Below are 56284 nucleotides of genomic sequence, written 5' to 3'. Positions count from 1 at the left end.
CAGGCCGACGCGATCCTCGTCGTGGCGCGCCTCGAGGGCTCGGACTCGGGCCGACTCGAGCCGGCGCTGTTCATGGTGCCCACCGACGCGCCCGGCCTCGAGCGAACCCACATCCCCACCGAGGTCCGCACGCCCGAGAGGCAGTTCCAGCTGTACTTCGACGACGTCCGCGTACCCGCCGAGGCGCTCATCGGCGACGGCGACACCGCCCTGCTCATGCTGTTCGCGGGCCTCAACCCCGAGCGCATCATGGCCTCCGGCATGGCGTGCGGCACCGCTCGCTTCGCCCTGGACCGGGCCACGAAGTACGCCAACGAGCGCGCGGTGTGGAAGACCCCCATCGGCGCGCACCAGGGCGTCGCCCACCCGCTCGCGCAGTGCAAGATCGAGCTCGAACTCGCGCGGCTGATGATGCGCAAGGCAGCCGCCCTGGTCGACGCCGGCCGCGACGACCTCGCCGGAGAGGCCGCGAACATGGCCAAGTACGCCTCCGGCGAGGTCTCGGCCCGCTCGGTCGACCAGGCCATCCAGACCCTCGGCGGCAACGGACTGTCGGTCGAGTACGGCCTGGCGGGGATGCTCGCCGCGTCCCGGCTGCCCCGGATCGCGCCCGTCAGCCGGGAGATGATCCTCAACTACGTCGCCCAGCACTCGCTCGGGCTGCCGAAGAGCTACTGAGGGCGGCGCGTGATGACTGATATCAGCAGCCCCGCGGGCAGCGACACTGCGGCGCTCGTCCGGTACGAGGTGCGCGGCGGCGCCGCGCGCATCGACCTGGACTCGCCGCACAACCGCAACGCCATCTCCGGCGCACTCGTCGACCAACTCCTCGCCGCGCTCGAGCGGGCCGCGGCCGACACCACCGCCCGCGTGGTGGTGCTCGGACACACCGGCGGCACCTTCTGCGCCGGCGCCGACCTGTCGGAGGCCTCGGCCGACCGGGAGGACCCCACTGCCGCCGCAGCGGCCCGGACACGGGTGTTCCTCGACCTGCTCACGGCGATCATCTCCCACCCCAAGCCGGTTATCGGGGCCGTCGACGGGCACGTGCGCGCAGGCGGCATGGGACTGATCGCGGCGTGCGACCTCGTCGTGGCCGGGCCGTCGTCCACCTTCGCACTCACCGAGGTGAGGCTCGGGCTGGCGATCGCGATGATCTCCGTGCCCCTCGCCGCGCGCGTCCGCTCGCGTGACCTCACGAGGGCGGTCCTCACGGGGGAGAAGTTCGACCCCGCGCACGCCCGTGAGATCGGGCTCGTCACCGAGGCCGTGGACGACGTCGACTCCGCTGTCGACGAGCTGGTGGCCTCCTTCCGGCCCTGCTCACCGCAGGGGCTCGCAGAGAACAAGGCCCTGCTCGCGACCCCGCTCCTGGCGGAACTCGACGCCCGGGGCGAGGAGCTCGCCGGGATCACGGCACGGCTGTTCGGCACCCCCGAGGTGACCGAGGGGATGACCGCGTTCCTGGAGAAGAGGAAGCCCTCCTGGGCGACCGCCATAGAGTAACGTAGATCACACTGGTCAGTTGACCAGTGCCGCTCCGTCAGCCGGGGATCCCCGGACATTCTCATCGCGAGGAGAACACATGCGCACCAAGGCCGCCATCATCCGCGAGCCCAACCAGGAGAACGGGTGGGAGGTCGTCGAGGTCGACCTGACGGATCCCCGGGTGGGCGAGGTCCAGGTCAAGCTCGCCGCCTCCGGCCTCTGCCACTCGGACGAGCACCTGCTCACCGGCGACCTGCAGTTCGAGACCTACCCCATCATCGGCGGCCACGAGGGCGCCGGCGTGGTGACCAAGGTCGGCGAGGGAGTGATCGGCCTCGAGGAGGGGGACCACGTCGTCCTGGCGTTCATCCCCGCCTGCGGGACCTGCCCGCCGTGCGCCGAGGGCCTGCAGAACCTGTGCGACAACGGCGCCGGGCTGCTCAGTGGCCGCGCCATCAGTGACGACACCTACCGTGTCCACACCACCGACGGCGAACCCGTCGCCTCCATGTGCGTCCTCGGCACGTTCTCCCCGTACGTGACCGTCCACCAGTCCTCGGTGGTCAAGATCGAGAAGGACATCCCGCTGGACAAGGCTGCGCTGCTCGGCTGCGGAGTGGCCACGGGATGGGGCTCGGCCACGGAGATCGGCGGGGCGTCCGAAGGTGACGTGGTCGTCGTCGTCGGGATCGGCGGTATCGGCATCAACTCGGTCCAGGGCGCGGCGGCGGCCGGCGCCCGGATCGTCGTCGCGGTGGACCCCGTCGAGTTCAAGCGCGAGAAGGCGCTGGAGTTCGGTGCCACGCACACATGCGCTTCAATGGACGAGGCGATGGCCCTCGTCGGGGAACTCAGCTGGGGACGCATGGCCGACCTCGTGGTCCTGACGATGGGCGTCGTCGAGGGCAAGGACCTGCTGCCCGGCCTCCTGCTCACCGGCAAGGGGCGCCGCTGCGTCGTGGTGGGACTCGGTGACATGAACGCCGTGGACGCCCAGATCTCCATCCTCGACCTGGCCATGCAGCAGAAGACCCTCCAGGGCGCCATCTTCGGCGGTACCGGACCGCGCAAGCAGATCCCGCACCTGCTACACCAGTACCGCGCCGGCAACCTCAAGCTCGACGAACTGGTCACCAAGACCTACCGACTCGAGGACATCAACCAGGGCTACCAGGACATGCGCGACGGCAAGAATCTGCGCGGTGTGATCATCTACGACGAGCAGGACTGGTGAGAAGGAGGACCCATGACGGCACCTGAGCAACGCGCCCCCAAACAGGACCGGAGCCGCGTCACGCGGGAACGGTTGCTCGGTGCTTCCATCGATCTCCTCGCCTCACAGGGCTGGGCGGCGACCACCGTGGGAGCGGTGGCCGCCGCCGCCGGCGTCTCACGGGGCGCCGCGCAACACCACTTCCCGACCCGGGAGGACCTCATCACCGCCGCGCTCACCCACATGATCGAGCAACGGATCCAGAGCGTCCGCGTGGTCGGACTGGACGTGCCGGAGGAGGGCCCGGACCGCACGGTCGCGGTCGTCCGACACATCGTCGAGCACTACACCTCCGATCTGTTCAAGGCCGCCCTCCAGGTCTGGACGGCGGCCGCGAGTGACCCCGCGCTCGCCGCCCGCGTGCTGCCGCTGGAGACCGCGATGTCCCGCGAGGTCCTCACGATCGCCGCAGAGGCGCTCGAGCGGGACCCCGCCGACGCCCGGGTCCGACGGGCCATCCAGACCACCCTCGACCTCGCGCGCGGGCTCGGTCTCGCGGACGTCCTCTCCGACGACGCGGAGCGCCGGGACAAGATCATCCGCTTCTGGGCGCAGTCGATGGACGAGGTGCTCATCGGGACCGGAAAACCCCACGAGGGAGCGGTCGGCGGCACTCCGCTTTGACCGGGCCTCGTCGAGCCGGTTAGGCTTGACCATCGTGCTCGCAGTATGCGAGCTGGAGGATCGAACCCTGTAGGCCAGCGAGAGCGGCTGACGAGGTCGCCCGTGCGCGGCAACAGGTGATGCGAGAGTCCAGTTTCGAGCAATGTCCAAGTGACTGATGGCCTTCCACGCGGAGGTCCCCAGCTAGAGAAAGTCGGTTCATGCCAACCATCAACCAGCTGGTCCGCAAGGGCCGCCAGGACAAGAAGTCGGCGACGTCGACGGCTGCCCTCAAGGGCTCGCCGCAGCGTCGCGGCGTGTGCACCCGCGTGTACACCACCACCCCCAAGAAGCCGAACTCGGCGCTTCGTAAGGTCGCCCGTGTGCGTCTGACCTCGGGTGTCGAGGTCTCGGCCTACATCCCCGGTGAGGGCCACAACCTCCAGGAGCACTCGATGGTCCTCGTCCGCGGCGGTCGTGTGAAGGACCTCCCGGGTGTCCGCTACAAGATCATCCGTGGCTCGCTCGACACGCAGGGCGTGAAGGACCGCAAGCAGGCCCGCTCCCGCTACGGCGCCAAGAAGGAGAAGTAATGCCTCGTAAGGGTCCCGCCCCGAAGCGTCAGCTGATCAGCGATCCGGTCTACGGTTCGCCGCTGGTCACGCAGCTCGTCAACAAGATCCTCCTGGACGGCAAGAAGACGACCGCCGAGCGCATCGTCTACTCGGCCCTGGAGATCTGCCGTGAGAAGACCGGTACCGACCCGGTCATCACCCTCAAGAAGGCCCTGGACAACGTCCGCCCGGCCCTCGAGGTCCGCTCCCGCCGTGTCGGTGGCGCAACGTACCAGGTGCCGGTCGAGGTCCGTCCCGGCCGCTCCACCACACTGGCCATGCGCTGGCTGGTGACGTTCTCCCGTCAGCGTCGCGAGAACACCATGATCGAGCGTCTCGCCAACGAGATCCTCGACGCCTCCAACGGTCTCGGTGCCGCGGTCAAGCGCCGCGAGGACACCCACAAAATGGCCGAGGCGAACCGCGCCTTCGCGCACTACCGCTGGTGATCTCGCGGGTCCTGGGCGGGGAGCGGAGCAGATTCACCCCCCGTCCAGGGTCCCGCCGCCGCCCTAGAGGTGGCATTATTGACCAAGCCCCGTCTCGCCTCGAGCAGAGCGCGTAGCCGGCACCCACTTAACACGGTTCGTAACGGTCCATCCCGACCGCACGGGCCACCGACGACTCACACGATCGGGGAGATTCCGTGGCACAGGACGTGCTGACCGACCTGAACAAGGTCCGCAACATCGGCATCATGGCGCACATCGACGCCGGTAAGACCACCACGACCGAGCGCATCCTGTTCTACACGGGTGTCAACCGCAAGGCCGGCGAGACGCACGACGGTGCGTCCACCACCGACTGGATGGAGCAGGAGAAGGAGCGCGGCATCACGATCACCTCCGCCGCGGTCACCTGCTTCTGGGAGGGCAACCAGATCAACATCATCGACACCCCGGGCCACGTCGACTTCACGGTCGAGGTCGAGCGCTCGCTGCGCGTGCTCGATGGCGCCGTCGCGGTCTTCGACGGCAAGGAGGGCGTGGAGCCCCAGTCCGAGCAGGTCTGGCGCCAGGCCGAGAAGTACGACGTCCCCCGCATCTGCTTCGTCAACAAGATGGACAAGCTGGGCGCGGACTTCTACTACACCGTGTCGACGATCGTCGACCGTCTGGGTGCGAAGCCGTTGGTCCTCCAGCTCCCGATCGGCGCCGAGGACACCTTCGACGGCATCGTCGACCTGGTCGAGATGAAGGCCCACTTCTGGCGCGGCAAGACCGAGATCGGCACCGCGGCCTCCATCGAGGAGATCCCGGCCGACCTGCAGGAGAAGGCCGAGGAGTACCGCGAGAAGCTCCTCGAGGCCGTCGCCGAGTCCGACGAAGAGCTCATGGAGAAGTACTTCGGTGGTGAGGAGCTCACCATCGAGGAGATCAAGGCCGCGATCCGTAAGATGACGGTCAACTCCGAGATCTACCCCGTGCTCTGTGGCACCGCGTACAAGAACAAGGGCATCCAGCCCATGCTGAACGCGGTCATCGACTACCTCCCGACCCCGCTGGACATCGGCGAGGTGCACGGCCACAAGGTCGGCGACGAGGAGACCGAGATCCTGCGCAAGCCGGCCAAGGACGAGCCGTTCTCGGCGCTGGCGTTCAAGATCGCCGTCCACCCGTTCTTCGGCAAGCTCACCTTCGTCCGCGTGTACTCGGGTCGCGTCGAGCCGGGCACCCAGGTCGCCAACTCGACCAAGGGCAAGAAGGAGCGCGTCGGCAAGCTCTTCCAGATGCACGCCAACAAGGAGAACCCGGTCGACGAGGCCGTGGCGGGCAACATTTACGCCTTCATCGGCCTCAAGGACACCACCACCGGTGACACCCTGTGTGACCTGAACGACCAGGTCGTCCTCGAGTCGATGACGTTCCCGGACCCGGTCATCGACGTTTCCATCGAGCCCAAGACCAAGGCCGACCAGGAGAAGCTGGGCACCGCGATCCAGAAGCTCGCCGAAGAGGACCCGACCTTCACCGTCCGTCTGGACGACGAGACCGGGCAGACCGTCATCGGTGGCATGGGCGAGCTCCATCTCGACGTGCTCGTCGACCGCATGAAGCGCGAGTTCAAGGTCGAGGCCAACGTCGGCAAGCCGCAGGTCGCGTACCGCGAGACCATCAAGGGCTCGGTCGACAAGTACGACTACACCCACAAGAAGCAGACCGGTGGTTCCGGTCAGTTCGCCAAGGTGCAGATCCGCCTCGAGCCGCTCGACGACGCGTCGATCGAAGAGGGCGAGACCTACATGTTCTCCGACGAGGTCACCGGTGGCCGCGTGCCCAAGGAGTACATCCCGTCTGTGGACGCGGGCATCCAGGACGCCATGCAGTACGGCATCCTCGCCGGCTACCCGATGGTGAACGTCAAGGCCACCCTGGTCGACGGTGCGTACCACGAGGTCGACTCGTCCGAAATGGCGTTCAAGGTCGCGGGCTCGATGGCCTTCAAGGAGGCCTCGCGCAAGTGCCAGCCCGTCATCCTCGAGCCGCTGATGTCCGTCGAGGTCACCACGCCCGAGGACTACATGGGCGACGTGATCGGCGACCTCAACTCCCGGCGTGGCCAGGTCAGCGCGATGGAGGAGCGCTCCGGCGCCCGCGTCGTGAAGGCCCACGTCCCGCTGTCCGAGATGTTCGGCTACGTCGGCGACCTCCGGTCGAAGACGCAGGGCCGGGCGAACTACTCGATGGTCTTCTCCCACTACGCCGAGGTCCCGGCGAGTGTGTCGAAGGAGATCATCGCCAAGGCGACCGGCGAGTAACCGGTATGGTCCCGTTCCACCCCGGGTGGAACGGGTCCGATGCCGGCGGCGCACGGTCGAACCTCCGGGTGGCCGCCGGTTCGTGCCTCACGGCACGATGAGTAAGATCAGATCCCACACAAATAGTGCCCACGACAGACGTGGGGACAGACCAGTCCAGGAGGACATCAAGTGGCGAAGGCGAAGTTCGAGCGGACGAAGCCGCACGTAAACATCGGCACCATCGGTCACGTCGACCATGGCAAGACCACCACGACCGCGGCCATCACCAAGGTTCTGGCGGACGCCTACCCCGATATCAACGCTTCGTTCGCGTTCGACGAGATCGACAAGGCGCCCGAGGAGAAGGCTCGTGGTATCACGATCAACATCTCCCACGTCGAGTACCAGACCGAGAAGCGTCACTACGCGCACGTCGACGCCCCCGGTCACGCCGACTACATCAAGAACATGATCACCGGTGCCGCCCAGATGGACGGCGCGATCCTGGTCGTGGCGGCCACCGACGGCCCGATGCCGCAGACCCGTGAGCACGTTCTGCTCGCGCGTCAGGTCGGCGTCCCCTACATCCTCGTCGCCCTGAACAAGTGCGACATGGTCGACGACGAGGAGATCCTCGAGCTCGTCGAGATGGAGGTCCGCGAGCTGCTGGCCTCGCAGGAGTTCGACGAGGACGCCCCCGTCGTCCACATCTCCGCTCTGAAGGCCCTCGAGGGCGATCAGAAGTGGGTCGACGCCGTCCTGGAGCTCATGCAGGCCTGTGACGACTCCATCCCGGACCCGCAGCGTGAGACGGACAAGCCGTTCCTCATGCCGGTCGAGGACGTCTTCACGATCACCGGTCGTGGCACCGTCGTCACCGGTCGTATCGAGCGTGGCCAGATCAACGTCAACGAGGATGTCGAGCTCATCGGCATCAAGGACAAGGCCACCAAGACCACCGTCACGGGCATCGAGATGTTCCGTAAGCTCCTCGACTACGGCGAGGCCGGCGACAACGTCGGTCTGCTGGTCCGTGGCCTCAAGCGTGAGGACGTCGAGCGCGGCCAGGTCGTCATCAAGCCGGGCGCCTACACCCCGCACACCTCGTTCGAGGGCCAGGCCTACATCCTGTCCAAGGACGAGGGCGGCCGTCACACGCCGTTCTTCAACAACTACCGTCCGCAGTTCTACTTCCGTACCACGGACGTGACCGGCGTCGTGACCCTCCCCGAGGGCACCGAGATGGTCATGCCGGGCGACAACACCGAGATGAGCGTCGAGCTCATCCAGCCGGTCGCCATGGACGAGGGCCTCCGCTTCGCGATCCGCGAGGGTGGCCGCACCGTCGGCGCCGGACAGGTCACCAAGATCATCAAGTGATCGCGATCTGACCTCACCGGTCCGGCACACTGTGCCAGGCCAGGAGAGAAGGGGGTCCCACCGCGAGGTGGGACGCCCCTTCTCGTGTTTCCGTGTGAAAGCTGGAAGCGGCCATGGCGTCGCTGAGGACTGAGGTGGCGGCTCCGGGAACGACTGCTTAAGGCACCGTGAGAGCCAGTGCCAGTGCCAGTGCCAGTGTCTGTGTCAACGCCGGCGCCAGCGTCAACGCCGGCGCCAGCGTCAACGCCGGCGTCCGAAGAGGCTCATGGCAACAGACAGTCCGATGGCCGCTGCGCCGGCGAGTGCCGTCACGGCGACGGCGGCGACCTGCTCTGCCGAGACCGGATTGTCATCGCGATCGGGCCCGAGCACGCCGTGGCGGCGGTCGACCTCCTCGAGGGCTTTCAACAACTCGTCCGGATCCCCGCCCGCGTCCGGGTGATGGCGGAGCACAGCTTGGCGGCGTTCCTTCTTGTAGGCGACGGGGTCACGCGGTTCGCGCCGGTTGTTCATCAGTGAAGCCCTCCGTTTTCTCGTCCGTGGCGGGGGCGTGGGCCTGCCACTTGCCGGTCCGGCCGGACTCCGGTCGACCCGGAAGCCACGACCGCACCTTCTATCTGAGTCGCCGCTACCCAAGCGGAGCTCATGCCACTGTGACGGCGCGAGCGATGTGATCCAGTCGATTTTGCTTCCTCGGGTCTCGTCCGGCATACTGGTCGAGTTGCCCGGACAAGGCGGCGCTTGAACACGTGTACATCGTACGTGTGCAAAGAGTCGGGTTGGTCGGGCGAGCACGATCGAAGCGGGTGAGAAATCATCCGCTGGAAAAGTGGGAGGGCGACACGCCCGACCGCGTGGACGCATCGTGACACATCAACAGCGGCAGCGGATCGGTCCGCCGTCACCATCGCCCCGGGCGAGGTGAGGCACTCCGTCCTCTGGGGTCTTCGTACTGTGTTACGTCTGCGGACGCGCGAGCGGGGTCCTCCACGACGGGCACCGATGCACGAGACCGGGTAGTTGACGGTCGGACGGTGTCACGAATGACAAGCGAACACAGCAGTGTCCCCGCCAGGCGAGGGCGCTCACGACAGCCGCCTTCACGGGCGGGAGGAGAAGAGGACGAAGTGGCGGGACAAAAGATCCGCATCCGGCTCAAGGCCTACGACCACGAGGCCATCGACGCCTCGGCCCGCAAGATCGTCGAGACGGTTACCCGTACCGGCGCGCGCGTCGTCGGCCCGGTGCCGTTGCCCACCGAGAAGAACGTCTACTGCGTCATCCGCTCGCCGCACAAGTACAAGGATTCGCGCGAGCACTTCGAGATGCGTACCCACAAGCGGCTGATCGACATCCTCGACCCCACGCCCAAGACCGTGGACGCGCTCATGCGCATCGACCTGCCTGCCAGCGTCGACGTCAACATCCAGTGACCTCCGACCGCGTAGCGGTCAGCAAGCAACGTGCAGCGGAGACAGTAAACAGATGAGTAACACCGAGATCAAGGGAATCCTGGGCGCCAAGCTCGGCATGACCCAGGTCTTCGACGAGAACAACCGGGTGGTCCCGGTGACCGTCGTCAAGGCCGGGCCGTGCGTTGTCACCGGGATCCGTACCGAAGAGACCGACGGCTACAACGCCGTCCAGATCGCGTTCGGCGCGATCGACCCCCGCAAGGTGACCAAGCCGGTCACGGGTCAGTTCGAGAAGGCCGGGGTCACGCCCCGCCGTCACGTCGCCGAGATCCGACTCGACAACGCCGAGCAGGCTGCCGGCTTCGAGATCGGCCAGGAGATCGGCGCGGACGTGTTCTCCGACGGCGCTTTCGTCGACGTCACGGGCACCTCCAAGGGCAAGGGCTTCGCGGGAACCATGAAGCGCCACGGCTTCGCCGGTCAGGGCGCCTCGCACGGTACCCAGGCCGTGCACCGTCGTCCCGGCTCGATCGGTGGCGCGTCCACCCCGGGTCGCGTCTTCCGTGGGAAGAAGATGGCCGGACGTATGGGTAACGAGCGCGTCACGACCATGAATCTCAAGGTCCACAAGGTCGACGCCGAGGCCGGCGTCCTCCTCATCAAGGGAGCCATCCCCGGTCGCAACGGCGGCCTCGTGATGGTCCGTTCCGCAGTGAAGGGCGGTGCGCGCGCATGACCACCACGGAGAACACCGTGAACCTCAAGCTCGACGTCCGTACGCCGGCCGGCAAGACCGACGGCGCTGTCGAGCTCCCCGCCGAGATCTTCGGCGTCGAGCCCAATCTGTCGCTGATGCACCAGGTCGTCGTGGCCCAGCTGGCCGCCGCGCGCCAGGGCACCCACTCGACCAAGACCCGTGGCGAGGTGAGCGGCGGTGGCCGTAAGCCGTTCCGCCAGAAGGGCACCGGTCGTGCACGTCAGGGCTCGACCCGCGCCCCCGCTTACACCGGTGGTGGCACCGTCCACGGCCCGAAGCCGCGCGACTACTCGCAGCGCACCCCCAAGAAGATGAAGGCCGCCGCGCTGCGGGGAGCCCTCTCCGACCGGGTCGCGAGCGAGCGCTTGCACGTCGTCACCGAGTTCATCGAGGGTCAGACCCCGTCGACCTCCGGTGTGCGTGACTTCCTCGCGTCGCTGTCGGACCGCAAGAAGTTCCTGGTCGTCGTTGGCCGCGAGGACGTCGCCGCGTGGCGTTCGGTTGCCAACCTCGACAACGTCCACCCGATCGCTCCGGATCAGCTGAACACCTACGACGTCCTCAATGCGGACGACGTCGTGTTCACCGTCGAGACCCTGGACGCGTTCGTAGCGCAGGCGGGCCGTTCCCTCGCCGGCAAGGCAGCGAAGGAGGCCGACAAGTGAGCACAGTCGCCGATCCCCGGGACGTGATCATCGCCCCGGTCGTCTCCGAGAAGGCCTACGGCCTGCTCGAGCAGGGCGTGTACACGTTCCTGGTGGCTCCGGATTCCAACAAGACGCAGATCAAGATCGCCATCCAGGAGATCTTCGGCGTCACGGTCGAGTCCGTGAACACCGCTAACCGTAAGGGCAAGCGCAAGCGCACCCGCACCGGGTTCGGACAGCGCAAGAGCACCAAGCGCGCCATCGTGACCCTCGCGGCCGACAGCAAGCCCATCGAGATCCCGGGTCTGACCGCCTGAGGGCGGGAAGAGTTAAGGACGAGAGAACCTCATGGCTATCCGCAAGTACAAGCCCACGACTCCCGGTCGTCGCGGCTCGAGCGTCTCGGACTTCGCCGAGATCACCCGCTCGACGCCCGAGAAGTCGCTGCTCCGCCCGCTGAGCAAGTCGGGCGGCCGTAACGGCCACGGCCGTATCACCACCCGCCACAAGGGCGGTGGACACAAGCGTCAGTACCGTGTCATCGACTTCCGTCGCAATGACAAGGACGGCGTGCTCGCCACCGTCGCTCACATCGAGTACGACCCGAACCGCACCGCCAACATCGCGCTGCTCCACTACGCAGACGGCGAGAAGCGGTACATCTTGGCCCCGCGCAACCTCAAGCAGGGCATGAAGGTCGAGTCGGGCCCGAACTCCGACATCAAGGTTGGCAACAACCTGCCGCTCCGCAACATCCCCGCCGGCACCGTCGTGCACGCGGTGGAGCTGCGGCCCGGTGGCGGCGCCAAAATGGCCCGTGCGGCCGGCGCCGGAATCCAGCTGCTCGGCAAGGAGGGCGCCTACGCCACCCTGCGTATGCCCTCCGGCGAGATCCGTCGCGTCGACGTCCGTTGCCGGGCGACGATCGGCGAGGTCGGCAACGCCGAGCAGATCAACATCAACTGGGGTAAGGCCGGCCGTATGCGGTGGAAGGGTGTTCGCCCGACCGTCCGTGGCGTGGTCATGAACCCGATCGACCACCCGCACGGTGGTGGCGAGGGCAAGACGTCCGGTGGACGTCACCCCGTCAGCCCCTGGGGCCAGCCCGAGGGCCGGACCCGTAAGCCCAAGAAGGCGAGTGACAGCATGATCGTCCGTCGCCGTCGCACCGGTAAGAAGCGCTAAGGAGGGAAACTAGGATGCCTCGTAGTCTCAAGAAGGGTCCGTTCGTCGACGAACACCTCCTCGCGAAGGTGGACGCGCAGAACGACAAGGGCACCCATCAGGTCATCAAGACCTGGTCGCGTCGCTCGACGATCCTGCCCGATTTCATCGGCCACACCTTCGCCGTTCATGACGGCCGGAAGCATGTGCCCGTGTTTGTGTCCGACTCGATGGTGGGTCACAAGCTCGGCGAGTTCGCGCCGACGCGCACGTTCAAGGGGCACATCAAGGACGACCGAAAGAGTAAGCGTCGATGAGCACTGATACTGACAAGAACGCCGCAGGCACGGAGCAGAAGCTCTCCGCGCGTGCCACCGCCAAGTTCGTGCGCGTCACGCCCATGAAGGCGCGTCGCGTGATCGACCTGATCCGCGGCAAGGACGCTGCCGACGCGCTGAACATCCTGCGGTTCGCCCCGCAGGCCGCCAGCGAGCCGGTCGCGAAGGTCCTGGCCTCCGCGATCGCGAACGCCGAGAACAACCTCGACCTCGATCCCCGGACCCTGGTCGTGACCACGGCGTACGCCGATGAGGGCCCGACCCTGAAGCGGTTCCAGCCGCGTGCCCAGGGTCGTGCGTTCCGCATCCGCAAGCGCACGAGCCACATCACCGTCGAGGTGACCAGCGTGCCAGAGAAGGCCGGAGCCGGCCGGGGACGTCGTAACCAGGGAGGTGCCCGCTAAATGGGACAGAAGATTCAGCCGCATGGCTTCCGTCTCGGCATCACCTCGGACTGGACGTCCAAGTGGTATGCCGACAAGCAGTACGCGGACTACGTCGCCGAGGACATCAAGATCCGTCAGCTCCTGTCGAAGGGCATGGAGCGCGCCGGGATCTCCGGTGTGGATATCTCGCGTACCCGTGACCGGGTCCACGTCGACATCCACACCGCCCGTCCGGGCATCGTGATCGGTCGTCGTGGTGCCGAGGCCGACCGTCTTCGTGGCGAGCTGGAGAAGCTCACCGGGAAGCAGGTCCACCTCAACATCCTCGAGATCAAGAACACCGAGGCCGATGCCCAGCTCGTCGCGCAGGGTATCGCCGAGCAGCTCTCGAACCGCGTGGCGTTCCGCCGCGCGATGCGTAAGGGCATTCAGTCGGCGATGCGTCAGCCGCAGGTCAAGGGCATCAAGGTGGTCTGCTCGGGTCGTCTCGGCGGTGCCGAGATGTCGCGTTCCGAGCGCTACCACGAGGGACGCGTCCCGCTCCACACCCTGCGTGCCGAGATCGACTACGGCACCTACGAGGCCAAGACGACCTTCGGTCGCATCGGCGTCAAGGTGTGGATCTACAAGGGTGACGTGGTCGGCGGCCGTCGCGAGTCCGACCAGTACGCCCAGTCCAGCAACCGCGGTGGTGGCGACCGTGGCCCGCGCCGTGAGCGTGGGGCCGGCCGTCCGCGCCGTTCCGGCGCCCAGGGCACCACGGCCACGAGCACGGAGACCGGCCGCGCCGGCTCCACTTCTCAGGCCGAGGCGCCCGCAGATAACAAGGAGGCCTGACCGTGCTGATCCCCAAGCGCGTCAAGCACCGCAAGCAGCACCACCCCGGTCGTAAGGGCGGGGCGAAGGGCGGCACCAAGGTGACGTTTGGTGACTACGGCATCCAGGCTCTCGAGCCGGCCTACGTCACTAACCGTCAGATCGAGTCCGCTCGTATCGCGATCAACCGCCACATCAAGCGTGGTGGCAAGGTCTGGATCAACATCTACCCGGACCGTCCGCTGACGAAGAAGCCCGCCGAGGTCCGAATGGGTTCCGGTAAGGGATCCGTCGAGTGGTGGGTCGCCAACGTCAAGCCGGGACGCATCCTCTTCGAGATGTCGTACCCGAACGAGGAGACCGCTCGCGAGGCCCTGCGTCGCGCGCAGCACAAGCTCCCGTGTAAGACCCGCATCGTCACCCGGGAGGAGCAGTTCTGATGGCAAGTGGAATCACCGCCCCCGAGCTGCGCGAGCTCGACGCCGATGCGCTGACCGCGCGACTTCGCGAGGCCAAGGAAGAGCTGTTCAACCTGCGCTTCCAGATGGCCACCGGTCAGCTGACCAACAACCGTCGCCTGCGGGTCGTTCGTCACGACATCGCGCGCATCTACACCGTCATCCGCGAGCGCGAGCTCGGGCTGTCGGCGGCGCCGGGTGATGCCAAGTGAGTGACAAGGAAACTGCTGTGACTGAGTCAGGCGAGAACACGGAGCGCAACAGCCGTAAGGTGCGCATCGGTTACGTCGTGTCCGACAAGATGGAGAAGACCATCGTCGTCGAACTCGAGGACCGCGTGAAGCACTCCCTCTACGGCAAGATCATGCGCCGCACCGAGCGTGTCAAGGCCCATGACGAGTCGAACGACGCCGGCGTCGGCGACCGCGTGCGGATCATGGAGACCCGCCCGCTGTCGGCCAGCAAGCGTTACCGCCTCGTCGAGGTGCTGGAGCGGGCGAAGTAAGCCCGTCCCATCAGATAACACAGACCGGCCCGGTCCCGATTCACGTCGGGACCGGGCCGGCCTGCGTCTGGTCGGGCGCGTCGCGGGTGCGCAGTAACTGAATTGCCGAATTGGACAGATGTAGAAGTACTCTGGGCTCGTTTGGCTGCGGAAACCACAACAGGAGTGCTAATGAAGTTTTTTAATCCCGCCGGCGTGCGGATCGGCGGCAGGCTGCCGCGTCGGTCCGTCCGGGCGCTTGTGGCGTCGGCGACGGTCATGGCGTTTGCCGTGGCGGTGGCACCCGGCGCTTCGGCACAGGGATCCGCTGGAAGCGCGACGAACGGTTCCACATCGGGGTCGATGAATGGTGGATCGATCGTCCCGTCCACCCCACCCGGGAGCCTCTACGGCATTCCTTCCCTCAGCGTCGCGGCCGCGACCCAGCTGGGCGGTTCAGTGCAGTTGACCTCGGTGCTCAACACGCTCGCGGCGGCCGGCTCGGGAGAGTTCGCGCGTCCCGGTAGTTCGTCAGGCCCGACCTCGCCGATCGCGACCCGTGATCCCGGAATCACGTCGACGTCCGTGGTCTCCGTCGAGCCCCTGCACCCGGGTTCGACGAACCCGGATGATGCGCGCGCAGAGGTGTGGACTGTCACCTCCGAGTCGATGCAGAGAGAAGTGCGCGTCGAGGTGTACCGCGCACCCGTCGGATTCGATGCACCGAACGTCTACTTCCTCGATGGCGTCGGAAGCGAGAGCCCCTCCGGGTGGAGCACTGGCATGGGGTGGGGAGACCCGGCGCTCAGATCGCAGAACGTCAACGTGATCGTCCCGACCGGTGCTCCGGCGTCGATGTGGTCCGACTGGGTCGAGGACGATGATGTCCTCGGGCCGAACAAGTGGGAGACCTTCCTCACCGACGAACTCCCGGGTCTGTTGGACGAGGGACACTCTGAGGTCGGGGCACCGCTGGACCACAACGGCAGCTGGGGGGTCATGGGAGTGTCGATGGGTGCGGCATCGGCGCTGCACCTGACGAATCGCTACCCCGAGATGTTCGATGCCGCGGGCGGCATCAGTGGCGCGTACTCCACGCTCGATGAACTCGGTTACCAGTACGCCCGGTTGACCACGGACGCTCGAGGCGGTGACGTGACGAAGATGTGGGGCCCGCGCGGATCCCAGGAGTGGCGCGAACACGACACGACGGCCGATCCGTCCGGGCTGGCGGGAAAGAGCGTGTATCTGAGCGCGGCGAACGGGCTCGTCGGCTCTACAGAACTGGGGTACTTTGGCAGCGACTCGATGCTCCTCGTCGACGGACACGTGCTCGAGAAGGGCTCCTACGAGAGCACCCGGCGACTCGAGGCCGCTCTCGCGACCGTGCCCGGTGTCGATCTCCGGTTGAACTACGTGTCGCACGGGATCCACAACTGGCCGGTGTTCGTTCCCGAGATGCGTCCTGCGATGGAGCATGTCCTGTCCGGTCTGGCTCCGGCGGTGCCGAACGGGAAGGTGGCCCGGAATCGCCTGGCGGGTGACGGAGCAGTCGCTGATGGATCCCTGGGGTCGGCCGGTTCGTCCGGGTCGTCGGGGAGTGGTCTCTCCGCCGGATCGTCCGGGTCGGCCGGGCTGCCGTCTGCGACAGGCTCGGATTCGTCTGGTAGCTAGCCGGGATTTGGGCTGACGGGGACCAGCACCCTACACTGGACCAGTTGCCTGGTGCGCGCGGACTCCGTCTCGCCCCGGCGGCGTGACCGCGTGTGACGGGTCGGTATCCGGCACACATTGAACAGACCTGGTCAGGAGAACCATGATCCAGCAGGAGTCGCGACTGAAGATCGCCGACAACACGGGTGCCAAGGAGATTCTCTGCATCCGCGTTCTCGGTGGATCGAAGCGTCGCTACGCGGGCGTCGGTGACATCATCGTCGCGACCGTGAAAGATGCCATCCCCGGTGGCAACGTCAAGAAGGGTGAGGTCGTCAAGGCCGTCATCGTGCGCACCAAGAAGGAGCGCCGTCGCCCGGACGGGTCGTACATCAAGTTCGACGAGAACGCCGCCGTCATCATCAAGAACGACAACGATCCGCGTGGCACGCGCATCTTCGGGCCGGTCGGCCGCGAGCTGCGCGACAAGAAGTTCATGCGCATCGTCTCGCTGGCTCCGGAGGTGCTCTGACATGAAGGTTCACAAGGGCGACACGGTCCTCGTCATCTCGGGCAAGGACAAGGGCGCCAAGGGCAAGGTCATCACGGCCTACCCGGCGCAGGGCAAGGTCCTCGTCGAGGGCGTCAACCGCATCAAGAAGCACACCGCCAACTCCGCTGCCGAGCGCGGCGCCTCCTCCGGTGGCATCGTCACCCAGGAGGCTCCGATCGACGTGTCCAACGTGATGGTCGTGGATGCTGACGGCAACCCGACCCGTGTCGGGATCCGCACCGACGAGAACGGCAAGCGCGTCCGTGTCTCGCGCAAGACCGGGAAGGACCTGTGACCATGACTGAGACCACTCTTCCCGCTGGTTACACCCCGCGCCTCAAGGCCAAGTACCGCAACGACATCAAGCCGGCTCTCAACGAGACGTTCGAGTACGAGAACGTCATGCAGATCCCCGGTGTCGTCAAGGTCGTCGTGAACATGGGCGTCGGCGACGCCGCCCGCGATGCCAAGCTGATCAACGGTGCGATCAACGACCTCACCCTGATCACCGGTCAGAAGCCCGAGGTCCGTCGTGCCCGCAAGTCGATCGCGCAGTTCAAGCTTCGTGAGGGCATGCCCATTGGTGCGCGCGTCACCCTCCGTGGCGACCGCATGTGGGAGTTCCTCGACCGCCTGACCACCGTCGCCCTGCCCCGTATCCGCGACTTCCGCGGACTCTCGGGCAAGCAGTTCGACGGTCACGGCAACTACACGTTCGGCCTCAACGAGCAGACCATGTTCTACGAGATCGACGTCGACAAGGTCGACCGCCCGCGGGGTATGGACATCACGGTCGTCACCACGGCGACCAACGACGAAGAGGGCCGCGCTCTGCTGAAGCAGCTCGGCTTCCCCTTCAAGGAGGACTGACACCTCCAGGCCGGACCGGCCGTCCCCGTCATGGCACGTAACGTTCCATGACGGTGGGCAGACGGCCCAGCCGTCTGGTCGCCGCTGATACACCGAGTATCAGTAGCGGCGGGACACCAGGGATCCCAACGGGGGCCCGGGACCCAGACAAACGAACAATCGCACTCTTCGTGATAGGCCCACGATGTCAGCTGCCGGCCCACAGGCCGGTGCGTACGACGTGTTGCATGGGAACCGTTACGAGAAAGGAACATGGTCTATCCATGTCGATGACTGATCCCATCGCGGACATGCTGACGCGTGTGCGTAACGCCAATTCGGCGTTCCACGAGTCAGTGACGATGCCGCATTCCAAGCTCAAGGGCAACATCGCGGCGATCCTCAAGCAGGAGGGTTACATCGCCGACTACGCCGTCGCCGATGCCGAGGTGGGCAAGAAGCTCACCATCGATCTGAAGTACGGCCCGTCACGCCAGCGGAGCATCCAGGGCATCAAGCGCGTCTCCAAGCCGGGTCTGCGCGTGTACGCCAAGTCGACTGAGCTCCCCAAGGTCCTCGGTGGCCTGGGTGTCGCCATCATCTCGACCTCCCAGGGTCTGCTCACGGACCGTCAGGCGAACAACAAGAAGGTGGGCGGGGAAGTCCTCGCCTACGTCTGGTAAGGGGGCGAGAAATGTCACGTATCGGCAAGGCTCCGATCAACGTCCCGTCCGGCGTCGACATCAAGGTCGACGGCCAGAACATCACGGTCAAGGGTCCCAAGGGCGAGCTCTCCCAGGATCTTCCCGGCGACATCTCGGTGACGATCGAGGACGGCGTCCTCACTGTCGTGCGCCCCGATGATCACCGCGACAACCGTGCCCTGCACGGCCTCTCGCGTTCGCTGATCAACAACATGGTCGTCGGCGTCACCGAGGGCTACAAGCAGGACATGGAGATCTTCGGCGTCGGTTACCGCGTCGTGGCCAAGGGCAAGGACCTCGAGTTCGCGCTCGGCTACTCGCACCCGGTGCCGGTCACCGCGCCCGACGGAATCACGTTCGCCGTCGACGGTGCCACCAAGTTCTCGATCTCCGGTATCGACAAGCAGCAGGTGGGCCAGATCGCCGCCAACATCAAGCGTCTCCGGAAGCACGACCCGTACAAGGGTAAGGGCATCCGCTACGCCGGCGAGCAGGTCCGTCGCAAGGTCGGAAAGACGGGTAAGTGATCATGAGCAGCACCAAGAAGCGTTCCCCGCTGGGAACCGATATCTCGACCGCTCGTCGCGAGGGTCGTGCCCGGCGCCATTACCGCCTCCGCAAGAAGGTCTCCGGGACCCCGGAGCGTCCGCGGCTGGTCGTCAACCGGTCCTCGCGCCACATCCACGTCCAGATCATCGACGACCTGAGCGGCCACACGCTGGCCGCCGCCTCGTCGATTGAGGCCGATGTGCGTGCCCTCGAGGGCGACAAGAAGGACCGCAGCGCCAAGGTCGGCCAGCTGGTCGCCGAGCGTGCGAAGGCCGCTGGCATCGACTCCGTCGTGTTCGACCGTGGTGGCAACAAGTACCACGGCCGGATCGCGTCGCTCGCCGACGCCGCCCGCGAGGGTGGGCTGGAGTTCTGATGATCAACACCACTGCACTGACCGCTAATGGAAGGACCGTCTGATGCCGGGACGTCAGCGTCGTGACGGCGGAAGCAACGGGCCCGCCGCAGACAACAAGAACACCAACGACAACGCCCAGGGGCGCGGCAACGACCGCGGCCGTGGACGAGGCCGCGACGACCGTCGGGGCCGCGACGAGGAGAAGTCGCAGTACATCGAGCGCGTCGTCACCATCAACCGCGTCTCCAAGGTCGTGAAGGGTGGTCGTCGCTTCAGCTTCACCGCCCTCGTGATCCTCGGTGACGGCAACGGTCTGGTCGGCGTCGGCTACGGCAAGGCCAAGGAGGTGCCCGCAGCGATCCAGAAGGGCGCCGAGGAGGCCCGTAAGAACTTCTTCCGCGTTCCGCTGATCGGTACCACGATTCCTCACCCGATCCAGGGCGAGGAGGCCGCCGGTGTCGTCATGCTCCGTCCGGCCTCGCCCGGTACCGGTGTGATCGCCGGCGGTGCCGCTCGCGCGGTGCTGGAGTGCGCCGGCGTCAGCGACATCCTCTGCAAGTCGCTGGGCTCGGACAACGCCATCAACGTCGTTCACGCGACCGTGGCCGCGCTCAAGGGTCTGCACCGTCCGGAGGAGGTCGCGGCTCGTCGCGGCCTGCCCATCGAGGACGTCGCTCCCGCGGGCATGCTCCGCGCGCGTGCCGGACAGGGGGCCTGATCATGGCTAACCTCAAGATCACCCAGGTCCGTGGGACCGTCGGGACCAAGAAGAACCAGCGGGACTCCCTGCGCACCCTCGGCCTGAAGGGCATCCGGAAGTCGGTTGTGCGTGAGGACAATGCGCAGACCCGGGGTCTCATCAACGTCGTGAACCACCTCGTCGTGGTCGAAGAGACGGAGTGAGCATGACCATCAAGTTGCACCACCTGCGCCCGGCACCCGGCGCCCACACCGAGAAGACCCGCGTTGGTCGCGGTGAGGCTTCCAAGGGTAAGACCGCCGGTCGCGGTACCAAGGGTACGAAGGCACGAAAGAACGTCCCCGCCGGGTTCGAGGGCGGGCAGATGCCGATCCACATGCGGCTCCCGAAGCTCAAGGGCTTCAAGAACCGCAACAAGGTCGTCTTCCAGGTCGTCAACGTGGCCGATATCGAGCGGCTCTTCCCGAAGGGCGGAGAGGTCGGTGTCGCCGAGCTCGTCGCCGCCGGTGCCGTTCGAAAGAACCAGCCGGTCAAGGTTCTCGGCAACGGAGAGATCTCCGTGGCCGTGACCGTGTCCGTCGACAAGGTGTCCGCGTCGGCCAAGAGCAAGATCGAGGCTGCCGGCGGAAGCGTGTCGGAGGCCGGGGCCTGATTCCCCGACCGGTCCTGTCGAAGGACCACTGACGGGCGCAGGGGTTGGGTTCGAGACTCTCGAATCCGGCCCCTGCGTTTGTCTTGATAGAGTTTTCCCGTTGTGCGTTCTCGTGCCGGCAGACGACTTCTCGCCGGGGGTCCGAGCGCATCAGATCTCGACGACAGGCGGCCACGTGCCGTCATGACCAGGAGGACATGTGCTCTCCGCACTCGCGTCCGCGATCAAGGACAGTGACCTGAGGAAGAAGATCCTCTTCACTCTCGGGATCATCGTCCTGTACCGGATCGGCGCACAGATCCCGTCGCCGGGCGTCGACTACCCCAAGCTGCGTGGTCTGCTCGACTCGGCGATGACAGGCGAGAACGCGCAGTTGTACTCGCTGGTCAACCTCTTCTCGGGCGGCGCACTGCTCCAGCTGTCGGTCTTCGCGATCGGCATCATGCCGTACATCACGGCGAGCATCATCGTGCAGCTGTTGACCGTGGTCATCCCTCACTTCGAGCAGTTGAAGAAGGAGGGACAGTCGGGCCAGGCCAAGATGACGCAGTACACGCGTTATCTCACGATCGCACTGGCTGTTCTGCAGTCCGCGGGCATCGTCGCCCTCGCCGACCGGGGCCAGCTCCTCGGCAACGGCCAGTCGGTCCTCATGGACAACGAGATCCTCACCCTCATCACCATCGTGCTCGTGATGACCGCCGGCGCCGCGCTCGTCATGTGGTTCGGCGAATTGATCACGGACCGGGGCGTCGGTAACGGCATGTCCCTGCTGATCTTCGCCGGTATCTCCGCCCGGATCCCGGCCGAGGGCGTGAACATCTATCAGAACTCGTCGCCGCTGAAGTTCGCCGCCGTCATGTTCGCGGTTGTCCTCATCGTCGTCGCCGTCGTGTTCGTGGAGCAGGGGCAGCGACGGATTCCCGTGCAGTACGCCAAGCGCATGGTCGGTCGTCGCCAGTACGGTGGCACCTCCACCTACCTGCCCCTGAAGGTCAACCAGGCAGGCGTCATCCCGGTCATCTTCGCCTCGTCGTTGATGTATGTCCCGATCCTCATCACCCAGCTGGTCGCCGGGCCCGAGGGGACTGGTGACGGATTCTGGCAGCGCTATGTCATGCAGTACCTGCAGAACCCCTCGAGCTGGGGCTACATCGTTCTGTACTTCGCCCTGATCATCTTCTTCTCCTACTTCTACGTCGCGATCCAGTTCGATCCGATGGAGCAGGCCGAGAACATGAAGAAGTACGGCGGCTTCATCCCCGGTATCCGTCCGGGACGGCCCACCGCCGAGTACCTCGGCTACGTCCTCAACCGCATCCTGCTGTTCGGCTCGCTGTACCTCGGCCTGATCGCGGTGCTCCCGAACATCTTCCTGGACATGGGCAGCGGGGGTGGAGATCTCCAGAACATGCCGTTCGGCGGTACCGCCGTGCTCATCATGGTCTCCGTGGGCCTCGACACCGTGAAGCAGATCGAGGCGCAGCTGATGCAGCGCAACTACGAGGGATTCCTCAAGTAGCCACGCAGCGAACTGTGCAGTACACACCGTAGAAAGGCTGGTCATCATCATGCGTCTCGTCCTCCTCGGCCCTCCCGGCGCGGGCAAGGGAACCCAGGCCGCTCTGCTTTCCGAAAAGCTCGGCGTGCCCCACATCTCCACCGGCGATCTGTTCCGCGCGAACATCTCGCAGGACACCGATCTCGGTAAGGAAGCGAAGTCGTACATCGACGCGGGCAATCTCGTTCCCGCCGACGTGACGAACAGAATGGTCCAGGCCCGCATCGCCGAGCCGGATGCCACCGAGGGGTTCCTCCTCGACGGCTACCCGCGGAGCGTCGAGCAGGCGGACGCTCTGAAGGTCATGCTGTCGGACGCCGGCACCTCCCTGGACGGCGTCCTCGAGTTCCGGGTCGACGAGGACACCGTGGTGGCTCGCATGCTCGCGCGTGGCCGTGCGGACGACACAGAAGAGGTCATCCGTAACCGTATGGCGGTGTACCACTCCGAGACCGCTCCGCTCCTCGAGTACTACGCGGAGCAGGTCACGACGATCGACGCGGTCGGCGAGATCGAGGAGATCAACGCCCGTGCCCTCGCAGCGCTCGGTCGCTGATCTCCACCATGTTCGGTAGATCCCGCAAAGGTGTCGTCGGCGCGCGCACACCCGGTGAGCTCGACGCGATGGAGGCCGCCGGTCGCATCGTCGGCAGGGCGCTGGTGGCCGCACGTGATGCCGCCAAGCCCGGCGTCACCACGGCGGATCTCGACGAGCTCGTCGAGCAGCTGATCCGCGATTCGGGCGCCATTCCGTCCTTCAAGGGATACGAGGGCTTTCCCGGATCGATCTGCTCCTCGGTCAACGAGGTCGTCGTCCACGGGATCCCGGGCTCGACCACGGTCCTCTCGGAGGGCGACCTCGTCTCGGTCGACTGCGGCGCGATCCTCGACGGGTGGCACGGGGATTCCGCGTGGTCGTTCGGTGTCGGCGTTCTCGATCCCGGTGTCGAGGCGCTCAACGCTGCGACGCGGGAGGTTCTCGCCGAGGGCATGCTCGCCATGAGGCCGGGGCACCGGCTCACCGATGTGTCCCATGAGTTGGAACTGGCGACCCGTCGGGCCGAGGCAAAGTACGGCGTGTCTCTCGGCATCGTCGACGGCTTCGGTGGTCACGGGATCGGTCAGGAGATGCACGAGTGGCCGTTCCTCGCCAATGAGGGCAAGCCCGGTCGGGGGCCGAAGCTGCAGGTGGGCTCCGTCCTCGCGATCGAGCCGATGCTCGTCCTCGGCGGGGAGACGGACACCGAGACTCTGGCGGACGACTGGACCGTCGTGACGGTCGACGGCGCTGTCGCGTCGCACTGGGAGCACACCGTCGCGGTGACCGAGGACGGACCGAGGATTCTCACGCCTCGTCCCGAGGGCGCCTAGTCCGCCACGCAGGGGGGACCAGCCGGTCCCGGCATTGAGAGTGAACCCCTCGTCGCCGGAGCCGGCCGTTCTTGTCAGGTGCCCCGCTCGTCGTCGTCCCTTCTCTGGTCCCTTCCTGCTCTCGTCCACGACGGTGGATCGTTCCGGTCGCTCCGATTTCCGGGCCTGCGGGACCGTGCGCGACAGGAGACATGTGCGATCGGGCTCGTGCGCGACAGGGGCGCGACAGGGGAATGTGCGAGAGGTGGCAGAGCCACGATTGGCGCTGAGTGAGTCACTGACGTAGGCTGATACGTCGGTGTGCCCACCAGTGCACCACAATCCGGTAGACGTCACCCGGGGAATCGTGGAGGACCGTAACCAGCATGGCAAAGAAAGACGGAGCCATCGAGGTCGAGGGCCGAGTTGTCGAGCCGTTGCCGAACGCAATGTTCCGCATCGAGCTGGAGAACGGGCATAAGGTCCTCGCCCATATCAGCGGGAAGATGCGGCAGCACTACATCCGCATCCTTCCGGAGGACCGTGTCGTCGTGGAGCTCTCGCCCTACGACCTGACACGCGGCCGGATCGTCTACCGCTACAAGTAAAGACGCTCAACTCCCTGAACCAGCCGCTGGTCCCGTCAGTGGATCAGCGGGTTCACGCCCCCGGTTGCGGAGGCCGGGGCCCCGATCGGATCGCTCATCGTGAGATGACCGTCCGGGACGGGGACGGTCAGGGAGCAGACCTACCGCATGACGAAAGAGAAACGCCACATGGCACGCCTTGCCGGCGTTGATCTCCCACGCGACAAGCGCATGGAGATCGCGCTCACCTACATTTTCGGCATCGGTCGCACCCGTGCGGTCGAGATCCTGGAGCGGACCGGCATCAGCCCGGACCTGCGCACCAAGGACATCACGGACGAGCAGCTCACTGTTCTCCGCGACGACATCGAGGGCAACTACAAGGTGGAGGGTGACCTCCGCCGCGAGATCCAGGGCGACATCCGCCGGAAGATCGAGATCGGTAGCTACCAGGGATTGCGCCACCGTCGTGGCCTGCCCGTCCGTGGTCAGCGCACCAAGACCAACGCCCGTACCCGTAAGGGCCCGAAGAAGACCGTCGCCGGAAAGAAGAAGTAATGCCCCCCAAGTCACGCGCTGCGGGCCCCAAGAAGTCGGGTCGTCGCAGGGAGAAGAAGAACGTCGCCCACGGGCAGGCTCACATCAAGAGCACGTTCAACAACACCATCGTCTCGATCACCGACCCCACCGGTGCCGTCCTCTCCTGGGCGTCCTCGGGTCACGTCGGCTTCAAGGGCTCGCGTAAGTCGACGCCCTTCGCCGCCCAGCTCGCCGCCGAGAACGCGGCCCGCAAGGCGCAGGAGCACGGCATGAAGAAGGTCGACGTGTTCGTCAAGGGACCCGGCTCGGGCCGTGAGACCGCGATCCGCTCGCTCCAGGCCGCCGGCCTCGAGGTGGGCACGATCTCCGATGTCACCCCCCAGCCCCACAACGGCTGCCGTCCGCCCAAGCGGCGTCGAGTCTGAGCCGGAAGGAACGTAGAAAACCATGGCACGTTACACCGGCCCCGTCACCCGCAAGTCCCGCCGTCTCGGCGTGGACCTCGTGGGTGGAGACACCGCATTCGAGCGTCGGCCCTTCCCGCCCGGTCACCACGGCCGTGCGCGGATCAAGGAGTCCGAGTACCGCCTCCAGCTGCAGGAGAAGCAGAAGGCCCGCTTCACCTACGGCGTGATGGAGAAGCAGTTCCGTCGCTACTACGAGGAGGCGAACCGTCGCGCCGGCAAGACCGGTGAGAACCTCCTGCAGATTCTCGAGTCGCGTCTGGACAACGTCGTCTACCGCGCGGGTCTCGCGCAGACGCGTCGTCAGGCTCGTCAGCTCGTGAGCCACGGTCACCTCCTGGTCAACGACCAGAAGGTCACCATCCCGAGCTACCGCGTCTCGCAGTACGACATCATCGACGTCCGTCCCAAGTCCACGAAGATGGACTGGTTCGAGATCGCCCAGGAGACCCTCGGCGAGCGTCCCACCCCGGCGTGGCTGCAGGTCGTTCCGTCGACCCTGCGCGTCCTCGTCCACCAGCTCCCCGAGCGCGCCCAGATCGAGGTGCCGCTCCAGGAGCAGCTGATCGTCGAGCTCTACTCGAAGTGATCTGTCCTCCACCGTCGCCGGGCGGGTTGCGCTGCGCAGCCCGCCCGGCGACGGTGGGTTCCCACGGCGTCAAATAGCGGGCGTCGAGAATCGAAAGAGGTAGTGCATGCTCATCTCCCAGCGGCCCACCCTGACCGAAGAGGTCATCGCCGAGAACCGCTCGCGCTTCGTGCTCGAGCCCCTCGAGCCGGGCTTCGGCTACACCATCGGAAACTCGCTGCGTCGCACGCTGCTGTCGTCCATCCCGGGCGCGGCCGTCACCAGCATCCGTATCGAGGGTGTCCTGCACGAGTTCACCACCGTGCCGGGCGTGAAGGAGGATGTCACCGACATCATCCTGAACCTCAAGGGACTCGTCGTCTCGTCCGAGGAGGACGAGCCGGTCACGATGTACCTGAAGAAGCAGGGCCCGGGCGTCGTCACCGCTGGTGACATCGTTCCGCCCGCCGGTGTCGAGGTCCACAATCCGGACCTCCACATCGCGACCCTCAACGAGAAGGGGCGCCTGGAGATCGAGCTGGTCGTCGAGCGTGGCCGCGGCTACGTTCCCGCCGGCCTCAACAAGGACGCAGGTCACGAGATCGGCCGTATCCCGGTCGACTCGATCTACTCGCCGGTCCTCAAGGTGACCTACAAGGTCGAGGCCACCCGTGTGCACCAGCGCACCGACTTCGACCGTCTGGTCCTGGACGTCGAGACCAAGAACTCGATGACCGCACGTGACGCCCTGGCGTCTGCCGGTAAGACCCTCGTCGAGCTGTTCGGGCTGGCCCGTGAGCTCAACGAGGATGCGGAGGGCATCGAGATCGGGCCCAGCCCGGCCGAGGCCGACCACATCGCCGCCTACGGCATGCCCATAGACGACCTGGACCTGTCGGTCCGGTCCTACAACTGCCTCAAGCGCGAGGGCGTCCACACTGTGGGCGAGCTCGTGGCCCGCAGCGAGTCGGACCTGCTCGACATCCGCAACTTCGGTCAGAAGTCGATCGACGAGGTCAAGGTCAAGCTCGTCGAGCTCGGCCTCTCGCTCAAGGACGCGCCCCCCGGATTCGATCCCGCTTCGGTTGCCGGCTACGACGCCGAGACCGGGACGTGGACCGACGAGGGCGGCGAGGACTACGCCGAGACCGAGCAGCTCTGACGAGCGCTCGGCACATAAATTCCTAGGAGAATCTGATGCCCAAGCCCAAGAAGGGCGCCCGCCTCGGCGGATCCGCCGCCCACCAGCGGCTCATCCTCTCGAACATGGCGACCCAGCTGTTCGAGCACGACGCCATCCGTACCACCGAGACCAAGGCCAAGCTGCTGCGCCCCTACGCGGAGAAGCTGATCACCAAGGCTCGTCGTGGCACCCTGGCCGACCGTCGCGAGGCCGCCAAGGTCATCCGCGACAAGGATGTCCTGCACAAGCTGTTCGCGGAGATCGGCCCGCGTGCCGCCGACCGCAACGGTGGTTACACCCGGATCATCAAGCTCGAGAACCGCAAGGGCGACAATGCGCCCATGGCGATGATCGCGCTCGTGACCGAGGACCTCGTCTCGAACGAGGCGTCGCGCGCCACCCGCGCCGCCGCCTCGAAGAAGGCCGCCGAGGCGAACAGCCCGGTCGCCGACCAGGTCGAGGCCGCTGACGAGGCCGACGTCGAGGCCGCCACCGCCACGGCCGACGCCGTGTCCGAGGACGCGTCCCACGCCGAGGCCCCGGCCGGCTCGCACGCGCCGCTCGAGGACGGGTCGGAGCCCGAGGGCTTCCCCATCAAGGGCAACGCCTCGTCGATGCTGTACCACATGCCCGGCACGTCGCACTACTCGAGCACCGTCGCCGAGATCTGGTTCGACACGGAGGACAGCGCCAAGGCCGCCGGCTACCAGCTGCCCAAGTCGCAGCGCATCGACGCCGACGCCGAGTGAGTTCCGGGACCGGAGTGATCCGGTTCCGCTGAGGTGCTCACCTCGACACAGGAGACCCCCGTTTCGCCACGTGCGGAGCGGGGGTCTCCCGTCGTTTCGGCGGGGTGTGCGCTCGGGGTCACGCCTGGTCCGGTCTCACACGGCCGCCGCAACCGCTTCCGCCATCGCTGCCTGCCCGAGGGCCGTGGGATGCATCGGATGGGAGCCTGTCTCTGATCCGGTGAAGTCCGTGTACCTGTCCGCGGGAGCGGCGCACCCGCTGTGCTGCTCGGCCTGGCCTGGCATCGCAAGATCCGCGCCGGCGCGCGCGGCCGCCTCGGCGACCACCTCGTTGATCTGTCGGGTGACGTCGCGGGTCCAGGTGACGTCCCCCGGATTCATGGAGGCTACGAACGCGCACCCGCCGTCGGCGGGGACGAGCGGCAGATAGCCGGTGGTCACCACGCGGGCGTCCGGTGAGTGCTCTCGGATGCTGGCGTACACAAGGTCGAGCTGCTCGGGGAGGGCGTCCAGAGCGTCGGTGACGGTCTGCGCAAGCCGCTCGCGGCATGGGCCCGGGTCGACGGCGCCAGTGGAGGTGGAACCGTCGACGGCGCCAGTGGAGGCTGAGCCGTCGGCGGTGGCGTCCGCACGGGTGGTCATGACGCACTCGGCGATCGCGCCGAAACCGATGTCGTTGCCTCCGATCGACAGCGTCACCAGATCGGTGTCCGCGGTGAGTGCGTCGAACTGCGGTGGGATGCCGGCGAGTTGCCCGCGGGTCAGGTCGGTCGTCTGAGCCCCGCCGCACGTGGCGTCGACGAACACCATGTCCTCGCCGGAGCGGGAACCGGGATCTCCGCCGCCCGACACCGGGCCGCCGGCCGACTCGGGGCCGCCGGCCGACTCGGGGCCGCCGCCCGCCACCGGGCCGCCGAGTGCCTCGGCGACGAGCGCCGGGTAGTTGGACGTTGACCGCAGGCACGCCGGTGGCCCGGACGTGGGCGCGTCGACGGGGCCGAACGCCGCGAACGAGTCGCCCAACGCGACGTAGCGGTCGACGCTCCGGACCGGTGCGCCTCTGTCGGTGACGCCGTGTTCCGGGTCGGTGCGGCCGTTGTCGTTGTCGTCGTCCACGCCACACCCCCCTGTGACCAGGGCGACGGCCGTGCCCACGGCGAGGAGTGCGGCGTGTCGGGAGCGGCGGTGTGGTCGCGGTGTCATGCGACCATCCTGCCCGTGCCGCGCGGGGCCCGGAGCCGCGATGTGTCGCGATGGTGTGGCGACGGTGGGGCTGGTAGCCCGCCGTGTGGCGGCGCGGTGGCGAGGTGGTCTAGCGTCTGTAGGCCGTGAGTACTCGCCGGATCCGCCTGGACGTCGCCTACGACGGCACCGATTTCTCCGGCTGGGCCCGCCAGCCCGGTCTGCGGACGGTCTGCGGGACGCTCGAGACCGAGCTCGAGAAGGTCCTGCGCCGCCCCGTGACCCTCACCGTCGCCGGTCGCACCGACGCCGGTGTCCACGCGCGTGCCCAGGTCTGCCACGTCGACGTGGACCCGGAGTGGCTGGACCAGCGGTCGATCGAGGGTCGTCCCGAGGCGTTGGTCCGCAGGCTCGCGAGGCTGCTCCCGGGCGACATCGCCGTGATGGACGCCCGCTGGGTGCCGGACGAGTTCGACGCCCGTTTCTCCGCGCTGCGGCGTCACTACGAGTACCGCCTCACCACGGCTCCGTGGGGCGCCGAGCCGACCCGGACGCGCGACACGGCGGAGTGGCAGCGTCAGGCGGATCTGGACCTGGTCCGCCAGGCGTCGGAGCGGCTCCTCGGGCTCCATGATTTCGCGGCGTTCTGTCGGCGGCGGGAGGGCGCCACGACCATCCGTGAGCTGCAGCAGTTCTCGTGGCGGACCGAACCCGATTCGCGCGGGGCCGGGGCACCGGGGGCGACCGAGGTGTGGACGGCGAGCGTGACCGCCGATGCGTTCTGCTGGTCGATGGTGCGCAGTCTGGTCGGTGCGGTGATGGCCGTGGGGGAGGGGCGGCGCAGCCTCGACTGGATCAGCGGGCTGCTCACCGAGACCGAGCGGTCGTCCGCGGTTCCGGTCGCGCCGGCGTGCGGACTGGCCCTGGTGGGGGTGGACTACCCGGCCGACTCCGACCTGGCGGCGCGAAACCTCGTCACCCGCGAGGTGCGGCCGGGGCCGGGCGGGGCGGCGGGCACCGATGACAGAGGCGGGCCGGGCGCGGCGTCCGGGACGGGTTCCGGCGCGGGCTGCTGCGGGGACTAGACCGGCGCCGCGTCGAGAATCGGGCCCAGTGCGAACAGCATCACCATCGACCACGCGACGTGGGTGATCGCCGGGCCCAGCACGCCGCCGGTGACCCGCCGCTGGATCGCGGTGACCAGCCCCAGGATGACGGCGGCGAGCATGAGCAGAGGGATCCCCGCGGTGGCCGTGACCGTCGCGTAGATCGCGGTCGTCGTAAGGATCGGCCGCAGGTTGGCGACGGCCGAGTACACGGCTCCGCGGTGGAAGCACTCCTCGGCGACGCCGTTGACCGCGGTGAGGAATGCCACCAGGGCGAGGTTGCCCACGGTGGCGTGGTCGAGCAGGGCGTCGACGGGGTCGCGCAGCGGCTCGATCCTCGCCACCACGAGCCCGCCGAGGCAGAACACCACGGCGAGCGCGGCCGCGGTGAGCACCGACGACAGGACGGGCCGGCGGGGCCGGTACGGTTCGCAGCCCACCCGGATCGGCCCAGAGGCGAACGCCCCGCCGAGCCACACCGCGGCGAGCAGTGCGGTGGCGGGGTAGAACATGGCGTCGCCGGCGGGTATCCGTAGCGCCCACGCGTTGACCGCCGCGCCGACGACGAGGGTGACGACGACGACGAGGACACGCCTCCGACCCGGCCGCGAGGGCGCGGTGTCCATCTCGCCCGATCGCAGCGCCCGCAGGTACCGGTTGGTGGGCGAGGCGGGCGCCTCTCGCTGGTCGCTCATCGCCCGCCGCGCACACGCCCGATGGTGGGCGGGCGGACCCCGGCCCAGTCGGCGTCGGAAGGCAGCAGGCGCGCGGGATCGTCCAGCGGGTCGGCCCCCTCCCACAGTGATGGTCGGGCCGGGCCGTGGGGGACCCGTAGGGCCTCGCGCAGAGCGTCCCGGTAGCTGGTCCGCCCACCGGGCGGGGGTCCGAGCACCTCGTCCGCGTCGTCCCTGGCGATGACGGCCTCGGAGCGCAGGGACTCCACGAGCGGCTTGGCCAAGCCGGTTTCGAGGGGGGTGACCAGTCCCAGCCAGTGGGAGGACAGCTTGGGGGTGAGCACAGGGACGGGGACCATGATCCGGCGTCGCAGGCCTGCCTCGTCGGCGTAGATCTGCATCATGTCGCCGTAGGTGAGGACGTCCGGTGCGCCCACGTCGATGGCACGACCGTCGGCCAGGTCGCCCTCCAGGGGGACCGTGGCGGCCGCGGAGAGGTAGTGGATGACGTCACGGATCGCGATGGGTTGGATGTGGTTGCTCACCCACTTCGGCGTGACCATGGCGGGCAACCGGGTGGTGAGGTGACGGATCATTTCGAACGAGGCCGAGCCGGAGCCGATGACCACCCCGGCCTGGATCACCAGCGCCGGCACGGCCGACTCCAGCATGATCCGGGCGACCTCGGCGCGGGAGCGCAGGTGGGGGGAGAGGTCTTCCTCGCCCTCCGGGTGGAGGCCGGACAGGTGGACGATGCGCTCGATGCCCGCCTCCTCGGCGGCCCGGACGAACGCCTCGGTGGTCTCGCGCTCCTCCCGTTCGAAGTCATTGGAGTCACCCATCGCGTGCACGAGGTGACAGGCGACGTCCACCTCGCGCAGGGCGGAGCGCAGTGCGTCGGCGTCCCCGAGGCCGCCGGAGTGGATGGTCACGTCGTCGCGCCACGGCACGTCGTCGAGGCGCTTCGGCGTTCGGGCCAGCACGGACACCTCGGCGCCGTCGGCGAGCAGCCGGGGAACGAGACGCGACCCGATGTACCCGGTCGCGCCGATCACGAGCACCCGCGGGCCGCTCCGGCCGTCGTGGCCGGGCCGTTGCGCCGGTTCCGTGTCCTCGGGCGTACCGGAGGAGAGCCGGGCCAGATCATGTGGGGTGGTCATACCCACGACCTTGCCAGCGTGGGCGCCTCGCCGCACCCGCTGGACCGCGCGTCGGGGCGCGGTGCCGGCACCCATCTCAGCACCCGGCGGGTGTGTCGGCGCGGGCACGATCGCCCGGTTATCCGGATACTGGGGTGGAGACACGTTCAGGATGACCGCGGTGACGGGAGGAGAACAGATGGCGATCCGAGCGGCGCGACCCCGGCAACTCTCCCGCTCTCTGGATTTCTCCTCCGTCCGGGTCGAGACCGCGCGCCTGCGGTCGGACCGGGCCGTGTCCGCGTTCTGGCGATGGTGGGCCGACAGCGGGCGGGCGCGTTCGAGTGCCGCACTCGCCTCGGGCGACACGCGCCGGGTGGTACCGGAGATCACCTCGCACGTCGAGGCCATCGATCCGGGACTGGCGTGGGAGTTCACCGCCGGAGAGGACGGTCTGCCGCATCGTCTGACGGTCACCGCGGCCGGCGTGCCCGAACTGCGCGGCGCCGCCAGGCGGTGGTTGGCGCAGGCGCCGCGGGGTGACGCGTCGTGGTCGTTCGCCGACCTCCGGGAACCGGTCCGCGGCTGCGCGATGTACTTCCGGGACCACCGGTTGGCGTTCGACGAGGCCGAGGTCGTGGTGGACCTGGGACTGTCGCGGGCCGATGTGACCGTGCACCACCCGGGTTTCGCGGCCCTGCGTGGTTCCGATGCGAGCATCGCGGCGTACCTGTTGCTCGACGCGGTCTGTGGCGAGGAGCAGGTCGAGACGTGGGTGGGTGTGATCCGCTCCAACGCCACGGCGCCGGGCGACGACGCGGTGCCGTTGGCCGATCTTCCGCGGATCCTCACCGAACTCGAGGCGGACAACCAGGACGAGTTGGGGGAACCCGCGTGGCAGATCCTGCACGCGGACACCGTCGCCGGCCCGCTCATCGCCGTGGTGCGGGTTCCCTTGGTCGCGCTGTCGGCACCCGAGTTCGACCGGCATGTGGCCGTGAACGTCCCCTATACGGAGGTTGAGGCGGGTGGGCTCCCCGGTGTCGGATCGCTGCCGGGCCTCCGCGATCTCGAGGACCACCTGGTGGAACATCTCGAGGGCAACGGCGAGTGCGTGGGCGCCGAGAGCTGCGCCGGCGCGCGGCTCATGCACTTCTACGTGGACTCCACGACCCCGGCCCACGAGCAGCTCCGCGCCGCCACGTGTGGCTGGGACCAGGGCGAGGTGACCCTGGAGGTCACGGATGACCCGGGGTGGCGGAAGGTCCAGCACCTGCGGGTGTGAGCGGGGCGGACCGGACGAACGGCTCCTCGCCGGGGCCGGTGACCACCGTGACGCGGAACGCGTCGCCGGTGCGGGGCTCGACCGAGATCCAGCCGTCGATCCGGCCATCGAGGACGAGGTCCGGGGGCGACACGGCCCGGAGGCCGCGGCCGCCGCGCAGTTCCCAGTCGGCGTCGACGCGGACCACGGTGGGAGGCGTGACATCGGGACCGCCGGGACCGGCGAGGGCATCGATACGGGCCTCGCTCAGCGGACCGTCCACGTCCCAGATCACGGCGTCGACGGGGGCGCCCGCGTCGGAGGACGCTGGGTCCACGATCCGGTAGCGGGACTCGTCGCCGATCCGGAGGACGGGCCGCCAGCGGTCCGGCACGTCGGTCACCACGGCGACGCGGTAACCGGCCGCCACCGCCCGGAACGCCACCTGGCGGCATACGTCCGCCCGCGCCGTGAGCAGCACCGAGCGCAGGTGCGGGCCGGCGAGCTGGATCGCGGCCGCGCCGCCGTCGCGCGTGGCGCCGAGGATCTGCCCGGCGCCGTGGGCGGGCGGCGCCGCACCGTCGAGCAGTGCGACGGGGATCCGGTCCAGGCACCCCGTCACCGTCGTGGGCATCGTCTCGCCCGGCACCGGGAGGACCCCCGGGCCGGGGAGCAGATGGACCGCGGAGGAGAGTTCGGCTAGTGCGTCGTCAGCCCCGATTGTGGCGTTGGGGTCGGCCGGACCGGTTCCCGTCAGCCCGACGGAGGTCACCGCGTCCACCACGTCGGCGCGACCCTCGACCCGCCGCAGGCGTACGACCTCGGTGAGTTCGGCGGCGCGGACGGAGGTGAGGCGGTCGACCACAGCGCGGGGCCGTCCGGCGGGCCGTACGACGAGTCCGATCCCGTCCCCGGCCGGTGTCTCGGCGGAGGCCTCGGCCTCGAGGAAGTAGTCGGCCAGTTCGGCGGCGTCGAGGACCCGGCAGGGCATGCCGTGGTGCACGAGTGCGCGCCTGAGCCGCTCGGTGGCCACGGCGACCACCTCGCTGACCGGGGTGTCCGCGCCGTCGGGCGCGTGGAGTGTGAGTCGGGCCAGGTCGAATCGCAGGAGGAGGTGGACGCGCCGGTGCGAGACGAGGGAGAGCGGCCCCACGAGGCGGGAGTACACCTCGCCGTCGTCGCCCGGTGCCGCGCGCCGGCCCCGCACCACCACGTCGATCCCCTCCAACACGACCCCGCCCTGGTCGAGCTGCCGTGCGATCGCGGCGAGGGGGATCCTCGCGCCCCAGTGGTCACGAACGCCCCCGCGGACACCTCGACGGCTGTAGTGACGATCCGGTCACCCTCGACACACCCCACGGCGGAGCGGTCGGGCGCGATGAGATCCACCACGTCGACGGACGCGCGCCTGGGGGCGGGGTCACGGGACAGCAGGGGACGCCCCCGGCGGCGGGCGGTGACCACCGCGGCGATCACGGCGGCGGCCGCGAGCTGGACCCACGGCTGCCATGGACCGGGGGCCACAGCGGTGAGCAGGACCGTGGCCGCGACGGCGGCGCACAGTCCGACAAGTGAGGGCACGCCACTCATGAGCCAGATCTCCTCGCGCCGGGACGGGACCGGCCGCCGCCCACGGCGGCTCCCGGGTGACCGGCCACCAGGGCCGGGACGTCGCGTACCCTACCTCCGGTGAGCCCTGCAGAGGGGCGTCAACATCGGGGGGAGGAGGGGGCATGCCGCTACGGCCCACGACCAAGGCGCAGGTGGACGGGCACCGCTTCCTCACGCGTCGCGCCCGTCACGCGGTGGTCTCGCGCGACGTGCGAATGCTGCACGACCCGCTCAAGCGGCAGTCCACCGGCCTGACGATCGGCGTGGTGGCCGCCGTGGTGGGCGTCGCCGGCGCGGCCGTGCTGGCGCTGCTCGACCCCGCACCGGACGTCGGCAGCACCCCGATCATGGTCGGGCGCGACTCCGGCGAGATGTATGTGCGCGTCGGCGACCTGGTCCATCCGGTCCGGAACCTGGCCTCGGCGCGGCTCGTCCTGGGCCGGGCCGACGTGCCGGAGGTCGTGCGCGAGGAGGACCTCGCCGGCACGCAGCGCGGCGGCCTGCTCGGCATCCCGGGCGCCCCGTCGGCCCTGCCCGCCCACCGGGACGTCCGGCAGGCGGAGGTCGTCACCTGGACCGTCTGCGACGAGGTGGCCGACGCCGACCGCGGCCACCCGCGTGTGGTGGGCACGGATGTCGTGGCCCGGGAGGGCGACGGGCCGGGGCGGACGACGGGCGCCGACGAGATCGTGCTCGCCGATGCGGACGGCACCGGGTGGCTGCTGCGCGACGGCACCCGCGCCCGGATTGATCTGATGGACACCGACCTCCTGGCGGTTCTCGGACTGGTCGCGGTCACCCCGCGTCCCGTGTCCGCTGCCCTCATCGATCCCCTCCGCGAGGTCGAGCCGGTCGCACGCCCGGAGATCGACCTGCTCGGCGAGCCCGTCGACTACGGGCTCCCGGGCCTGCGCATCGGGCAGGTCTTCACCGTGGACACCGCGAGCGGGACCGGCACCTATGTCGCGTTGGCCGACGGTGTACAGGAGGTGGGTCCGGTACTGGCGGACGTCATCCGCTCCACGTCCACGGTCGGCGAGGTCGCGCGCGTGGAGCCGGACCAGATGGCGGTGCCCCGCTCGGTGGCGCTGGATTCCGAGGCGTTCCCGCTCACCCGTCCGTCGGTGCTGACGATCCTCGATTCACCGGTCCTGTGCGTGCGCGAGGCGCCGACCGGGGACGCGGGCGCGCGGCGGATGGAGATCGTGGCCGGCGCGCCGGCGTCGGGGCCGCAGGACGTGCGACCGGTGGCGGGTGCGGACGCAGGTGGCCCTGCGGTCGACGCGGTCGGCGTGCCCGGGGGCGGGCTGGTGGTCACCGCGACGGGCCGGGGGACCGCCAGCCGGGGCGCGGTGCTGACGATCGTCTCCGACACCGGGGTGCGGTACGAGGTGCCCGACGCCGAGACCGCCGGGATGCTCGGCCTCGGGGGGACCCCGGTGCCGGTGGATAGCGGGATCCTGGACCGCCTACCCGTGGGGCCCCGGTTGGACCGCGCGTCGGCGCTGGTCAGCCGCGACGGTACTGATCTGGAGTCGGTGGACGGGGACCGGACCGAGGGCTGAGGAGGAGGACGACGATGAGCGCCGCCGCGCCCAGGGCCAGCGCGCCCGCCGCCACGATTCCTCCCGAGCCGGTCCCCGGCCGCGTCGATTCCGGACGCGGGGCGGCAAGAGTGGTGGTCGCCGGTGCGGGCGGGTCGGTCCGGCGGACGCCGGTCACCGCGGCCACCGGGTCCACGACACCGTGCCCGATCGCGAAATCGTGGGTGCCGGCCGACGGGATCGCGGTGTCCTGGAGCCGCGCGATCACCTGCCGGGCGGTCAACTCGGGATGGGCCTGGCGGACCAGCGCGGCGGTTCCCGCGGCGAACGGGGCGGCGAAGCTCGTTCCGCTGATGGAGGTCCTCGACCCGTCGCCGGCCACGACGAGGTCGGACACCCCGTCGCCGTCGGCCCCGACCGAACGGAGGTCCACGGCGGGGGCCGCGACGTCGATCCAGGGGCCGCGGAGGGAGAAGTCGGCGGGTCGGCCCTCGGAGTCGACCCCGCCCACGGCCAGGACGAGTTCGTCGTACCAGGCGGGGGAGGCGATCGTCCGGAGGTCGTCCCACCCGTCGTCTCCGGGGACCGCCGGATCGGGTCCGCCCGGGTTCTGGTCACCGCAGGCGTCGCCGACGTTCCCCGCGGCGGCCACCAGCACCACGTCGTGGTCCACTGCGGCGTAGCGGATCGCGCCGCCGAGACTGGCGTCCGCCAGTCGGGTGGAGGCGGGGACGCAGGCCACCTCGGAGATGTTGATCACGGTGGCGCCGGCGTCGACGGCCGCGCGGATCGCCGCGGCGAGGGTGGACAGGGTGCCGACCCCGGACATCGTCTCGGCGCTGGGGTCGGCGCCGGGGTCCGGGTCAACGCCGGAGTCAGCGTCAGAGCCCGAGTCGGCCGGGGCCTGCCCGCGGCGCTCGGCGCGCAGGATGCTGCTGGACTGGCGGATGGAGACCAGCTCGACGCCGGGAGCGATCCCGGAGTGTCCGGTCTCGTCCTCCGTGGCGGCGAGTACGCCGGCCACGAGGGTCCCGTGGGCGTCGCAGTCCTCGGTGCCGTCGCCCCCGGGCGCCACGTCGCCCCCGCCCCGGACACGGGGGAGTCGGGGGCCGGGGTTGACGCCGGTGTCGATCACGGCCACGACCTGGCCCTCGCCCTGACCGTGGACCCACGCCTCGCGGAGTTCCGAGGCGGTCGCCGACGCGGGCGCCGACGAGGGATCGAGGATCGCGGCGGTGGTGCGGCAGGGACCGTCGACGCGCAGGGGACCGGCGTCCAGTCCGTCAGCCGACGGGACCGGCCCGGTGATCGCGGGCCGTTCGACCGCTGCCGCGGTGGGGGCGCCGCCGAGCTGCCCGGCGAGGATCGCCACTGCGGTGCCGGTGGCGGCGACCGTCCGCGAGGCGGGTCGGGGTCCGCGCCTCATCGCTGGCGGACGAGCGAGTAGACGTCCATGGCGCCCACCGCGAGAGGGACGACGAGGCAGATCGCGATCGCGTCGATGATGCCCACCGCCCGCAGCGTGGCGGGAGAGAGCTCGACGTGGCCGAGCACCGTCGACGCCACCACCACGGCGACGGCGACGGCGACCGCGGCCGGGACCACCACCGTCACCGGTGACTCCAGGACCAGGGCCGCTCCGACCAGCACGCCGGTGGTCAGCACGAGTGCGGTGGTCAGCAGCACCGTGGTGTGCAGGCGATCGGCGTAGCCCAGTCCGCGGAGCACCAGGACGACGACCAGTACGAGGGCGAGCGGCGCCGCCCACCGTCCCGACCCGGCGCCGGACAGGGCGGTCAGTGCGCCGACCGTGCACACGGTCCCGGCGGCGATGAGGAGTCCGGTGAGCCAGGACCTGGACGTGAGGAAGCGGTGGCGCAGGACGTCGGGGGTCGGCAGCGGACCGGGGTTGGTCCGACCCGAGGACGACCGGTCCTCGGTGAGCTGGCCCGCGGACGACCGGCCGCGCAGGTCGTGGTCGATCTCCAGGAGGTCGCCGTCCTCGACGTCCTCCCCGGGGGCGGGCACCGGAGGGATGGGGATGCGGGCGGCGGACACGGAGATCCGCGGCGCCGAGGTGAGCAGGAACAACCCGACCAGAACGGCCCCGGCGCCGACCGCGCTCACGGCGATGCCGGAGACCGCGTCGATCAGTGCGCCCACGGCGCCGGTTCCCAGGGCCACCGCCGCGGCCAGGTAACCGGCCGCCATCCCGTACGTCGCGGTGGCGGGCCGGAAGACGGTGCACCGCAGGACCGTGGCGACCACGGCCCCGGCGGTGAACGCGCCGAGCAGCGCGCCGGCGCCGATCGGCGGACTGTCGGTCCCCACCGACGGTGCACTCACGGTCGCCGCGGCGAGCATGGTGAACCCGATCGTGGCGGTCCCGGCGACGATGTGCGCCGGGCCCGGTGCGGCGGTGCCGCGGAAGCCGAGCACCCCGGCCAGCCCGAGCAGCGCCAGCACGAGGGACACCAGCGGCGTGGTCAGCCCGCCCCCGGAGGACCACTGGCTGCCGAGCGCGGCTGCCGCCGCCACGGCGGACACGGCCACGGTCGCGGTGGCGGCGAGGATCGCGTCCCGGCGGCCCCACGCGGGCGAGCGCGAGACGTCCGGGTCGGTGAGTCCCTGCAGCACGTCGTCGAACAGGGGCGCCGGCGTCGGCACCGGTCGGTGGTCGAGGACGAGGAGCTCGCCGTCGTGGACCCGTTGCTGCGCGAGGGTCTCCGACACGGCGAGCGGACCACCGGCGAGCCGGGACAGCTGCCACGAACCGCCGGTGCCACCGCCCATCAGGGAGTTGACGTCGACCTCGGAGCCCGGACCCGCGGCGGCGCGGACGTGATCGCGCACCAGGTCGACGACCTCCGGGATCACCGACACCAGCTCGAGGTGGGCGGGCAGGCTCAGATCCACGCGCGTGGACCGACACACGACGGACACCCGCCGTTGATCCAGGGGCTCCACGCCCGCCGCGCCCCCGTGGGTCTGGTCCTCTCGCGCCACTGTTGTGTCCTCCCGCATCGTGGTCTCCGCCGGCGTCCCGTGGGTGCCGATCGCCGTCCGGCCGCTGTCCGGCCGCTGTCCGGCCGCTGTCCGGCCGCCGTCCGGCCGCCGTCCGGCCGCTGTCCGGCCGGTGCCCGACCGCTGTCCGGCCGGTGCCCCGCCTGTACCCCGTCGGCGCACTGTAGGCACCCCGTCAGGACGTGAACTGTCCTAACATCGCCTACCGATAACGGACATTGTCGGTGTCCGCGGGCGGTCGTGGGGAGGTCATCTCCCCAGGGGGTGCCCCGGCGACGCGGACGCGAGGGCCCCGGTGCGGGTCGCGAGGGGGCCTGGCATGGGTGACGTGGTGTTCTCCCGGCCCGAGAAACTCGACCCGCCCCCGGTGCCGGGCGGAGAGGTCTCCCTCCAGACACCCCCCTCGCTGCCACGTCCGACGCCCCGCCCGATCATCCAGATCATCCTCCCGCTGGTGATGGTCGTGGCCGTGGGCGGGATGGTCCTGGTGATGATGCGCGGCGGGATGATGCGCAATCCGATGTTCATGATGTTCCCGCTGATGATGGCGGTCTCGGCGGTCGGCATGCTCGCCGGCAACCTCGGCGGCGGGGCCAAGACGGCGGAGACCGACGAGCTCCGCAAGGACTACCTGCGGTACCTGGGGCAGACACGGGACGAGGTGCGCGCCACGGCGGAGGCGCAGCGGGCCGCGGCGTTGTGGCGCCACCCGGATCCGGTGGAACTTCCGGCGATGATCGGCACGGCGCGGATGTGGGAGCGCCGGGAGGGCGAGCGGGACGACCTGACCATCCGCGTGGGCCCCGGTCGGCAGACCCTGGCCACGCCGCTGAGCGCGCCGGACACCGGTCCGGTCGACGACCTGGAGCCGGTGTCCGTGGTGAGCATGCGCCGCTTCGTCCGCGTGCACTCCGTGGTCGACGAGCTCCCGGTCGCGCTGGAGTTGCGCGCATTCGCGGCCCTGTCCCTGGACGGCGACGTAGACGTGGTCCGCTCGGCGGTCCGGGCGATGCTCGCCGGGCTGGTCGTGGCGCACGGTCCGGACCGGGTCCGGATCGCCGTGGCCGCGAGTGAGGGCCAGGCCCGGCGCGCGTGGGAGTGGCTCAAGTGGCTGCCGCACCACGAACACCGGGAGTTCACCGACGGCGGGGGTCGGGTGCGCCTGTCCGAGTTCTCCCTGGCCGGCGTGGAGTCGATGCTCGGCGCCGAGATCTCGGACCGGTCCGCCTTCGCCCCGACCGCGCCACTCGTCCCGGGACGGGCGCACCTCGTCGTCGTCGTCGACGGCGTGGGGGTCACCGGCGCCGAGCGGATCCTGGCCGAGAACGGACTGGACGGGGTCACCGTCCTCGAGGTCTCCGGGAGCCGCGCGGGGCAGCTCCGCGACCTCGCCCTGGGGCGAGGCCTGTGTATCCAGGTCGACGACGACGGCATCGCGTCGATCCGGACCGATTCCGGCGACGAGGAGATCGCCCGGGTCGATCACCTGAGTCTTCCCGAGGCGGAACGGGTGGCCATGGCGATGGCCCGCTATCGCCTGGCGGACACGGTGACCCTCGCCGACGGTTCCACCTCGACCCGGCGGGCGCCCGGGCTGCCGGATCTGCTCGGGATCGGCGTGGCCTCCCGCGTCGACCCCGCGGTGGCGTGGCGTCGCCGAGGGGAGCGTGACCGGCTGCGGGTACCGGTCGGGGTCAGTCCGGACGGCGCGCCCGTCGAACTCGACCTCAAGGAGGCCGCGCACGGTGGCATGGGGCCGCACGGGCTGTGCATCGGGGCGACGGGCTCGGGGAAGTCGGAGTTCCTGCGCACCCTTGTCCTGGGACTGGTGGCCACCCACGACCCGGATTCGTTGAACCTGGTCCTGGTGGACTTCAAGGGCGGCGCCACCTTCCTCGGGCTCGAGCCGTTGGCCCACGTCGCGGCGGTGATCACCAACCTGCAGGCCGAGATCACGATGGTCGACCGGATGCGGGACGCGCTCGAGGGGGAGCTCACCCGGCGTCAGGAGATCCTCCGCGCGGCCGGGAACTACGCCAACGTTGGCGAGTACGAGGCGGCCCGCGCCAAGGGCGCACCGCTCGAGCCGCTGCCCGCGCTGGTGATCGTCGTGGACGAGTTCTCGGAGTTGCTCAGCTCGAAGCCGGAGTTCGCCGAGCTGTTCCTGACCATCGGTCGACTGGGCCGGAGCCTGCACATCCACCTCCTGCTCGCGTCGCAGCGGCTCGAGGAGGGAAGGCTGCGCGGGCTCGACAGTCACCTGTCGTACCGGATCGCGCTCAAGACGTTCTCGGCCACCGAATCGCGCACGGTGCTCGGCGTGACCGACGCCTATCACCTCCCGGCGGCGCCGGGCGCGGGGTATCTCAAGGTGGACGCCGGCGACCCCGTGCGGTTCGACGCCGCCTACGTGTCGGGCCCCTACCGGGACGACCGTCGGCTGGACGGTTCCTCGGTGACCACGCCCGCCGCCCGCGCGGCGGTCCGGCCGTTCACCTCCTGGTACATCCCCGTCCCGGCGCCGCAACCCCTGCCGGCGGAGGATCAGGTCCGGGCGCCGGGCGGTGAGGTGCCGGGCGGCGAGGCGTCAGGTAGTGGGGCGTCAGCTCCCGCGGAGGACGAGAGCCTGCTCGGCGTCCTGGTCGGGCGGCTGAGGGGCCACGGTCGCCCCGCGCACGAGGTCTGGCTGCCGCCGCTCGGCGAGGGCGCGCCACTCGACTCCGCCGTGGGCGTCGACCCCACGGGCGCGGGGGAGGAGCTCCCCGCCTCGCTCCGGTTCCCGATCGCCGAGGTCGACCTCCCCTTCGAACAGCGTCGCGACACATGGGTGGTGGACCTGTCCGGAGGCGACGGCAACGTTGCCGTGGTCGGAGGCACCCGCGCCGGCAAGTCCACCACGCTCGGCACCCTCCTGCTCTCGGCTGCGGCCACCACGGCGCCCGACCGGCTCTCGGCCTACGTCGTCGACCTGGGCGGCGGTCTGCTGCACTCCGTCGCCGGGCTCCCTCACGTCGGCGGCGTGGCACGGCGCGGCGAGGACGAGAAGATCCGCCGCACCGTCGCCGAGGTGGAGACCGAACGCCGACGCCGCGAGACCGCGTTCCGCAAGGACGAGATCACCTCCGTCGACCAGGCCCGTCGACGGTCGACGGACAGGGACGGTCGACCAGTGGCGGAGTATCCCGACGTTCTCCTCGTGATCGACGGATGGCAGGCGTTCCGGACCGAGTTCGAGGACCTCGAGCAGCTCGTCCTGGGGTTGGCCGCGGACGGGCTGTCCTACGGAATCCACGTGGTGCTCTCGGCGTCCCGATGGGCTGACCTGCGCCCCGCCCTACGTGACTCCCTCGGCACCCGGATCGAGCTGCGGCTGGGGGACCCGACGGACTCGATGGTCGACCGGCGGACGGCCATGTCCGTGCCCACCGCACCGGGCCGCGGGCTCACCCGCGACCGTCAGCACATGCTCGTGTACCAACCCAGGTTGGACGGCCGGGCCGATGCCGACGGGATCGCGGACGCGACCGCCGCGGCCAGTCGTCACCTGGCCGCGCGCTGGCGTGCCCTGGTCGGCGACGTGGCGGCGGCCCCCGTGCGACTGTTGCCGGAGGTCCTGCCCTACGCGCAGGTGGCGAGCCTGTCCCGTCCGGGACCGGACGGGAGCCGGACCAGGCTCCCGATCGGCGTGGACGAGGCCGACCTCTCGGTTGTCTACGCCGATCTCGAGGCGGACCCGCTCATGCTCGTGTTCGGTGACGCCGAGAGCGGCAAGACGTCCGTTCTCCGGGCGCTCGCGCGCGGCCTCGTCACCGGCAACAGTCCGGAGCACGCCAAACTCATCGTGGTGGACTACCGACGGACGATGCTCGGGGAGATCGAGGGTGATCACCTGGCGGGATACGCGGCCACCGAGACCGCGTTGGTCCCGATGGTCTCCCACCTGGCGGCGATCCTCACCGAGCGCATGCCCGGGCCAGACGTCACACCCGAGGAGTTGCGCGCCCGGTCGTGGTGGAGCGGTCCCCGGATCTACCTCCTCGTCGACGACCTCGACCTGGTCATCTCCAGCACCGGGAACCCGCTGCTGCCGCTGGCGGAGTTCCTTCCGCACGCGCGCGACATCGGACTGTCCGTCGTTCTGGCCCGCCGCAGTGCGGGGGCCTCGCGCGCGCTGTTCGACCAGTTCGTCGGGCGGATCCGGGACCTCGGGGGAGCCGGCCTCGTCCTCTCCGGCAGTCGGGAGGAGGGCGTGTTGCTCGGCGGGGTCCGGCCCGGGCCACTTCCCGCCGGACGGGGCAGGCTCGTCACGCGCGACGCCGGTGTCCGGCTCGTGCAGACCGCGCTGGCCGAGCATTCATGACCGGCGTGAGGACGATCGGCGCCGTCGTGGCGGTGGACCTGTCGTGCTCCGGTCTCGCCGTCTCGACCTCCTCCGCCTCGGCGGTGTTGAGCCCGGTTGTCGCGCCCGCGTCGGTGCTGGCGGGGATGGACGGGTCCTCCCTGCCACCGGGCGGGGACCGTATCGAATGTTCGGCCCGCTCCGACGCGGCGGCCGTGAGATTCCCGGACCGCTGTCTCTCCGATCCCGTCGCGTACGTCCACCGGGACCGCGTGGACGTGGCCGGACTGTCGGTGCCCGTCCCCGAGTTGCTCGCCGCGCCCGTCACCCGTGCACTGCGGTGGATCGGTGATGCCGGGACCCGGTCGGCCGACGAGGTCGTGGTGCTTGCACCCAGTGACTGGGGACTGGTCCGGACCTCACGGTTGTCCGCGGCGGTCCGGGAGCTCGGTGTCGAGGCACGTGTGGTGCGGGCGGCGCTCGCGACTGCGGAGGCGTTGCCGTCGTCGTCCTTTCGCTGGGCGGTGAGCGTCGAGACGTCCCGGACCCGCACGACGGTGAGCCTCGTCGAACGGACCCGGGCGGGCCTCACGTTGGTCGACCGGGCGGTGGTCCATCGCCGCGACCCGCGTCGCGACACGATGGTCGACGACGAGGTGTCGCGGATCCTCGACGCGGTGACAGCCGTCCGGAACAGGCATCGCGAGGCGGGGTCGGGATCGACCGAGGTGCTCGTCCGCGGGCGGCTGGCGGAGCGGGTCGTCGACGCGTGCGACCGGGCCCGGCTGTTGTCGTACGTGGTGCCCGCCGTGGGGCCAGCAGAGGCTGCGACCAGGCTCTACGCCCCGCTCTGAACGTTCTGCGGCCCACGTACGCACGATCGCGGAAAAAACTTCGCCAACCGGGGAACCAGATGGGCTCCCGGGTGCGTCGAACACTGTGACGGACCAAAAAGGGAATCCGCACGACTGGACTGACAAGGGGAGGACGAGATGAACGGTTTCAACACCCAGCTCGAGACCATGGACACCGCGGCCAAGCGGGTCGATGACACGAATGCGGAGATCGCCCGGTTGCTGAGCCGGGTCCAGGGTTCCGTGTCCGGACTGGGCGCCGGGGTCTGGCAGGGATCCGCGCAGACCCGGTTCACCCAGATCATGACCGAGTGGCAGGAGCAGAGCCGCAAACTCAACAACGCCCTGGCCGGCATCTCCGAGACCGTGCGGAGCAACAGTGCGAGCTTCGACGCCGCTGACCAGGACTCCGCGGCGATGATCACCAGCGCGGGCAACTCCGGGCCTCTGAACATGTGATCCACACGGTCACACCGACCCACCGACCCACAGCAACACAGGCACTCGGCCACACGGCCACACAGCCAAGCGGCCACTCGGCCACACGGCCACACTGACCCACGGGGAGAACCGACATGAACGCAGGGCAGATCACCTACAACCACGGCACCATCGACGCGCTCGTCAGCGAGGTGTCCCAGGCCTCCGTCCAGTTGCGCACCGGGCTGGACGACCTCAAGCAGTACCTCCAGCCGCTCGTCGCCGAGTGGCAGGGTAGCGCCGCCGAGGCCTACCAGGTCCACCAGCAGCAGTGGGACCAGGCCGCGGCTGCGCTCCAGGCGATGCTCACCGAGATCTCGAACGCCGCGCTCCGGGGCAACCAGGGCATGGCCGACGCCGATCGCACGGCGGCGAACGGCTGGGGCTGATCCGCGCGGGGCACCGCACACCAGGCAGGCCTCTCACTCCGGCGTCCACCGAGTCGGCGGGAGAGGCCTGAGCTGTGTCCGAGGGGAGCGGCCATGGCCCGGTGCCACACCCGACCGGGGAGGCACGGCCGCGCCCGTATAGACAGATCTGTCTATGGTGGGGGTGTCCCCTCGTGAAAGGAACCCCCATGGCACCGCTCAGCGTGAGTGTTCGGTGGCTCAACGAGCATCTGGCCGACGAGGATCTCGTCGTCGTCGACGCCACCAACCACCTCCCCGTCCCCACTGACGGCCCGTACGTACCCGAGTCAGGCGCCCAGACCTACCGTGCCGAGCACATCCCGGGCGCACTGTTCGCCGATCTGCTCGGAGACTTCGCCGATCCGGCCGCCGCCGAGCCGTGGACGGCGCCCGACCACGAACGGTTCGCCGCGGCAGCCGGCACGCTGGGAATCGGCGACGGCGCGCGGGTGGTGGTGTACGACCAGCACGACGGTTTCTGGGCCACCCGGTTCTGGTGGCACCTGCGCTACGAGGGCTTCGACTCCGTCACCATCCTCGACGGCGGGCTCCCGGCCTGGAAGGCCGCGGGTTTCGAGGTGACCGACGTGGTCCCCGAGCCCACGCCGCGCACCTTCACCGGCACTCGTCGCCCAGAGCTCATCCGGTCGACCGAGGAGATCGCTGCGAATCTCGAGGACGAGGGGACCATTCTGGTCAACGTCCTCGACGAGGCCACCTATCGCGGCGAAGTGGACACCTACGCCCGTCGTGGCCACATCCCGGGCAGTATCAACCTGCCGGTGTTCACTCTGCGTGACCCGGAGACCGGAACTCTCCGCCCGCTCGAGGAACTTCGCGAGGAGTTCGAGAAGGCCGGATTGCTCGATGAGGGCACGCGCGTGGTGACCTACTGCGGTGGCGGGATCGCGGCGACGGGCGTGGCCCATGCGCTGGCGCTGGCTGGACGCGACGACGTGGCGGTCTACGACGGATCCATGACTGCCTGGGCCGGCAACCCGGACCTGCCGCTGGTAATCGGCGACAGCCCCCGCTGACGCCGCGGACCCCGCTACCCTCGACCCCGCTCACACCCTCCCCCTCCCCCCCGAATCCGCTACTCCGCCTCGATATCCGCTACCCCTCTAGCTGTACTGACCGGGGACATTGATCAATCGCGTGAAGGGTGGCTGGTTCGCGCAGGCCGTGTGGGGTCGGTGATGGTTGTAGTGGTGCAGCCATGACTCGAGAGCATCGCGTCGTTCTGCCTCTGAGCGGTAGCAGCGGGCGTAAGCCCACCCGTCGGCCATTGTGCGGTGGAAGCGCTCGACCTTCCCGTTCGTCTGGGGTCGATACGGGCGCGTGTACCCCGGTCGGATCGACAACGCCTCGCAGGTATCACGCCACAGATGCGACCGGTAGGCACCGCCGTTGTCGGACAGTACTCGCTCGATCGTTACCCCACGCTCAGCGAACCAGCCGGCAGCTCGATGCAGGACGCCAACGGCAGTGACAGCAGTCTCGTCGTCGTGGACCTCGGTGTACGCGACGCGGGAGTGGTCGTCGATCACGGTGTGGACGTAGGCGTAGCCCAGCTTGGGTCCGCCGTACCGATTGCGTGGCTTATCCGGTGTGCCGACGCGGTTGCGGTCGCCTTGGCGTCGGCCGACATAGCGCCAGCCACCGCCGTCGGGGATGTTCCCCAGCTTCTTCACGTCCACGTGCACCAGCGACCCGGGGTGTGCGTGCTCGTAACGACGGATCGGTTCGCCGGTCGCCCGGTCGACGTGCGATAGCCGATTCAATCGAGCGGCGGTGAGGATGCGGTGGACTGTGGAGGGCGCGATCCCGAGCCTTGCTGATAGTTGAACTGGACCTTCCCGCAACCTAATCCGCAGGTTGATGCACCGTTTCGTGACGGGCGTGCTTGTCTTGTTCGGCGAACTCTTCGGGCGGGAGGACCGGTCGTGCATGGGCTCGCCGGCGCGGTAGCGGTCGACCCAGCGTTTCACGGTCGGCCACGAGACCTGGAAACGCGCGGCGACCTCACTGATCGGCCAGCCCTCCTCGACGACGAGTTGGGCAACCTTCAGACGGTGACGCGGTGTGAGGGCAGCGTTGGGATGGGACATGTCATCTTTCGGTCCGGGACGGCGCCGCAGCACACGCCGCTGTCAGGCCGGATGCTGCACGTGGATGCGCAATGCGTTCGCGGCGAACTGCGCGGCCTCTGGGCTGCCGAAGGTCTGGTGGAAGTCGGGGTTGGTTTCGTAGAGGTCGGCCATGCCTTGCACCATTGCGGCGGATCGTTCGGCATCGCCGGCGTGGGTGGGTGTTCCGGGGATGTCAGCAAACCAGGCCATGTGGTCGGCAGCGTGGGATTGAGCAACTGGTGAGTCGGGCGTCTGCCCGGTTTCGTAGATTTCTGCCCACCGTGTGAGCAGGGCCTGGGCGCTGGTTTGCCAGTCGCGTTGCTGTCCCAGGGACTTGGCATGCCACCAGCGGTTCGACGCGGCGAAGGCCTCGCGCCCCCACCGTCGTACGACCTCGGCCTCGTAGCGGTCGTTGAAGCCTTCGAGCATCACGTCCATGCGTGGTTCACGGCCCTCTCGGCGCATCTGCAGGGTGTGCTCGACCGCGCTGATGCGCTGGTCTATGGCCTCGCGGTCCTCGGCCAGCTGTGTCAGGTGGGCCTGGAGCGCTTCGACCTCGGCGGTGGGCGTCTCGGGGGCGTCGAGGACTGCGGCGATGTCGGCCAGTGGCATACCCGTGTCACGGAGAAGGAGGATGCGTTGCAGGCGAGCGACCGCGTCGGGACCGTAGTAGCGGTAGCCGTTGGCCCCGACGCGGTCGGGCTCGAGCAGCCCGATGCGGTGATAGTGGCGCAGCGTGCGGCCGCTGATGCCTGCGCGTTCAGCGAGCTCGTGCACCGTCCATTCCATCACCGGGCTCCTGTCGTTCGACCTGCTGCTCAGTGTGCCCCGTCTGTGGTCAGGCCCAGCCGTGGCAGCGCAATGCGCAGGATCTCGGACGCGGGAGTGCTGACGTTTTGGGCGGCCGTGGTGCCCGTGGCGTCGAGGTATGCGCGGACAAGCCGAGCACCGGCTGCATAGCCAGCCCCGGTTGGCAGGCCGACAGGCTCGGCACCGAATAGTTGTGCGCTGGAGTCGCCCAGCACCCAGGCTGCGAAGTCTGCCATTCCGGTGACGCCCAGTCCGCTGGCGACCTTCGCCAGGACCTGGTCGTCGGAGCGGGTTTCGTCGCGCACGAAGTGGGTGTAGCCGGCGTCGCCGTACAGTTCGGACGCGAAAACATCCGCGAGCCCTTCAGACACAACGTGCTCGCCAACCATCACCGTCTGTGGATCCCACACGATCCCGCCGGGTGAATAGCGCACGTTGTGGTGTAGTTCGTGGACCGCGATCGCCTCGAGGCGATCGAGGACGCGCGAGGTTGGCCAGACGGTGATGGCTATGTAGCCACTGATCCCGCCAAATCCGGACATCCCTTGCACCTCGTCGACGAAGTGCTGGCTCGTCGGATCCCCCAGGACGAGCAACACGTTCACGTCGGGGATCGTCACACCCGGATCGGCAGACGCCAACGCTTCCACGCCCTCCTCGAGGGCCTTCTCGATGCGGGTCCACGCATCGGCCGCGACAAGAGACTCCAAACCTTCGCGGACCCGCTCGATCGCGGAGTCTGGACGGAAGCCAAAGTTCTGCTGGTGCACGGTGGCCATGTCCACACCGCCGGGAATGAAGTGGTACATCCCCGACATGGGAGCCCACATGTCACGGATGAGGTCGTCGCGATCCTTCGCATCCGCAGTCAGGACTCGGCGCATGCCCGAGGCACTGTCAATCATTGAAATGGTCATGACAAGCAACCGTAAACATTGCCGTTACGACAAGGTCAACTATTTCCTCGATCAATGTCCCCGGTCAGTACATCTAGCGGTAGCGAATCCGCAGGTGGAGTAGCGGATTCTGGGTGTGGGTCCTAATTGGTGCCGCCGCCCTCGAGGAAGAGCCGTTCGCACTCGGTGGCGGACAGTGACGAGGAGTACTTCTCGATGCGCCCGTCGAAGCCGATGTAGAACACCGCCCGGCCGACCGGGGTGTCGAGGAACGACATGGGGTCGTTCGGGTCCGGGACGAACGGAGCGAACACCGACCAGCCCGCGGAGAACGGGGTGGCCTCGAGCCCGGTGCGCGGGTAGTCGAGAGAGTTCGCGTCGATGTACCCGAGGACAGCCTCGATCGCCCGGTCACCCGAGTCGATGGTCGCTGGTGCCCCGGATCCGGCGGAGGTTGGTCCTGCCAGCTCGGCGAGCAGCTCGGTGTACGTCGTCCCCGTGCGGACGGTCAGGGCGTGCTTGATGACCTCAGTCGGGTCGACGGTGCGGCCGTCGGCGAGGGTCAGGATCGGGTCGAGGATGTCCCCTTCCCCCGCGTAGCGGGCTGTCCACGTTGCGTCGTGCCGGGCGCGGATGAGCTCGCCGAGGTGCCGCTGGTAGCGGTCGAGAAGATCGCGGTGACGATAGTTCGTGGCGTGACCCCAGGAGGGAAAGGTGTCGAGCAGCTGGCGCTCGACGAAGGGAGCCTGCTCAGGAGCGAGGATGTCGCCCGGGGCTCCGGGGACGTCGTAGATGTCAAACTCGAGCTCGAGGATGGACATCGCGCTGAGCCACATGTCGAGGTCATATGCGCCCGCGAAGGAGACGTCGAGCTCCTGCACCTCGACGGGCTCCGGAGTGCTGCGCCGCGGAGTGCGACGCCAGATGGCCCTGGAGGGGAGGACCTCGCCGGGGGTCGGGGGCGCGGGCAGGGTGAGCTCGCCGGGTTCGTCGGCCGGGGACCAGGTGAGGCCGGGGGGAATCTCGGCGGCGGAGAGCCAGCGGGCGAACTCGGCGATCGCGTCCGCGGTGTCCGAGGAGGCGCGGGGGAAGTCTGCGACTCTGCTGATGACCTGGTCGGCCAGATCGCGGCGCCCGCCAGCGGCGAGGAGAAGACACGTGGTGCGCCAGTTCCGCTTGTCGAGTCGGTAGCCGTTCGGACCGGTCAGGGCGTGGGCGGCAAGTTCGGAGGCCGTACTGGGGATGGTGTCCGGATCGAAGGCGGCCTCGAGAGGTTCGATCACATGGACGTCGGCATCGCCCTCGGCGTCTTCGGAATCGGGGATGCCAGCGGTGGTGGGAGCGGTTTCGGTGACATCGTAGGGAGTGGTCTCCAGTAGCTGCGCCCAGCTCCCGGGGACGCCTGCTCCGATGGCGGTCAACCACGGTGAGGCGACATGCTCGGGGATCTGGTCTGCCAGCGAGGTGACGTCTATGACCACGGAGTAGTGACACTGCATCCAGCCGCGATCGCCCAGGTCGGTGAGGTTGACGTCGACGATGCGGCGACCACCCGGAAGCGGGCCGGGGTGCGGTGCGGAATAGCGCAGCGGTGAATGTGCCGTGTAGTCACGATCTTCCACCAACTCCATCTCGAGGAGCCCGGTGACAGAGTCGACCAGCAGCGAAGATTCGAACACGTACCGTGACCTTTCTGGAGGTGTGGCCTGACGACGCCACGGTACCGACTTGCGGGCTGCCACTGGGTGGCGCCGGGCGTCACCCCGTGGAGTGTCGGAAACCTGGGGCGGCACTGCCGTGGTGACGGTTGTGCGGTGGACGCCTGGGCCAGCTTCCGGGTCGGGTTCGGACGTTGGGCCAGGGGCCGAACTGTGATCAACAGTCGCCGCTGGTCCCGGACGCGGCGACGACCGTCACCAGGTCCGCGGGAGGATCCTGCCTGGGCGTCAGGTGTGATTGTGGCGGGTATGTGGTGCGACTGTTCGAAAGGAGGGTGACGACGACGAGCAGAAGCGTGCTCCCCGAACACACGTGAGTAGCTCGCCTCACCGATCAACGAACTGGCGCAGGGTCGATGGTGTGCAGCAGCTTCAATGGGAACCGCGAGTAGCACGGTCCTAGAATTCGTGCAGCCCCATCACAAGCGGAAACGCGACCGTCCGGATCATCAGGATTTCAATTCCGTAAGGAACTGATAATGCCTTACCGGCCCTTCCGGATCCGGAGTGCGTAACTGGGGTTCGCCGGTGATGCGGTGAGGCACAAGATGTAGGGGTCATGGGGCGTGTGAAGATGCAGGTTCTCACGCCACGCATCGAACACCCCAGGACCCGCTTTGAACGCTACCGGCAGCCAGCTTGCCGGCACCATCTGTCGCACCGTTGAGCTCGGGGTGACGATCACCGACGCCGCCGTGGCCGACGAGTTCACGCACCTGTTCTGCGCCCCGGTCATAGTCGACTCGACCTGCGCGGACTGCGGGATGGCTGGCCGTTTGCGGGACCACGTCCAGCGGAAGGTCACGGATCTACCGATCGTCGGTCATCCCACCAGACTGCACGTGCGGGTACCGCGCTTCACCTGCGACAACACCGAGTGCGGCACGAGAATCTTCCAGCAACGCATGCCCGCGTTGGCCGAGCCGCGGGCCAAGACCACTCGACGCTGTAACCGGTGGATCTTGCAGCGCCTGGCGATCGACCGCACCAGCGTCTCCGCGGTCGCCAAGGCGCTCGGGTTGGGCTGGGACTTGGTCAACGACCTAGCACTGTCCGAGACCCACGCGATGGTCTACGAGCAGCCCGGCCACTTCGACGGCGTCCGCGTCCTCGGGGTCGATGAGCACAAGTGGAAGCATGTCCGCGGTGACGGCAGCAGCTCGTTCGTCACTGTCCTGTTGGACCTGACTCCGGTGGTGGACGGCACCGGCCCGTCGCGACTGCTAGACATGGTCCCCGGGCGTTGGGCGAAGGTACTCACCGAGTGGTCGATGCCCGTGAACAGGTGTTTCGAGACCGAGTCAAGGTTGTCACGATGGACGGGTTCGCCGGCTACCACACCGCTCCGGCCAAGGCCGTTCCCGAGGCGCGGACGGTGATGGACCCGTTCCACGTCGTGCACCTGGCCGCGGACAAGCTCACCGTGTGCCGCCAGCGGATCCAGCAGGCCACCACCGGGCACCGGGGCCGCACCGGTGACCCGCTGTACGGCATCCGCCGCACGTTGAACACCCGGGCTGAGCTGCTCACCGACAAGCAGAAAGCCCGCCTGTTCAAAGCGTTCACCGCACACGATGCGCACGTAGCCGTGGAAATCACCTACGGCGTCTACCAGCGCCTCATCGCCGCCTACGAAGCCTCCGGACGACGCGAGGGCAAGATCGCGATGTACAAGCTCCTCAAATCGATCCGGACCGGCGTCCCAAAAGAGCTGCCCGAGCTCGCACAGCTCGGCCGCTCACTGTGGAAACGGCACCGCGAGATCCTCGCCTACTTCGACGTGGGCGCCTCCAACGGGCCCGTCGAAGCCATCAACGGCCGCCTCGAGCAGCTCCGCGGAATCGCACTGGGCTTCCGCAATTTCAAGCACTACATATTGCGGTCACTCATTCACTCCGGCCGGCTTCAAGATCGGATCAATGCACTCTGATTCCGGAAGAGCCACTTTGATCCATGTGCCTTCGAAGTGTGCCACTTCGATTGTCCCATAGTAGCGGAGCAGTCTATCTCGGGATTGGGCGATATCAGGGTTTTCCCAATAGGATTTCCATGTCGGAAACTGGTCGAGTAAATGATCGGTTACTATTGTGAATGCTTCGATGCTGTAAGGGGCGGAGTGGGAGAACTTTTCGGGAACATCGGCCCGGAAGAAGCTGTCAAGTTCGGTGTCCATCTGCCCGAGCTATTCGTGAAACTCGGGCTTGGCCGTAGCCTTCGCGATCTTGCGTATCCACACTTTGCCGCTCATAATTCACTCTCGTATTCGTTCATTGGGAAGCATCAAGTTTGCGGCTATGATATTTGACCTGGAAACACCAGTGGTGCTATTTTCTTTCAGGCCGTCCGTCGGCAACCCACTTTTCGTATTTTCCTAGCTTGTTTTTGTAGATTCGAGCAAAGGAGGAAGGATCTTTTCGATTCAATACGAGTCTAATGTCGTCGTGCGGAAAGGTGAAAAGTGAGAAGAACGGAAAACCTATTGCTGGGCCCATCTCCCATGGGCGAGTGCGTTCTTCGACGGCGGGCACATTTCTCCATGTGCCTTCTAATAGTTGAATCCATGCAGTGCCAAAGTAGCGCAGAAGACGATCTCGATATTGCGCGAGATCGGCGTTATCCCAGTAGGATTCCCAAGTTGGAAACTGGTCAACGAGATGTTCATGCACCAATGTGGCTGCCTGGACACTGTACGGGTCGGAGTGTGGGAACCCGTCAGGAGCGTCTTCCTGGAAGAATGCCTCGAGTTCGGCGTCCATCTGCCCGAGCCATTCTTGAAACTCGGGCTTGGCCGTTGCTTTATCGATCTTTCGCAAGAATGTTTTGCCGCTCATGGCGATATCCTCATCGATTGGTTGTTGTTGCAATGCGTGCTAGTCATTTTACTGAACGATGTTGCTGGCGGCGATTTAGGGTGGTACGCCCCAGCCTGGGTGGCTTAATTTAAAGCTACCGGCCGCGAAGTCGTATGGTTGGCCGTCGGCATTCAGTAGATTAAACAGATTCTCTTCTTTTTCTTGCTTCATGATTTTGTACTGAAAATGTAACTCTTCCATTTTGGTCAAAATGTCATCATGGGGTAGCGATTTCACTACCCATGTAATCTTTCTGTCGTTCGCTAGGAATTCTTCATCTTTGTGTAGCTGTTCCAATATCTTGGGCCCCCTAGGGGGTCCGCCTGATTTCATCTCGTAGCGGTCATGGTTGGGGTCGAGCAAGTCGGCTTCACGTATTCTGCCGTCTTCCAATGGCGTCCGCTTGCGGACCTCCCATTCTTGCCCATTGGCATCGATGTAGGTTTGTTGTGGGTTTTCGGGGTCGGGTATTTGTCCGTCTTTTGTGCGGAGGTCGAGCTTCTTGGCGATTTCGGCTTCGAACTCGAGGCCGGCTTGGCGGAGGCGTTCGAAGAAGTTGCGGGCCTCGACATAGTCGTCGGGGGTGCGGATGGGTTTGCCGGCGGCATCTTTGCGGTCGAGGTAGTCATGGTACTGCTGGGTCAGTTCCGGTTTGTCGGGGAACTGGTGTTGTTTGAGTTCGTCGAAGCGGGCCCGGTAGCCGTCGGGGTCTGAGGCCCGGTCGGGGATGGGCCGTTCACTGTCCGGAACAGCATCGGAGGAATGCTGGGTGTTCGAGTTGTCGAGGTTGTCGGGTCGTCCGGCGACGTTGCCGATGTCGTCCGCCGGGGCGAGTGGATCGTCGGCATCGCCGATGTGGGGGTTGGGTGTGAGGTGGCGGAGGTTGTCGCCCAGCGGCGCTACTGGTCGGCCGTTGGGGTCGAGGTGGGTGGCGACAATCTCGTTGACGTGGGTGCCGTCCGGTGGCCAGCCGTGGGTGCGGCCGGTGGCGGGATCGTGGAGTTCGAGGCGCCCATCGTTGTTGTGGGCGATGAGGGTGTGTCCGCCACGGTTGTCGGTCCAGGAGTGAGTGATGACCGACGACGACCCCGGACCACCCCGGCGCAGCGCGTCGGCGATGTCGTCGAAACTGGCGTAGTCGGGCCGGCCGCCCACGGACTCGAACACGTGCCGCGCAGGGATACCGGTATCCGTCGCCGCGGGTAGCCGCCCGTAGGGCCGGTCGGGGTAGCGGTCCCGCAGCACCTCCACCCCTTGGTGGGCACAGTCACTGCGAACCGTGCTCCCAGGCGCATCGGAGCCCATGCCACCCCGGGGCTGATCGAGTTGGGGTCGGTCATGATCGTCGGGTGTGCGCAGATCGGAATGGGCGTGCAGGGCACGCTCGGTGACCGGCCCCGGGACCGAATCGTGATCAACAGACGCCACAGGACCCGGACGCGACGGCGTACCGACGCTTGGTGTGCCACTTGACTTTGACCCGGGTGTAGCCGACGGCGGCCGGTTGTCAGGGCTTTCGGGGACACGATCGAGTGGGCGCGAACCCGACGGACCAGGCGGCGACCCAGTACTGGACGGCCCGCTTCCATGCGCCACTGGAGGACCCGAAATCGGAGATGCCGGCCCATGAGATCCTGGCGTCCCTGTAGCCGGAGATCCCGGTCCGGGTGAACTCCCACTCGGGGTGACAGCGGACGTGGAGGCAGGAGTGATGACCGGCGACGATTCCGTCAAACCGTCATCGGAATCCTTGGCCGTCGGAGTATCGGAAGACCTATCCGCCTCCGTAATGTCGGGCGACTTATCGGAGATCGGCGCGTCCGGTGAGCGGTCCCCGGCAACATCAGGAGACCTCTCCGTCACCGGCCCTGCGGTGGATTTGTCAGAGATGGGCGCATCCGGCGAACGGTCTACAGGTGTGTCGGGTGACTTGTCGGCGACGGGGGCCTCGGGGGAGCGGTCCGCAGTCGTCTCGGGTGACTTGTCGGCGACGGGGGCATCGGGTGAGCGGCCCGCAGGTGTGTCGGGTGACTTGTCGGCGACGGGGGCCTCGGGGGAGCGGTCCGCAGTCGTCTCGGGTGACTTGTCGGCGACGGGGGCATCGGGTGAGCGGCCCGCAGGTGTGTCGGGTGCCTTGTCGGCAATGGGGGCACCGGGGGATCGGTCGGCAGGAGTCTCAGGCGCCTTGTCGGCGACGGGAGTTTCGGGGGAGCGGTCTGCAGTCGTCTCGGGTGCCTTGTCCGAGACGGGCGCCTCCGGCGAACGGTCGGCAGCGGTCTCGGGTGCCTTGTCCGAGATGGGGGCCTCGGGGGAGCGATCCGCCGGCGCTTCGGGTGAGCGCTCCGCTGAGGTTTCGGGGCTCCGGTCCACGGTGGCGTCGGGGGTCTTGTCCGCTGGGGTAGTGGGGGATTCAGGGGTGTGTGCAGGTGAGTTGTCAGGGAGGTTGAGCTCGGTCGAGGAGTACGGATCGGCAGGTGAGGAGTCCCTCGCCGACTCCGGGGCCTCGGGAGAGCGATCCGTCGGAGCCTCCGGGGCGTCGGGAGAGCGATCCGCCGGAGCCTCGGGAGTCTTGTCGGCGACGGGCGACTCCGGTGCGCGGTCCGCCGGTGCGTCGGGGGCGTGTGCGGGAGTGGAGTTGCTGCCGGCGGGCTCCGGTGTATCCGGTC

Annotated in this window: 59 protein-coding genes and 2 pseudogenes (1 of these 61 cut by a window edge); 48 read left to right on the top strand and 13 right to left on the bottom strand. The window is 68.2% G+C overall.

From position 1 onward, the window contains the following. The 8 genes from OPF83_RS13090 to tuf form a co-directional block, all read left to right on the top strand. Positions 1-678, top strand: partial view of an acyl-CoA dehydrogenase family protein gene (locus OPF83_RS13090; protein ID WP_264887925.1) — the 3' portion only. 504 nt of this gene lie to the left of the window's left edge; only the last 678 of its 1182 coding nucleotides appear in the window; the start codon falls outside the window, past its left edge; the stop codon is at positions 676-678. A 12-nt stretch (positions 679-690) separates the two neighbouring features. Then, positions 691-1506, top strand: coding sequence for an enoyl-CoA hydratase family protein (locus OPF83_RS13085; protein ID WP_264887924.1), 816 nt, complete (start codon positions 691-693; stop codon positions 1504-1506). A 79-nt stretch (positions 1507-1585) separates the two neighbouring features. After that, entirely contained in the window at positions 1586-2722 is a 1137-nt protein-coding gene (locus tag OPF83_RS13080) for an NDMA-dependent alcohol dehydrogenase (RefSeq protein ID WP_264887923.1), read from the top strand. A 12-nt stretch (positions 2723-2734) separates the two neighbouring features. Continuing rightward, on the top strand, positions 2735-3385 hold the full coding sequence (locus tag OPF83_RS13075; protein WP_264887922.1) for a TetR/AcrR family transcriptional regulator: 651 nt from the start codon (positions 2735-2737) through the stop codon (positions 3383-3385). Between the two features lie 200 nt (positions 3386-3585). Then, the gene (rpsL, locus tag OPF83_RS13070; RefSeq protein ID WP_007628148.1) at positions 3586-3957 is read left to right on the top strand and encodes a 30S ribosomal protein S12; all 372 of its coding nucleotides are present in this window, start codon (positions 3586-3588) and stop codon (positions 3955-3957) included. Further along, a complete protein-coding gene (gene rpsG / locus OPF83_RS13065; RefSeq protein WP_182631373.1) occupies positions 3957-4427 on the top strand; it encodes a 30S ribosomal protein S7 in 471 nt (156 codons plus the stop codon). Before rpsL ends, rpsG begins: the two co-directional genes overlap by 1 nt. 197 nt (positions 4428-4624) lie before the next feature. Beyond that, a complete protein-coding gene (gene fusA / locus OPF83_RS13060) occupies positions 4625-6736 on the top strand; it encodes an elongation factor G (protein ID WP_264887921.1) in 2112 nt (703 codons plus the stop codon). 171 nt (positions 6737-6907) lie between these two features. After that, positions 6908-8098, top strand: a complete 1191-nt coding sequence (gene tuf, locus OPF83_RS13055) for an elongation factor Tu (RefSeq protein WP_264887920.1) — start codon at positions 6908-6910, stop codon at positions 8096-8098. 240 nt (positions 8099-8338) lie between these two features. Here tuf and OPF83_RS13050 read toward each other — a convergent pair whose 3' ends face one another. After that, positions 8339-8611, bottom strand: a complete 273-nt coding sequence (locus OPF83_RS13050) for a hypothetical protein (protein ID WP_264887919.1) — start codon at positions 8609-8611, stop codon at positions 8339-8341. A 614-nt stretch (positions 8612-9225) separates the two neighbouring features. Between OPF83_RS13050 and rpsJ the strand changes: the two genes are divergently transcribed. From rpsJ to rplQ, 30 genes are all read left to right on the top strand, one after another. Beyond that, on the top strand, positions 9226-9531 hold the full coding sequence (gene rpsJ, locus OPF83_RS13045) for a 30S ribosomal protein S10 (protein WP_003938093.1): 306 nt from the start codon (positions 9226-9228) through the stop codon (positions 9529-9531). Between the two features lie 52 nt (positions 9532-9583). After that, a complete protein-coding gene (gene rplC / locus OPF83_RS13040) occupies positions 9584-10249 on the top strand; it encodes a 50S ribosomal protein L3 (RefSeq protein ID WP_264887902.1) in 666 nt (221 codons plus the stop codon). Further along, entirely contained in the window at positions 10246-10935 is a 690-nt protein-coding gene (gene rplD / locus OPF83_RS13035; RefSeq protein ID WP_264887900.1) for a 50S ribosomal protein L4, read from the top strand. The genes rplC and rplD overlap by 4 nt, the downstream gene beginning before the upstream one ends. Next, positions 10932-11234 (top strand): 50S ribosomal protein L23, encoded by a 303-nt coding sequence (rplW, locus tag OPF83_RS13030; RefSeq protein WP_264887898.1) that lies wholly within the window; start codon positions 10932-10934, stop codon positions 11232-11234. The genes rplD and rplW overlap by 4 nt, the downstream gene beginning before the upstream one ends. A 31-nt stretch (positions 11235-11265) precedes the next feature. Continuing rightward, the gene (gene rplB / locus OPF83_RS13025) at positions 11266-12102 is read left to right on the top strand and encodes a 50S ribosomal protein L2 (protein ID WP_264887896.1); all 837 of its coding nucleotides are present in this window, start codon (positions 11266-11268) and stop codon (positions 12100-12102) included. Between the two features lie 14 nt (positions 12103-12116). Next, a complete protein-coding gene (gene rpsS / locus OPF83_RS13020) occupies positions 12117-12398 on the top strand; it encodes a 30S ribosomal protein S19 (RefSeq protein ID WP_017838195.1) in 282 nt (93 codons plus the stop codon). Further along, complete coding sequence (gene rplV / locus OPF83_RS13015) at positions 12395-12823, top strand: 50S ribosomal protein L22 (protein ID WP_264887892.1); 429 nt, start codon at positions 12395-12397, stop codon at positions 12821-12823. The genes rpsS and rplV overlap by 4 nt, the downstream gene beginning before the upstream one ends. After that, positions 12824-13642 carry a 30S ribosomal protein S3 gene (gene rpsC / locus OPF83_RS13010; protein ID WP_264887891.1) on the top strand — a complete coding sequence of 273 codons (819 nt, stop codon included), beginning with the start codon at positions 12824-12826 and terminating at the stop codon, positions 13640-13642. Between the two features lie 2 nt (positions 13643-13644). Continuing rightward, the gene (gene rplP, locus OPF83_RS13005) at positions 13645-14061 is read left to right on the top strand and encodes a 50S ribosomal protein L16 (RefSeq protein WP_010541175.1); all 417 of its coding nucleotides are present in this window, start codon (positions 13645-13647) and stop codon (positions 14059-14061) included. Continuing rightward, on the top strand, positions 14061-14291 hold the full coding sequence (gene rpmC, locus OPF83_RS13000; protein ID WP_010541176.1) for a 50S ribosomal protein L29: 231 nt from the start codon (positions 14061-14063) through the stop codon (positions 14289-14291). Before rplP ends, rpmC begins: the two co-directional genes overlap by 1 nt. A 17-nt stretch (positions 14292-14308) precedes the next feature. Then, entirely contained in the window at positions 14309-14584 is a 276-nt protein-coding gene (rpsQ, locus tag OPF83_RS12995) for a 30S ribosomal protein S17 (RefSeq protein ID WP_264887888.1), read from the top strand. A gap of 171 nt (positions 14585-14755) precedes the next feature. Then, the gene (locus OPF83_RS12990; protein WP_264887887.1) at positions 14756-16237 is read left to right on the top strand and encodes an alpha/beta hydrolase family protein; all 1482 of its coding nucleotides are present in this window, start codon (positions 14756-14758) and stop codon (positions 16235-16237) included. Positions 16238-16379: 142 nt separating this feature from the next. Further along, positions 16380-16748, top strand: coding sequence for a 50S ribosomal protein L14 (gene rplN / locus OPF83_RS12985; RefSeq protein ID WP_264887886.1), 369 nt, complete (start codon positions 16380-16382; stop codon positions 16746-16748). A gap of 1 nt (position 16749) precedes the next feature. Beyond that, positions 16750-17064, top strand: a complete 315-nt coding sequence (gene rplX / locus OPF83_RS12980; RefSeq protein ID WP_264887884.1) for a 50S ribosomal protein L24 — start codon at positions 16750-16752, stop codon at positions 17062-17064. A 2-nt stretch (positions 17065-17066) separates the two neighbouring features. Next, positions 17067-17639: a 50S ribosomal protein L5 gene (rplE, locus tag OPF83_RS12975; RefSeq protein ID WP_264887883.1), complete on the top strand. Its 573-nt coding sequence runs from the start codon at positions 17067-17069 to the stop codon at positions 17637-17639. 263 nt (positions 17640-17902) lie between these two features. Then, on the top strand, positions 17903-18301 hold the full coding sequence (gene rpsH, locus OPF83_RS12970; RefSeq protein WP_264887882.1) for a 30S ribosomal protein S8: 399 nt from the start codon (positions 17903-17905) through the stop codon (positions 18299-18301). Positions 18302-18312: 11 nt separating this feature from the next. Next, the gene (rplF, locus tag OPF83_RS12965) at positions 18313-18849 is read left to right on the top strand and encodes a 50S ribosomal protein L6 (RefSeq protein WP_264887881.1); all 537 of its coding nucleotides are present in this window, start codon (positions 18313-18315) and stop codon (positions 18847-18849) included. A 2-nt stretch (positions 18850-18851) separates the two neighbouring features. Further along, on the top strand, positions 18852-19247 hold the full coding sequence (gene rplR, locus OPF83_RS12960; protein ID WP_264887879.1) for a 50S ribosomal protein L18: 396 nt from the start codon (positions 18852-18854) through the stop codon (positions 19245-19247). 43 nt (positions 19248-19290) lie between these two features. Continuing rightward, on the top strand, positions 19291-19947 hold the full coding sequence (rpsE, locus tag OPF83_RS12955) for a 30S ribosomal protein S5 (RefSeq protein ID WP_264887878.1): 657 nt from the start codon (positions 19291-19293) through the stop codon (positions 19945-19947). Between the two features lie 2 nt (positions 19948-19949). Then, entirely contained in the window at positions 19950-20132 is a 183-nt protein-coding gene (gene rpmD / locus OPF83_RS12950; RefSeq protein WP_007628098.1) for a 50S ribosomal protein L30, read from the top strand. Between the two features lie 2 nt (positions 20133-20134). Continuing rightward, entirely contained in the window at positions 20135-20581 is a 447-nt protein-coding gene (rplO, locus tag OPF83_RS12945; RefSeq protein ID WP_264887877.1) for a 50S ribosomal protein L15, read from the top strand. Positions 20582-20780: 199 nt separating this feature from the next. After that, entirely contained in the window at positions 20781-22103 is a 1323-nt protein-coding gene (secY, locus tag OPF83_RS12940; protein WP_264887876.1) for a preprotein translocase subunit SecY, read from the top strand. Between the two features lie 49 nt (positions 22104-22152). Further along, on the top strand, positions 22153-22698 hold the full coding sequence (locus OPF83_RS12935; protein ID WP_264887875.1) for an adenylate kinase: 546 nt from the start codon (positions 22153-22155) through the stop codon (positions 22696-22698). Between the two features lie 8 nt (positions 22699-22706). Next, complete coding sequence (map, locus tag OPF83_RS12930; protein ID WP_264887874.1) at positions 22707-23513, top strand: type I methionyl aminopeptidase; 807 nt, start codon at positions 22707-22709, stop codon at positions 23511-23513. Between the two features lie 365 nt (positions 23514-23878). After that, complete coding sequence (gene infA, locus OPF83_RS12925) at positions 23879-24100, top strand: translation initiation factor IF-1 (RefSeq protein WP_005140011.1); 222 nt, start codon at positions 23879-23881, stop codon at positions 24098-24100. A 168-nt stretch (positions 24101-24268) separates the two neighbouring features. Continuing rightward, on the top strand, positions 24269-24637 hold the full coding sequence (gene rpsM, locus OPF83_RS12920) for a 30S ribosomal protein S13 (protein ID WP_264887872.1): 369 nt from the start codon (positions 24269-24271) through the stop codon (positions 24635-24637). Then, on the top strand, positions 24637-25044 hold the full coding sequence (gene rpsK / locus OPF83_RS12915; protein ID WP_182631347.1) for a 30S ribosomal protein S11: 408 nt from the start codon (positions 24637-24639) through the stop codon (positions 25042-25044). The genes rpsM and rpsK overlap by 1 nt, the downstream gene beginning before the upstream one ends. Positions 25045-25066: 22 nt before the next feature. Next, positions 25067-25672, top strand: coding sequence for a 30S ribosomal protein S4 (gene rpsD / locus OPF83_RS12910; protein WP_264887871.1), 606 nt, complete (start codon positions 25067-25069; stop codon positions 25670-25672). A gap of 106 nt (positions 25673-25778) precedes the next feature. After that, the gene (locus OPF83_RS12905) at positions 25779-26813 is read left to right on the top strand and encodes a DNA-directed RNA polymerase subunit alpha (RefSeq protein ID WP_264887870.1); all 1035 of its coding nucleotides are present in this window, start codon (positions 25779-25781) and stop codon (positions 26811-26813) included. A gap of 35 nt (positions 26814-26848) precedes the next feature. Then, complete coding sequence (gene rplQ / locus OPF83_RS12900; RefSeq protein WP_264887869.1) at positions 26849-27583, top strand: 50S ribosomal protein L17; 735 nt, start codon at positions 26849-26851, stop codon at positions 27581-27583. A gap of 135 nt (positions 27584-27718) precedes the next feature. Here the strand turns inward: rplQ and OPF83_RS12895 are convergent, their stop codons facing one another. Beyond that, on the bottom strand, positions 27719-28786 hold the full coding sequence (locus OPF83_RS12895; RefSeq protein WP_264887868.1) for an SGNH/GDSL hydrolase family protein: 1068 nt from the start codon (positions 28784-28786) through the stop codon (positions 27719-27721). A 140-nt stretch (positions 28787-28926) separates the two neighbouring features. Here OPF83_RS12895 and truA point away from each other — a divergent pair, with 140 nt between their 5' ends. Beyond that, positions 28927-29850, top strand: a complete 924-nt coding sequence (gene truA / locus OPF83_RS12890; protein WP_264887931.1) for a tRNA pseudouridine(38-40) synthase TruA — start codon at positions 28927-28929, stop codon at positions 29848-29850. Here truA and OPF83_RS12885 read toward each other — a convergent pair. Both OPF83_RS12885 and OPF83_RS12880 read right to left on the bottom strand, forming a co-directional pair. Further along, positions 29847-30566, bottom strand: a complete 720-nt coding sequence (locus OPF83_RS12885) for a CPBP family intramembrane glutamic endopeptidase (protein WP_264887867.1) — start codon at positions 30564-30566, stop codon at positions 29847-29849. The genes truA and OPF83_RS12885 overlap by 4 nt on opposite strands. Next, positions 30563-31705 (bottom strand): NAD(P)H-binding protein, encoded by a 1143-nt coding sequence (locus tag OPF83_RS12880; RefSeq protein ID WP_264887866.1) that lies wholly within the window; start codon positions 31703-31705, stop codon positions 30563-30565. Before OPF83_RS12880 ends, OPF83_RS12885 begins: the two co-directional genes overlap by 4 nt. Positions 31706-31883: 178 nt before the next feature. On the opposite strand from OPF83_RS12880, the gene OPF83_RS12875 reads away from it, so the two are divergent. Continuing rightward, positions 31884-32969 carry a DUF695 domain-containing protein gene (locus OPF83_RS12875; RefSeq protein ID WP_264887865.1) on the top strand — a complete coding sequence of 362 codons (1086 nt, stop codon included), beginning with the start codon at positions 31884-31886 and terminating at the stop codon, positions 32967-32969. On the opposite strand, the gene OPF83_RS12870 is transcribed toward OPF83_RS12875, so the two are convergent. Continuing rightward, a complete protein-coding gene (locus OPF83_RS12870) occupies positions 32923-34179 on the bottom strand; it encodes a type VII secretion protein EccE (RefSeq protein ID WP_264887864.1) in 1257 nt (418 codons plus the stop codon). The genes OPF83_RS12875 and OPF83_RS12870 overlap by 47 nt on opposite strands. 502 nt (positions 34180-34681) lie before the next feature. Between OPF83_RS12870 and eccB the strand changes: the two genes are divergently transcribed. Then, positions 34682-36124, top strand: coding sequence for a type VII secretion protein EccB (gene eccB, locus OPF83_RS12865; RefSeq protein WP_264887863.1), 1443 nt, complete (start codon positions 34682-34684; stop codon positions 36122-36124). Here the strand turns inward: eccB and mycP are convergent. Next, a complete protein-coding gene (gene mycP, locus OPF83_RS12860; RefSeq protein WP_264887861.1) occupies positions 36069-37529 on the bottom strand; it encodes a type VII secretion-associated serine protease mycosin in 1461 nt (486 codons plus the stop codon). The genes eccB and mycP overlap by 56 nt on opposite strands. After that, positions 37526-39109, bottom strand: a complete 1584-nt coding sequence (gene eccD / locus OPF83_RS12855; RefSeq protein ID WP_264887860.1) for a type VII secretion integral membrane protein EccD — start codon at positions 39107-39109, stop codon at positions 37526-37528. Before eccD ends, mycP begins: the two co-directional genes overlap by 4 nt. A 337-nt stretch (positions 39110-39446) precedes the next feature. On the opposite strand from eccD, the gene eccCa reads away from it, so the two are divergent. From eccCa to OPF83_RS12830, 5 genes are all read left to right on the top strand, one after another. Then, positions 39447-43487 carry a type VII secretion protein EccCa gene (eccCa, locus tag OPF83_RS12850; RefSeq protein ID WP_264887859.1) on the top strand — a complete coding sequence of 1347 codons (4041 nt, stop codon included), beginning with the start codon at positions 39447-39449 and terminating at the stop codon, positions 43485-43487. Continuing rightward, the gene (locus OPF83_RS12845) at positions 43484-44320 is read left to right on the top strand and encodes a hypothetical protein (RefSeq protein WP_264887858.1); all 837 of its coding nucleotides are present in this window, start codon (positions 43484-43486) and stop codon (positions 44318-44320) included. Before eccCa ends, OPF83_RS12845 begins: the two co-directional genes overlap by 4 nt. A gap of 138 nt (positions 44321-44458) precedes the next feature. Continuing rightward, positions 44459-44779: a WXG100 family type VII secretion target gene (locus OPF83_RS12840; RefSeq protein ID WP_264887857.1), complete on the top strand. Its 321-nt coding sequence runs from the start codon at positions 44459-44461 to the stop codon at positions 44777-44779. Positions 44780-44895: 116 nt separating this feature from the next. Beyond that, positions 44896-45189 carry a WXG100 family type VII secretion target gene (locus OPF83_RS12835; RefSeq protein ID WP_264887856.1) on the top strand — a complete coding sequence of 98 codons (294 nt, stop codon included), beginning with the start codon at positions 44896-44898 and terminating at the stop codon, positions 45187-45189. Between the two features lie 188 nt (positions 45190-45377). Beyond that, the gene (locus OPF83_RS12830; RefSeq protein ID WP_264887855.1) at positions 45378-46247 is read left to right on the top strand and encodes a sulfurtransferase; all 870 of its coding nucleotides are present in this window, start codon (positions 45378-45380) and stop codon (positions 46245-46247) included. 87 nt (positions 46248-46334) lie between these two features. Here the strand turns inward: OPF83_RS12830 and OPF83_RS12825 are convergent, their stop codons facing one another. The 4 genes from OPF83_RS12825 to OPF83_RS12810 form a co-directional block, all read right to left on the bottom strand. Then, positions 46335-47321, bottom strand: a complete 987-nt coding sequence (locus OPF83_RS12825) for an IS481 family transposase (protein ID WP_182658008.1) — start codon at positions 47319-47321, stop codon at positions 46335-46337. A gap of 42 nt (positions 47322-47363) precedes the next feature. Next, a complete protein-coding gene (locus OPF83_RS12820; RefSeq protein WP_264887854.1) occupies positions 47364-48131 on the bottom strand; it encodes a MerR family transcriptional regulator in 768 nt (255 codons plus the stop codon). Positions 48132-48160: 29 nt separating this feature from the next. Further along, on the bottom strand, positions 48161-49069 hold the full coding sequence (locus OPF83_RS12815; RefSeq protein ID WP_182658006.1) for a DUF2268 domain-containing protein: 909 nt from the start codon (positions 49067-49069) through the stop codon (positions 48161-48163). Between the two features lie 122 nt (positions 49070-49191). After that, positions 49192-50727: a hypothetical protein gene (locus OPF83_RS12810; protein ID WP_264887853.1), complete on the bottom strand. Its 1536-nt coding sequence runs from the start codon at positions 50725-50727 to the stop codon at positions 49192-49194. A gap of 656 nt (positions 50728-51383) precedes the next feature. Here OPF83_RS12810 and OPF83_RS12805 point away from each other — a divergent pair. Next, positions 51384-52696, top strand: a pseudogene (locus OPF83_RS12805) (ISL3 family transposase). Positions 52697-53090: 394 nt separating this feature from the next. Here the strand turns inward: OPF83_RS12805 and OPF83_RS12800 are convergent. Both OPF83_RS12800 and OPF83_RS12795 read right to left on the bottom strand, forming a co-directional pair. Further along, entirely contained in the window at positions 53091-53597 is a 507-nt protein-coding gene (locus tag OPF83_RS12800) for a hypothetical protein (RefSeq protein WP_264887852.1), read from the bottom strand. Between the two features lie 75 nt (positions 53598-53672). Beyond that, positions 53673-54863, bottom strand: a complete 1191-nt coding sequence (locus OPF83_RS12795) for a toxin glutamine deamidase domain-containing protein (RefSeq protein ID WP_264887851.1) — start codon at positions 54861-54863, stop codon at positions 53673-53675. 1198 nt (positions 54864-56061) lie between these two features. On the opposite strand from OPF83_RS12795, the pseudogene OPF83_RS12790 reads away from it, so the two are divergent. Next, positions 56062-56284: pseudogene (locus OPF83_RS12790) on the top strand (TetR/AcrR family transcriptional regulator); the annotation flags it as partial.

The sequence above is a fragment of the Dietzia sp. NCCP-2495 genome, assembly GCF_026011735.1.
Classification (GTDB): Bacteria; Actinomycetota; Actinomycetes; order Mycobacteriales; family Mycobacteriaceae; genus Dietzia.
This window is presented reverse-complemented; position numbering and strand designations above follow the sequence as displayed.

Excerpts from the sequence above, each read along its gene's own strand:
- OPF83_RS13085 (WP_264887924.1), top strand. The coding sequence starts at position 691 with ATGACTGATATCAGCAGCCCCGCGGGCAGCGACACTGCGGCGCTCGTC.
- OPF83_RS13080 (WP_264887923.1), top strand. The coding sequence starts at position 1,586 with ATGCGCACCAAGGCCGCCATCATCCGCGAGCCCAACCAGGAGAACGGG.
- OPF83_RS13075 (WP_264887922.1), top strand. The coding sequence starts at position 2,735 with ATGACGGCACCTGAGCAACGCGCCCCCAAACAGGACCGGAGCCGCGTC.
- rpsL (WP_007628148.1), top strand. The coding sequence starts at position 3,586 with ATGCCAACCATCAACCAGCTGGTCCGCAAGGGCCGCCAGGACAAGAAG.
- rpsG (WP_182631373.1), top strand. The coding sequence starts at position 3,957 with ATGCCTCGTAAGGGTCCCGCCCCGAAGCGTCAGCTGATCAGCGATCCG.
- OPF83_RS13050 (WP_264887919.1), bottom strand. The coding sequence starts at position 8,611 with ATGAACAACCGGCGCGAACCGCGTGACCCCGTCGCCTACAAGAAGGAA.
- rplC (WP_264887902.1), top strand. The coding sequence starts at position 9,584 with ATGAGTAACACCGAGATCAAGGGAATCCTGGGCGCCAAGCTCGGCATG.
- rplD (WP_264887900.1), top strand. The coding sequence starts at position 10,246 with ATGACCACCACGGAGAACACCGTGAACCTCAAGCTCGACGTCCGTACG.
- rplB (WP_264887896.1), top strand. The coding sequence starts at position 11,266 with ATGGCTATCCGCAAGTACAAGCCCACGACTCCCGGTCGTCGCGGCTCG.
- rpsS (WP_017838195.1), top strand. The coding sequence starts at position 12,117 with ATGCCTCGTAGTCTCAAGAAGGGTCCGTTCGTCGACGAACACCTCCTC.
- rplV (WP_264887892.1), top strand. The coding sequence starts at position 12,395 with ATGAGCACTGATACTGACAAGAACGCCGCAGGCACGGAGCAGAAGCTC.
- rpsC (WP_264887891.1), top strand. The coding sequence starts at position 12,824 with ATGGGACAGAAGATTCAGCCGCATGGCTTCCGTCTCGGCATCACCTCG.
- rpmC (WP_010541176.1), top strand. The coding sequence starts at position 14,061 with ATGGCAAGTGGAATCACCGCCCCCGAGCTGCGCGAGCTCGACGCCGAT.
- OPF83_RS12990 (WP_264887887.1), top strand. The coding sequence starts at position 14,756 with ATGAAGTTTTTTAATCCCGCCGGCGTGCGGATCGGCGGCAGGCTGCCG.
- rplN (WP_264887886.1), top strand. The coding sequence starts at position 16,380 with ATGATCCAGCAGGAGTCGCGACTGAAGATCGCCGACAACACGGGTGCC.
- rplX (WP_264887884.1), top strand. The coding sequence starts at position 16,750 with ATGAAGGTTCACAAGGGCGACACGGTCCTCGTCATCTCGGGCAAGGAC.
- rplE (WP_264887883.1), top strand. The coding sequence starts at position 17,067 with ATGACTGAGACCACTCTTCCCGCTGGTTACACCCCGCGCCTCAAGGCC.
- rpsH (WP_264887882.1), top strand. The coding sequence starts at position 17,903 with ATGTCGATGACTGATCCCATCGCGGACATGCTGACGCGTGTGCGTAAC.
- rplF (WP_264887881.1), top strand. The coding sequence starts at position 18,313 with ATGTCACGTATCGGCAAGGCTCCGATCAACGTCCCGTCCGGCGTCGAC.
- rplR (WP_264887879.1), top strand. The coding sequence starts at position 18,852 with ATGAGCAGCACCAAGAAGCGTTCCCCGCTGGGAACCGATATCTCGACC.
- rpsE (WP_264887878.1), top strand. The coding sequence starts at position 19,291 with ATGCCGGGACGTCAGCGTCGTGACGGCGGAAGCAACGGGCCCGCCGCA.
- rpmD (WP_007628098.1), top strand. The coding sequence starts at position 19,950 with ATGGCTAACCTCAAGATCACCCAGGTCCGTGGGACCGTCGGGACCAAG.
- rplO (WP_264887877.1), top strand. The coding sequence starts at position 20,135 with ATGACCATCAAGTTGCACCACCTGCGCCCGGCACCCGGCGCCCACACC.
- OPF83_RS12935 (WP_264887875.1), top strand. The coding sequence starts at position 22,153 with ATGCGTCTCGTCCTCCTCGGCCCTCCCGGCGCGGGCAAGGGAACCCAG.
- map (WP_264887874.1), top strand. The coding sequence starts at position 22,707 with ATGTTCGGTAGATCCCGCAAAGGTGTCGTCGGCGCGCGCACACCCGGT.
- infA (WP_005140011.1), top strand. The coding sequence starts at position 23,879 with ATGGCAAAGAAAGACGGAGCCATCGAGGTCGAGGGCCGAGTTGTCGAG.
- rpsM (WP_264887872.1), top strand. The coding sequence starts at position 24,269 with ATGGCACGCCTTGCCGGCGTTGATCTCCCACGCGACAAGCGCATGGAG.
- rpsK (WP_182631347.1), top strand. The coding sequence starts at position 24,637 with ATGCCCCCCAAGTCACGCGCTGCGGGCCCCAAGAAGTCGGGTCGTCGC.
- rpsD (WP_264887871.1), top strand. The coding sequence starts at position 25,067 with ATGGCACGTTACACCGGCCCCGTCACCCGCAAGTCCCGCCGTCTCGGC.
- OPF83_RS12905 (WP_264887870.1), top strand. The coding sequence starts at position 25,779 with ATGCTCATCTCCCAGCGGCCCACCCTGACCGAAGAGGTCATCGCCGAG.
- rplQ (WP_264887869.1), top strand. The coding sequence starts at position 26,849 with ATGCCCAAGCCCAAGAAGGGCGCCCGCCTCGGCGGATCCGCCGCCCAC.
- OPF83_RS12895 (WP_264887868.1), bottom strand. The coding sequence starts at position 28,786 with ATGACACCGCGACCACACCGCCGCTCCCGACACGCCGCACTCCTCGCC.
- OPF83_RS12885 (WP_264887867.1), bottom strand. The coding sequence starts at position 30,566 with ATGAGCGACCAGCGAGAGGCGCCCGCCTCGCCCACCAACCGGTACCTG.
- OPF83_RS12880 (WP_264887866.1), bottom strand. The coding sequence starts at position 31,705 with ATGACCACCCCACATGATCTGGCCCGGCTCTCCTCCGGTACGCCCGAG.
- OPF83_RS12875 (WP_264887865.1), top strand. The coding sequence starts at position 31,884 with ATGGCGATCCGAGCGGCGCGACCCCGGCAACTCTCCCGCTCTCTGGAT.
- eccB (WP_264887863.1), top strand. The coding sequence starts at position 34,682 with ATGCCGCTACGGCCCACGACCAAGGCGCAGGTGGACGGGCACCGCTTC.
- mycP (WP_264887861.1), bottom strand. The coding sequence starts at position 37,529 with ATGAGGCGCGGACCCCGACCCGCCTCGCGGACGGTCGCCGCCACCGGC.
- eccCa (WP_264887859.1), top strand. The coding sequence starts at position 39,447 with ATGGGTGACGTGGTGTTCTCCCGGCCCGAGAAACTCGACCCGCCCCCG.
- OPF83_RS12845 (WP_264887858.1), top strand. The coding sequence starts at position 43,484 with ATGACCGGCGTGAGGACGATCGGCGCCGTCGTGGCGGTGGACCTGTCG.
- OPF83_RS12840 (WP_264887857.1), top strand. The coding sequence starts at position 44,459 with ATGAACGGTTTCAACACCCAGCTCGAGACCATGGACACCGCGGCCAAG.
- OPF83_RS12835 (WP_264887856.1), top strand. The coding sequence starts at position 44,896 with ATGAACGCAGGGCAGATCACCTACAACCACGGCACCATCGACGCGCTC.
- OPF83_RS12830 (WP_264887855.1), top strand. The coding sequence starts at position 45,378 with ATGGCACCGCTCAGCGTGAGTGTTCGGTGGCTCAACGAGCATCTGGCC.
- OPF83_RS12825 (WP_182658008.1), bottom strand. The coding sequence starts at position 47,321 with ATGTCCCATCCCAACGCTGCCCTCACACCGCGTCACCGTCTGAAGGTT.
- OPF83_RS12820 (WP_264887854.1), bottom strand. The coding sequence starts at position 48,131 with ATGGAATGGACGGTGCACGAGCTCGCTGAACGCGCAGGCATCAGCGGC.
- OPF83_RS12815 (WP_182658006.1), bottom strand. The coding sequence starts at position 49,069 with ATGACCATTTCAATGATTGACAGTGCCTCGGGCATGCGCCGAGTCCTG.
- OPF83_RS12800 (WP_264887852.1), bottom strand. The coding sequence starts at position 53,597 with ATGAGCGGCAAAACATTCTTGCGAAAGATCGATAAAGCAACGGCCAAG.